Annotated in this window: 58 protein-coding genes, 1 tRNA gene, 1 pseudogene and 1 riboswitch (1 of these 61 only partly in view); of the genes and pseudogenes, 32 read left to right on the top strand and 28 right to left on the bottom strand. The window is 59.4% G+C overall.

The features are described from left to right. Positions 1–167 precede the first annotated feature (167 nt). From phoH to efeU, 4 genes are all read right to left on the bottom strand, one after another. Positions 168–956: a phosphate starvation-inducible protein PhoH gene (gene phoH / locus IM317_RS15895; RefSeq protein WP_024908976.1), complete on the bottom strand. Its 789-nt coding sequence runs from the start codon at positions 954–956 to the stop codon at positions 168–170. 500 nt (positions 957–1,456) lie between these two features. Next, complete coding sequence (gene efeB, locus IM317_RS15900) at positions 1,457–2,740, bottom strand: iron uptake transporter deferrochelatase/peroxidase subunit (RefSeq protein ID WP_033145174.1); 1,284 nt, start codon at positions 2,738–2,740, stop codon at positions 1,457–1,459. A 5-nt stretch (positions 2,741–2,745) separates the two neighbouring features. Further along, positions 2,746–3,873 (bottom strand): iron uptake system protein EfeO, encoded by a 1,128-nt coding sequence (gene efeO, locus IM317_RS15905; protein WP_033145173.1) that lies wholly within the window; start codon positions 3,871–3,873, stop codon positions 2,746–2,748. Between the two features lie 40 nt (positions 3,874–3,913). Further along, entirely contained in the window at positions 3,914–4,747 is an 834-nt protein-coding gene (efeU, locus tag IM317_RS15910; RefSeq protein ID WP_033145172.1) for an iron uptake transporter permease EfeU, read from the bottom strand. 251 nt (positions 4,748–4,998) lie between these two features. On the opposite strand from efeU, the gene IM317_RS15915 reads away from it, so the two are divergent. Next, a complete protein-coding gene (locus tag IM317_RS15915; protein WP_029740188.1) occupies positions 4,999–6,183 on the top strand; it encodes a NupC/NupG family nucleoside CNT transporter in 1,185 nt (394 codons plus the stop codon). 70 nt (positions 6,184–6,253) lie between these two features. Here IM317_RS15915 and IM317_RS15920 read toward each other — a convergent pair whose 3' ends face one another. Both IM317_RS15920 and putP read right to left on the bottom strand, forming a co-directional pair. Then, on the bottom strand, positions 6,254–6,673 hold the full coding sequence (locus tag IM317_RS15920) for a DUF3574 domain-containing protein (RefSeq protein WP_028019107.1): 420 nt from the start codon (positions 6,671–6,673) through the stop codon (positions 6,254–6,256). 116 nt (positions 6,674–6,789) lie between these two features. Next, positions 6,790–8,298, bottom strand: a complete 1,509-nt coding sequence (putP, locus tag IM317_RS15925; RefSeq protein WP_033145171.1) for a sodium/proline symporter PutP — start codon at positions 8,296–8,298, stop codon at positions 6,790–6,792. A 422-nt stretch (positions 8,299–8,720) separates the two neighbouring features. Here putP and putA point away from each other — a divergent pair, with 422 nt between their 5' ends. Together putA and IM317_RS15935 are read left to right on the top strand one after the other, a co-directional pair. Next, a complete protein-coding gene (gene putA, locus IM317_RS15930; RefSeq protein ID WP_033145170.1) occupies positions 8,721–12,683 on the top strand; it encodes a trifunctional transcriptional regulator/proline dehydrogenase/L-glutamate gamma-semialdehyde dehydrogenase in 3,963 nt (1,320 codons plus the stop codon). Between the two features lie 51 nt (positions 12,684–12,734). Further along, positions 12,735–13,127 (top strand): lysozyme inhibitor LprI family protein, encoded by a 393-nt coding sequence (locus IM317_RS15935; RefSeq protein ID WP_033145169.1) that lies wholly within the window; start codon positions 12,735–12,737, stop codon positions 13,125–13,127. Positions 13,128–13,200: 73 nt separating this feature from the next. Here the strand turns inward: IM317_RS15935 and rutR are convergent, their stop codons facing one another. Next, the gene (gene rutR, locus IM317_RS15940; protein ID WP_032658081.1) at positions 13,201–13,839 is read right to left on the bottom strand and encodes an HTH-type transcriptional regulator RutR; all 639 of its coding nucleotides are present in this window, start codon (positions 13,837–13,839) and stop codon (positions 13,201–13,203) included. Between the two features lie 245 nt (positions 13,840–14,084). Here rutR and rutA point away from each other — a divergent pair, with 245 nt between their 5' ends. The 7 genes from rutA to rutG are packed head-to-tail and all read left to right on the top strand — an operon-like array spanning position 14,085 to position 19,519. Then, complete coding sequence (rutA, locus tag IM317_RS15945) at positions 14,085–15,176, top strand: pyrimidine utilization protein A (RefSeq protein WP_033145168.1); 1,092 nt, start codon at positions 14,085–14,087, stop codon at positions 15,174–15,176. Continuing rightward, positions 15,176–15,865, top strand: coding sequence for a pyrimidine utilization protein B (gene rutB / locus IM317_RS15950; protein WP_033145167.1), 690 nt, complete (start codon positions 15,176–15,178; stop codon positions 15,863–15,865). Before rutA ends, rutB begins: the two co-directional genes overlap by 1 nt. Before the next feature lie 11 nt (positions 15,866–15,876). Continuing rightward, positions 15,877–16,263, top strand: coding sequence for a pyrimidine utilization protein C (rutC, locus tag IM317_RS15955; protein WP_033145166.1), 387 nt, complete (start codon positions 15,877–15,879; stop codon positions 16,261–16,263). A 7-nt stretch (positions 16,264–16,270) separates the two neighbouring features. Then, complete coding sequence (gene rutD, locus IM317_RS15960) at positions 16,271–17,071, top strand: pyrimidine utilization protein D (protein ID WP_033145165.1); 801 nt, start codon at positions 16,271–16,273, stop codon at positions 17,069–17,071. A 9-nt stretch (positions 17,072–17,080) separates the two neighbouring features. After that, the gene (locus IM317_RS15965) at positions 17,081–17,671 is read left to right on the top strand and encodes a malonic semialdehyde reductase (RefSeq protein WP_033145164.1); all 591 of its coding nucleotides are present in this window, start codon (positions 17,081–17,083) and stop codon (positions 17,669–17,671) included. Positions 17,672–17,680: 9 nt separating this feature from the next. Beyond that, positions 17,681–18,175: an NADH-dependent FMN reductase RutF gene (gene rutF, locus IM317_RS15970; protein WP_032658088.1), complete on the top strand. Its 495-nt coding sequence runs from the start codon at positions 17,681–17,683 to the stop codon at positions 18,173–18,175. Between the two features lie 21 nt (positions 18,176–18,196). Further along, a complete protein-coding gene (rutG, locus tag IM317_RS15975) occupies positions 18,197–19,519 on the top strand; it encodes a pyrimidine utilization transport protein G (RefSeq protein WP_033145163.1) in 1,323 nt (440 codons plus the stop codon). A 73-nt stretch (positions 19,520–19,592) separates the two neighbouring features. On the opposite strand, the gene IM317_RS15980 is transcribed toward rutG, so the two are convergent. The 4 genes from IM317_RS15980 to IM317_RS15995 form a co-directional block, all read right to left on the bottom strand. After that, the gene (locus IM317_RS15980; RefSeq protein WP_172421424.1) at positions 19,593–20,093 is read right to left on the bottom strand and encodes a GNAT family N-acetyltransferase; all 501 of its coding nucleotides are present in this window, start codon (positions 20,091–20,093) and stop codon (positions 19,593–19,595) included. 27 nt (positions 20,094–20,120) lie between these two features. After that, entirely contained in the window at positions 20,121–20,390 is a 270-nt protein-coding gene (locus IM317_RS15985) for a DUF1778 domain-containing protein (RefSeq protein ID WP_008499829.1), read from the bottom strand. Between the two features lie 61 nt (positions 20,391–20,451). Further along, positions 20,452–21,369 (bottom strand): DMT family transporter, encoded by a 918-nt coding sequence (locus IM317_RS15990; protein ID WP_033145161.1) that lies wholly within the window; start codon positions 21,367–21,369, stop codon positions 20,452–20,454. A gap of 117 nt (positions 21,370–21,486) precedes the next feature. Then, positions 21,487–21,657: a general stress protein gene (locus IM317_RS15995; RefSeq protein WP_023311077.1), complete on the bottom strand. Its 171-nt coding sequence runs from the start codon at positions 21,655–21,657 to the stop codon at positions 21,487–21,489. 390 nt (positions 21,658–22,047) lie between these two features. On the opposite strand from IM317_RS15995, the gene wrbA reads away from it, so the two are divergent. Continuing rightward, positions 22,048–22,644, top strand: a complete 597-nt coding sequence (gene wrbA, locus IM317_RS16000) for an NAD(P)H:quinone oxidoreductase (RefSeq protein WP_023311076.1) — start codon at positions 22,048–22,050, stop codon at positions 22,642–22,644. A gap of 20 nt (positions 22,645–22,664) precedes the next feature. Beyond that, positions 22,665–22,892, top strand: coding sequence for a YccJ family protein (locus tag IM317_RS16005; protein ID WP_033145160.1), 228 nt, complete (start codon positions 22,665–22,667; stop codon positions 22,890–22,892). A 33-nt stretch (positions 22,893–22,925) separates the two neighbouring features. On the opposite strand, the gene agp is transcribed toward IM317_RS16005, so the two are convergent. After that, positions 22,926–24,167, bottom strand: a complete 1,242-nt coding sequence (gene agp, locus IM317_RS16010) for a bifunctional glucose-1-phosphatase/inositol phosphatase (protein ID WP_033145159.1) — start codon at positions 24,165–24,167, stop codon at positions 22,926–22,928. A gap of 152 nt (positions 24,168–24,319) precedes the next feature. Between agp and IM317_RS16015 the strand changes: the two genes are divergently transcribed. Then, positions 24,320–24,763 carry a helix-turn-helix domain-containing protein gene (locus IM317_RS16015; RefSeq protein WP_032658095.1) on the top strand — a complete coding sequence of 148 codons (444 nt, stop codon included), beginning with the start codon at positions 24,320–24,322 and terminating at the stop codon, positions 24,761–24,763. Between the two features lie 125 nt (positions 24,764–24,888). Continuing rightward, complete coding sequence (locus IM317_RS16020) at positions 24,889–25,683, top strand: SDR family oxidoreductase (protein ID WP_033145158.1); 795 nt, start codon at positions 24,889–24,891, stop codon at positions 25,681–25,683. Between the two features lies 1 nt (position 25,684). Here the strand turns inward: IM317_RS16020 and IM317_RS16025 are convergent, their stop codons facing one another. Beyond that, on the bottom strand, positions 25,685–26,044 hold the full coding sequence (locus tag IM317_RS16025; RefSeq protein WP_033145157.1) for a helix-turn-helix domain-containing protein: 360 nt from the start codon (positions 26,042–26,044) through the stop codon (positions 25,685–25,687). A gap of 100 nt (positions 26,045–26,144) precedes the next feature. On the opposite strand from IM317_RS16025, the gene IM317_RS16030 reads away from it, so the two are divergent. Further along, the gene (locus IM317_RS16030) at positions 26,145–26,894 is read left to right on the top strand and encodes an SDR family oxidoreductase (protein WP_033145156.1); all 750 of its coding nucleotides are present in this window, start codon (positions 26,145–26,147) and stop codon (positions 26,892–26,894) included. Between the two features lies 1 nt (position 26,895). On the opposite strand, the gene IM317_RS16035 is transcribed toward IM317_RS16030, so the two are convergent. Further along, entirely contained in the window at positions 26,896–27,399 is a 504-nt protein-coding gene (locus IM317_RS16035; RefSeq protein WP_033145155.1) for a DedA family protein, read from the bottom strand. A 159-nt stretch (positions 27,400–27,558) separates the two neighbouring features. Next, a riboswitch (M-box (ykoK) riboswitch) is annotated at positions 27,559–27,728 on the top strand. Positions 27,729–27,788: 60 nt separating this feature from the next. Between IM317_RS16035 and IM317_RS16040 the strand changes: the two genes are divergently transcribed. Then, on the top strand, positions 27,789–28,790 hold the full coding sequence (locus tag IM317_RS16040; RefSeq protein WP_029741838.1) for a magnesium transporter: 1,002 nt from the start codon (positions 27,789–27,791) through the stop codon (positions 28,788–28,790). Positions 28,791–28,874: 84 nt separating this feature from the next. Here the strand turns inward: IM317_RS16040 and hpxK are convergent, their stop codons facing one another. The 7 genes from hpxK to hpxU form a co-directional block, all read right to left on the bottom strand. Further along, entirely contained in the window at positions 28,875–30,104 is a 1,230-nt protein-coding gene (gene hpxK / locus IM317_RS16045; protein WP_033145154.1) for an allantoate amidohydrolase, read from the bottom strand. Next, positions 30,101–31,342 (bottom strand): alanine--glyoxylate aminotransferase family protein, encoded by a 1,242-nt coding sequence (locus IM317_RS16050; protein WP_033145153.1) that lies wholly within the window; start codon positions 31,340–31,342, stop codon positions 30,101–30,103. Before IM317_RS16050 ends, hpxK begins: the two co-directional genes overlap by 4 nt. 13 nt (positions 31,343–31,355) lie before the next feature. After that, complete coding sequence (locus tag IM317_RS16055) at positions 31,356–32,093, bottom strand: amino acid ABC transporter ATP-binding protein (RefSeq protein ID WP_032638731.1); 738 nt, start codon at positions 32,091–32,093, stop codon at positions 31,356–31,358. After that, complete coding sequence (locus IM317_RS16060) at positions 32,074–32,730, bottom strand: amino acid ABC transporter permease (protein ID WP_071884868.1); 657 nt, start codon at positions 32,728–32,730, stop codon at positions 32,074–32,076. The genes IM317_RS16055 and IM317_RS16060 overlap by 20 nt, the downstream gene beginning before the upstream one ends. Continuing rightward, positions 32,730–33,395 (bottom strand): amino acid ABC transporter permease, encoded by a 666-nt coding sequence (locus IM317_RS16065; protein ID WP_033145151.1) that lies wholly within the window; start codon positions 33,393–33,395, stop codon positions 32,730–32,732. The genes IM317_RS16060 and IM317_RS16065 overlap by 1 nt, the downstream gene beginning before the upstream one ends. Positions 33,396–33,399: 4 nt before the next feature. Then, complete coding sequence (locus IM317_RS16070) at positions 33,400–34,182, bottom strand: transporter substrate-binding domain-containing protein (RefSeq protein WP_023311064.1); 783 nt, start codon at positions 34,180–34,182, stop codon at positions 33,400–33,402. Between the two features lie 191 nt (positions 34,183–34,373). After that, positions 34,374–35,213: a MurR/RpiR family transcriptional regulator HpxU gene (gene hpxU, locus IM317_RS16075; RefSeq protein ID WP_033145150.1), complete on the bottom strand. Its 840-nt coding sequence runs from the start codon at positions 35,211–35,213 to the stop codon at positions 34,374–34,376. 143 nt (positions 35,214–35,356) lie between these two features. On the opposite strand from hpxU, the gene hpxW reads away from it, so the two are divergent. The 4 genes from hpxW to hpxZ are packed head-to-tail and all read left to right on the top strand — an operon-like array spanning position 35,357 to position 38,916. Then, entirely contained in the window at positions 35,357–36,940 is a 1,584-nt protein-coding gene (gene hpxW, locus IM317_RS16080) for an oxamate amidohydrolase (RefSeq protein ID WP_033145149.1), read from the top strand. 10 nt (positions 36,941–36,950) lie between these two features. Continuing rightward, positions 36,951–37,139, top strand: a complete 189-nt coding sequence (gene hpxX, locus IM317_RS16085; RefSeq protein WP_033145148.1) for an oxalurate catabolism protein HpxX — start codon at positions 36,951–36,953, stop codon at positions 37,137–37,139. Then, positions 37,136–38,533: an AtzE family amidohydrolase gene (locus IM317_RS16090; RefSeq protein WP_033145147.1), complete on the top strand. Its 1,398-nt coding sequence runs from the start codon at positions 37,136–37,138 to the stop codon at positions 38,531–38,533. Before hpxX ends, IM317_RS16090 begins: the two co-directional genes overlap by 4 nt. Next, positions 38,530–38,916 (top strand): oxalurate catabolism protein HpxZ, encoded by a 387-nt coding sequence (gene hpxZ / locus IM317_RS16095; RefSeq protein ID WP_033145146.1) that lies wholly within the window; start codon positions 38,530–38,532, stop codon positions 38,914–38,916. The genes IM317_RS16090 and hpxZ overlap by 4 nt, the downstream gene beginning before the upstream one ends. Before the next feature lie 115 nt (positions 38,917–39,031). Here the strand turns inward: hpxZ and puuE are convergent, their stop codons facing one another. From puuE to IM317_RS16110, 3 genes and pseudogenes are all read right to left on the bottom strand, one after another. Further along, a complete protein-coding gene (puuE, locus tag IM317_RS16100; RefSeq protein ID WP_223998190.1) occupies positions 39,032–39,931 on the bottom strand; it encodes an allantoinase PuuE in 900 nt (299 codons plus the stop codon). After that, a pseudogene (hpxA, locus tag IM317_RS16105) lies at positions 39,849–40,723 on the bottom strand (allantoin racemase). Before hpxA ends, puuE begins: the two are co-directional and overlap by 83 nt. Next, on the bottom strand, positions 40,723–41,439 hold the full coding sequence (locus IM317_RS16110; protein WP_010429412.1) for a GntR family transcriptional regulator: 717 nt from the start codon (positions 41,437–41,439) through the stop codon (positions 40,723–40,725). The pseudogene hpxA and the gene IM317_RS16110 overlap by 1 nt, the downstream one beginning before the upstream one ends. Positions 41,440–41,583: 144 nt before the next feature. Between IM317_RS16110 and IM317_RS16115 the strand changes: the two genes are divergently transcribed. Continuing rightward, the gene (locus IM317_RS16115) at positions 41,584–43,080 is read left to right on the top strand and encodes an NCS1 family nucleobase:cation symporter-1 (protein ID WP_029741848.1); all 1,497 of its coding nucleotides are present in this window, start codon (positions 41,584–41,586) and stop codon (positions 43,078–43,080) included. Positions 43,081–43,179: 99 nt separating this feature from the next. Then, positions 43,180–44,499, top strand: a complete 1,320-nt coding sequence (gene guaD, locus IM317_RS16120; protein WP_033145143.1) for a guanine deaminase — start codon at positions 43,180–43,182, stop codon at positions 44,497–44,499. Here the strand turns inward: guaD and uraH are convergent. Next, positions 44,479–44,802, bottom strand: coding sequence for a hydroxyisourate hydrolase (gene uraH / locus IM317_RS16125; protein WP_033145142.1), 324 nt, complete (start codon positions 44,800–44,802; stop codon positions 44,479–44,481). The genes guaD and uraH overlap by 21 nt on opposite strands. After that, the gene (gene uraD / locus IM317_RS16130) at positions 44,799–45,299 is read right to left on the bottom strand and encodes a 2-oxo-4-hydroxy-4-carboxy-5-ureidoimidazoline decarboxylase (protein WP_033145141.1); all 501 of its coding nucleotides are present in this window, start codon (positions 45,297–45,299) and stop codon (positions 44,799–44,801) included. Before uraD ends, uraH begins: the two co-directional genes overlap by 4 nt. Before the next feature lie 239 nt (positions 45,300–45,538). Between uraD and hpxO the strand changes: the two genes are divergently transcribed. The 3 genes from hpxO to IM317_RS16145 are packed head-to-tail and all read left to right on the top strand — an operon-like array spanning position 45,539 to position 48,692. Further along, positions 45,539–46,693, top strand: a complete 1,155-nt coding sequence (gene hpxO / locus IM317_RS16135) for an FAD-dependent urate hydroxylase HpxO (protein ID WP_033145140.1) — start codon at positions 45,539–45,541, stop codon at positions 46,691–46,693. A 17-nt stretch (positions 46,694–46,710) separates the two neighbouring features. Beyond that, positions 46,711–47,745: a molybdenum cofactor-independent xanthine hydroxylase subunit HpxD gene (gene hpxD / locus IM317_RS16140; protein WP_033145139.1), complete on the top strand. Its 1,035-nt coding sequence runs from the start codon at positions 46,711–46,713 to the stop codon at positions 47,743–47,745. Positions 47,746–47,756: 11 nt separating this feature from the next. Further along, the gene (locus IM317_RS16145) at positions 47,757–48,692 is read left to right on the top strand and encodes a PDR/VanB family oxidoreductase (RefSeq protein WP_033146520.1); all 936 of its coding nucleotides are present in this window, start codon (positions 47,757–47,759) and stop codon (positions 48,690–48,692) included. Positions 48,693–48,735: 43 nt separating this feature from the next. Here IM317_RS16145 and IM317_RS16150 read toward each other — a convergent pair. After that, positions 48,736–48,823 (bottom strand) — tRNA-Ser (locus IM317_RS16150). A 276-nt stretch (positions 48,824–49,099) separates the two neighbouring features. On the opposite strand from IM317_RS16150, the gene IM317_RS16155 reads away from it, so the two are divergent. The 6 genes from IM317_RS16155 to IM317_RS16175 all read left to right on the top strand — a co-directional run bounded on the left by IM317_RS16155 (position 49,100) and on the right by IM317_RS16175 (position 54,237). Then, positions 49,100–50,236 carry a D-alanyl-lipoteichoic acid biosynthesis protein DltD gene (locus tag IM317_RS16155; RefSeq protein WP_033146519.1) on the top strand — a complete coding sequence of 379 codons (1,137 nt, stop codon included), beginning with the start codon at positions 49,100–49,102 and terminating at the stop codon, positions 50,234–50,236. Continuing rightward, positions 50,233–50,355 (top strand): hypothetical protein, encoded by a 123-nt coding sequence (locus tag IM317_RS24135; protein ID WP_023335174.1) that lies wholly within the window; start codon positions 50,233–50,235, stop codon positions 50,353–50,355. Before IM317_RS16155 ends, IM317_RS24135 begins: the two co-directional genes overlap by 4 nt. A 9-nt stretch (positions 50,356–50,364) precedes the next feature. Next, the gene (locus IM317_RS16160) at positions 50,365–51,483 is read left to right on the top strand and encodes an MBOAT family O-acyltransferase (RefSeq protein ID WP_033145138.1); all 1,119 of its coding nucleotides are present in this window, start codon (positions 50,365–50,367) and stop codon (positions 51,481–51,483) included. After that, positions 51,480–52,913 carry an AMP-binding protein gene (locus tag IM317_RS16165; RefSeq protein WP_033145137.1) on the top strand — a complete coding sequence of 478 codons (1,434 nt, stop codon included), beginning with the start codon at positions 51,480–51,482 and terminating at the stop codon, positions 52,911–52,913. The genes IM317_RS16160 and IM317_RS16165 overlap by 4 nt, the downstream gene beginning before the upstream one ends. 17 nt (positions 52,914–52,930) lie before the next feature. Further along, entirely contained in the window at positions 52,931–53,149 is a 219-nt protein-coding gene (locus IM317_RS16170) for an acyl carrier protein (protein ID WP_008499867.1), read from the top strand. 251 nt (positions 53,150–53,400) lie between these two features. Next, positions 53,401–54,237, top strand: coding sequence for an alpha/beta fold hydrolase (locus IM317_RS16175; protein WP_032658141.1), 837 nt, complete (start codon positions 53,401–53,403; stop codon positions 54,235–54,237). A 125-nt stretch (positions 54,238–54,362) separates the two neighbouring features. Here the strand turns inward: IM317_RS16175 and IM317_RS16180 are convergent, their stop codons facing one another. Further along, positions 54,363–54,620 carry a YjhX family toxin gene (locus tag IM317_RS16180; protein WP_021240841.1) on the bottom strand — a complete coding sequence of 86 codons (258 nt, stop codon included), beginning with the start codon at positions 54,618–54,620 and terminating at the stop codon, positions 54,363–54,365. 313 nt (positions 54,621–54,933) lie between these two features. Between IM317_RS16180 and IM317_RS16185 the strand changes: the two genes are divergently transcribed. Next, positions 54,934–55,018 carry the 5' end (the start) of a GNAT family N-acetyltransferase gene (locus tag IM317_RS16185; RefSeq protein WP_033146518.1) on the top strand. Its footprint extends 320 nt past the window's final position, so the window shows 85 of its 405 coding nt (coding positions 1–85); it begins with the start codon at positions 54,934–54,936; its stop codon lies beyond the right edge, outside the window.

A 55,018-nucleotide genomic window follows, 5' to 3' on the forward strand; every position in this document is an offset into this window, starting at 1 on the left:
CTTTTTTTTCGCATGTTGCACACCTCTGGTGGGATGAGAATCCCCCGGTGCTATATGCAGCCCGGTGCGGCCTGAGCCCCTCACCCTGCCCCTCTCCCCAGGGGAGAGGGGATAAAAAGCACAAAAAACAAAGCCCGGTTTCCCGGGCCTTGAACACAACAGCAAACTCAATAATACGCTTGCAGCGTGCGCTGACAGAGCGCGGAACGCACGCAGTCCTCTTTGGTGAAGCGTACCACCCCAATCATCTCATCTTCCTCAAAACGTGACATGGCGTCGCTCAGCCCGGATTTCACGCCGGATGGCAGGTCACACTGGGTAATATCGCCGTTAACGATAACCGTCACGTTCTCCCCGAGGCGCGTTAAAAACATCTTCATTTGCGCAGCGGTCACGTTCTGAGCCTCGTCAAGAATGACGACCGCATTTTCAAATGTACGTCCGCGCATATAGGCGAACGGCGCGATTTCCACCTTGCCAATCTCTGGTCGCAGGCAGTACTGCATAAAGGATGCACCCAGTCGCTTCACCAGCACGTCATAGACGGGCCTGAAGTACGGAGCAAACTTCTCCGAAATATCTCCGGGGAGGAAGCCGAGATCTTCATCAGCCTGCAGTACAGGACGAGTAACAATAATGCGCTCCACATCCTTATGAATCAGCGCTTCCGCCGCTTTGGCTGCACTGATCCAGGTTTTCCCGCATCCGGCTTCACCGGTTGCAAAGATGAGCTGTTTACTCTCGATAGCATTCAGGTAGTGCGCCTGAGCCTCATTGCGCGCCACAATTGGAGAATTATCACGGCTGTCTCGGGCCATGCCAATTGCTTCTACGCCACTCATCTGCACAAGCGAGGTGACCGATTCTTCTTCACGCTGTTTATGGCTACGTGAATCCCGTCTCAGCACACGTTTTGCTTCGCGACGAGCTTTGATCACTGCTTTTTGTCTTCCCATGGATAGCACCTTGAGTTGTTGGTATTCATCACACGCGCCAGCTTCGGCACGATTATGCGCACGAACATCAGAGGGTTGGCTTCCTTGTAAGCCATTGCTTGCTTTATCGGATAACGATACGGAACAGCTACGCGCACCGTTCTGCACGTCGGTCGAATCAGATTCTTGAGGAAGGGGGGAGAATTTAGTGGTGAGGAAATCGCTGCCGGAGTCTGAGCCTCCGCGCCGGGTGCTGCGGTTGTTATGTTTACCTTGTCCAGTACAGGACGCAACCATTCGCGATCTCCATAGTGATTCAGCATCACTGCCGGGAACTACCGCTGTCTTATCTTAAGTACATCAGGAGTTATCATAAATGCAACATTTATTTTACCTGAATGCAACTTTTAAGACTGTCCCTACAGGTGAAATCAGTCTCATATAGAAATATTACAGAAATATAACAGGAGGATAGTCATATGAAAAAATAATGTCCCCGCGAACGGTTGCGGGGACAATTATCAGGCTTCAATAAGACCTTGAGCGAGGTATGCGTTCCGATCGCGCACGCCCGGCAGGGCAAAGAAATAGCCGCCGCCGATAGGCTTAATGTACTCTTCCAGCGCTTCGCCGTTGAGCCGCTTCTGCACGGTCAGGAAGCCTTTCTCCAGATCGTGCTGATAGCAGACGAACAGCAGCCCCATATCAAGCTGTCCGGCGTTGGTCACGCCGAGCGAATAGCTGTAGCCACGACGCATCATCAGGCTGGACTGCGTCTCTTTGGTGCGCGGATTGGCCAGACGAATGTGGCTGTCCAGCGCGATGGTATCCCCATTGGGATCGCTGGCGTAGTCGGGCACGTCATGCTCGTTCTTCATGCCGAGCGGCGCGCCGCTTTGCTTATCGCGACCAAAGATCGTCTGCTGTTCTTTCAGCGGCGTGCGATCCCAGAACTCCACGTGGAACTGGATAATCCGCACCGCCTGATAGCTGCCGCCCACCGCCCATGCCGGTTCGCCCTGATCCGCCGTCACCCATACGACGTCTTTCATCAACGCCGCATCGCTGCTGTCCGGGTTGGCCGTACCGTCCTTAAAGCCCAGCAGGTTCACCGGGGTCTCTTTCCCTTTACTGCGGGCGGCGTGGTCCGAGATAAAACCTTCCCGCTTCCAGCGCACGCTCAGCAGATCCGGCGTGTGCTTGATGATATCGCGCAGGGCATGGATCACCGTGTCCTGGGTATTGGCACAAATCTGCAGGAGCAGGTCGCCATGACACAGCGCCGCGTCCAGGGAGTCATTCGGGAAACGCGTCATTTTCTGCAGCGCTTTCGGCTTCTGTTTTGCCAGCCCATAGCGCGCATCAAACAGCGACTCACCGAGCGAAACGGTAATGGTCAGGTTATCCGGGGCGATAAACGGCCCCAGAATGCCGGAGTCCATTGGCGGCAGACGCGGGTTCGGCGTATCGGGCGCCGGTCCGCCTGCGGTGAGAAACGCGATGCGCGTCGTCAGCAGGCGGAACAGGCGCTCCAGATCGGCTTTATCGCTGGCCAGCGAATCAAAGGCCACCAGCATCATGGACGCCTGCTGCGGCGTCAGGATGCCCGACTGATGCTCGCCATAAAATGGCTGCGTCTCCATGCGGGCATTGGGTGACAGCGTGCCGGGCGCGCTCTGCGGTTTCGCCGCATGCGCTACCGGACAGCCACCGGCCAGAGCAAGAGCGCCCCCCAGCGCCCCTACTCCTTTTAACAATCGACGACGTGAAGGCTCAACCACATCGTTCTCGTTATGCTTATTCATCGTGCTTAGTCCAGACCCAGTACGCCGCGCAGCAGAGAGAGATCTTCCGCCAGGGCGGTAATCGGGCCTTTCAGCGCGTTACGGTCGGCATCGGTCAGCTTGTCGTAGGTTTCAAACCCGTCTTTAGTCCGGTACTTCGCCAGAATGGTGTCGACTTTTTTGAAGTTGGCATCCACTTTGGCCAGCAGTTCGCCGTTCTCTTTCTGCAGCTGAGGACGCAGCAGGTTAACAATTTTCTGCGCGCCGTCGACGTTGGCCTGGAAGTCCCACAGATCGGTATGGCTGTAGCGATCTTCTTCGCCGCTGATTTTGCTCGCGGCCACTTCTTCAATCAGACCAGCCGCGCCGCCCACCACTTTTGACGGCGGGAAGGCCAGCTCGCTGATGCGCTTTTGCAGCTCCAGCACGTCGCCGTTCAGCTGCGCGGCGTATTTCTCCATCCCTTTGGTAGAGTTGTCGCCAAACAGGGCTTTCTCCAGACGGTGGAAACCGGTGAATTTCGGATCGGCGGCTTTCTGCTCGTAATCATCTTCGCGGGCATCAATGCTGCCATCAAGGTCAGAGAACAGTTCGGCAATCGGCTCGATGCGCTCGTAGTGCTGACGGGTTGGCGCATACAGGGATTTCGCTTTTTCGATATCACCGGCCTTCACCGCATCGGTAAAGGCTTTGGTTGCCGCCGCCAGGTCCGCCGTCTCTTTCGTGACATAGGCTTTGTACGCCGTAATCGCGTCGCCCAGGCTCAGCACCGCAGCACCTTTCACCGCATCGGCCGTCGCTTCACCTTTGACGATCAGCTTCCCTTTAGGGTTGGTCAGCAGGCCGCAGGTCATCTCATACTCGCCCGGCTGCAGGTTGGCGGTCATCTTCTGGCTGAAGCCAGGGGCGATGTTTTCACGCTCCTCCACCACCAGGACCCCTTTCAGGATCTCCCACTCCAGCGCTTTCTGGCTGTGGTTCTGAATAATAAACTGGGTTTTGCCGCTGTTCACCGTGAGGGTCATCGGCTCACACTGCTTATCATTAACGGTGACTTTAACCTGAGGAACATCCGCGCCCCAGGCGGAGAATGCAGAAGCGAACAGCGCGGCAATGCCTGCGCATAACGCACTACGACGGAACTGAATTGCCATGACTCTTCCCTTTAAAAGTATGTTGTAACTAAAACAAAAATTATGGCGTAACGCGCGACGCCTGCGTGCCGGTACGCGGCGGCATTGCGAACAGCACCAGCGCCGGAACCAGATAGATAAAGTACATCGCCACTTCGCTGACGCTCGGCGTTTCCTGATAGCCGAAGATACCTTCGAGCAGGGTGCCGGTCAGAGAGTGCGTGGAGAGCACGTTGCTGAGATCGAACGCCACGTCCTGGAAATGGTTCCACAGGCCCGCCTCGTGGAAGGCGCGAATCGCCCCTGCCGCCAGCCCAGCCGCCACCAGCAGAATAAACAGGCTGGTCCACTTGAAGAAGGCGCCCAGGTTCAGGCGAATACCGCCCCAGTAGAGCAGAAAGCCCAGCACAACGGCGGTTGCCAGCCCGAGCATCGCGCCAACCGGCGGCCAGATACCGACATCCTGCTGAAACGCCGCCAGCAGGAAGAAAACGGACTCCAGGCCTTCACGCGCTACGGCAAAAAAGACCATCATGATCAGCGCCCAGCCGTGGTTATTGCCCTTTTGCAGCGCGTTATCCACCGCCTGCTCCAGCTGCACCTTCACGTTACGGGAGACTTTACGCATCCAGAACACCATCCACGTGAGGATCACCACCGCAATCACGGCGACGATCCCTTCGAACAGCTCCTGCTCTTTCTGCGGGAACTCCCCGGTGGTTTCGTTGATGAGGATACCGAGGCCCAGACAGAGTGCCGCGGCAAGGAATACCCCGACCCACATGACGCCAATCCAGCGTCCGCGCTGGGTTCGCTTCAGATAGCTGGCGATGAGGCTCACGATAAGGGCAGCTTCAAGCCCTTCACGTAACATAATGAGAAATGGAACAAACATGCCGACACCTTAAATGTTTATCGCGGTCAACTGATGCAAAGAAAGGTAAATTCTTGTGATAGTGATTATCATTACGGCGAAAAGAAACACAAGCGAAATGTGTGGTGTTTTGATGACGAGTTGTAAACGCCGAGCCTGGTAATAGTTACATACGTTACGTTCAGGTTTATAAGTTATAACGAAAATGCCCATTTACGCTGGTACGGGGCTGTGGCTAAATATCCGCCTCAAACATCTGGTGAAAATTAATTATGTTTAAAATTGTCCATTTCCTGCTGGCGCTGGTCATTATTCTCGCGCTTGCCTGGCTGGTAAGTTTCGACCGCCGAAAAATTCGCATTCGTTATGTTTTACAGCTGATTGTTATTGAAATTGCGCTGGCGTTCTTTTTCCTGCACGCCGAAAGCGGGTTATTCCTGATTAAATATGTTTCCGGCTTCTTTGAGTCACTGCTGAAATTTGCTTCGGAAGGGACCAATTTCGTCTTTGGCGGAATGGGGGAAAAAGGGCTGGCGTTCATTTTCCTCGGCGTGCTTTGCCCAATTATTTTTATTTCCGCGCTGATTGGTATTCTTCAGCACTGGCGGATCCTGCCGATTTTTATTCGGGTCATCGGCACGCTGCTGTCAAAACTGAACGGTATGGGCAAGCTGGAATCCTTTAACGCGGTGAGCTCGCTGATCCTCGGCCAGTCGGAAAACTTCATTGCCTACAAAGGCGTGCTGGGCGATCTCTCCTCTCGTCGTCTCTTCACCATGGCGGCCACGGCCATGTCGACGGTCTCCCTGTCGATTGTCGGCGCCTATATGACCATGCTCGACGCCAAATTTGTCGTCGCGGCGCTGATTCTGAACATGTTCAGCACCTTTATTATTCTCTCCGTCATCAACCCGGCGCGCCCGGAAGCGGAGCCGGATATCAAGCTGGAAAAACTGCATGAATCGCAGAGCTTCTTCGAAATGCTCGGCGAGTATATTCTGGCCGGTTTTAAGGTGGCGATGATTATTCTGGCTATGCTGATCGGCTTTATCGCACTTATTAGCGCCGTTAACGCCCTCTTCTCCAGCGTATTTGGCATGAGCTTCCAGCAGATCCTGGGCTATGTATTTTATCCCCTGGCATGGCTGGTGGGTATTCCGCTGAGTGATGCCTTAAATGCGGGCAGTATTATGGCGACCAAGCTGGTGGCGAATGAATTTGTGGCGATGATTGAGCTGCAAAAAATCGCGCATCAGATGTCCCCGCGCGGGCTGGGCATTTTATCCGTCTTCCTGGTGTCCTTCGCGAACTTCGCGTCCATCGGCATTGTGGCCGGGGCGATTAAGGGCCTTAACGAGCAGCAGGGGAATGTGGTGTCGCGGTTTGGTCTGCGTCTGGTGTACGGCGCGACGCTGGTGAGCCTGCTGTCGGCGAGCTTTGCGGGGTTGGTGCTCTGATGCAATACCGGGTGGCGCTTCGCTTACCCGGCCTACAAAACAACAACGGCGGGATTTCCCGCCGTTTTTATTAGAACTGCACGCACACCGGCTGGTCGACGCGCATCACCGACTCCTGCGCGAAGCGTGATTTATAAATCCCGCGTAACGCTTCGATGTTCTTCTCGCTCTGCGCATCCTTACCGTGGATCAGCATCAGCGCTTTGCTGGGTTCACGCGCCACTTTCCCGTCGTTCCCCAGCCACTGCCCGCGCGCGTCAAACACCGTTAAGCCATCGCGGAAACGCGGCGTCACGTCCTGGTCAACAAACTGCTGCCACTCGTTGCTGGTGATTTGCGCCCCGGCAGGACGATTTAAGCCGAAATAGAGCGTGGTTTGCTGCATCTGGTTATCCGCCTTGCAGGTCTCTACAGCCGCGTGTTGCGATGGCGCCGTGCAGCCAGCGAGCATCAATAGTGCCGCTGCCATTACCCCTGTTTTGATTGTCATGCTTCGCTATCCTCATTGTTATAAGCACAGGGATATCACAGGAAATTACGGATTTTGGCAAGAAAAAAGCCGGGTGCGCTTGCGCTCACCCGGCCTGCATTGTGCTGCGAGAAAAATTATTCTGCCTGGAGCTTAGACGGCGGCGCAGTGTGGTAATGCGCGTCGGCTTCAGCAAAGCGTTTCTGCATGGAGGCAGACGGGGCTTTACCCAGCAGGCTGAACACCACGATGCCGATGCTGCCGAAGATGAAGCCCGGAATGATTTCGTACAGGCCCAGCCACGCGAACTGTTTCCAGACGATAACGGTCAGCGCACCGATGATCATCCCCGCCAGCGCGCCGTTACGGGTCATACGTGACCACATGACGGAGAACAGCACGACCGGACCAAACGCGGCGCCAAAGCCCGCCCACGCGTAGCTCACGAGGCCCAGCACGCGGTTTTCCGGATTGGCCGCCAGCGCGATGGCAATCAGCGCCACCAGCAGCACCATAAAGCGCCCTACCCACACCAGCTCTTTCTGGCTCGCATTTTTACGCAGGAAGGCTTTGTAAAGGTCTTCGGTGATCGCACTGGAGCAAACCAGCAGCTGGCAGCTCAGGGTGGACATCACCGCCGCCAGGATTGCGGAGAGCAGAATACCGGCAATCCACGGGTTAAACAGAATTTGCGCCAGCTCGATGAACACGCGCTCGGCGTTCTGGTTGACCGCGCCCGCCTGCGCCGGGTTGTTGTTGAAGTACGCGATGCCGAAGAAGCCGACCGCACACGCCCCTGCCAGACACAGGATCATCCACGTCATGCTGATGCGACGGGCATGCACGATGGTGTGGTGAGAATCCGCCGCCATAAAGCGCGCCAGGATATGCGGCTGACCGAAGTAGCCCAGGCCCCAGCCCATCAGGGAGACGATGGCCACGAAGTTCAGCCCTTTCAGCATGTCGACGTTTTCGATGCTCTTCTGCTTGATCACTTCCAGCGATTCGCCAAAGCCGCCAACGGTGAAAATCACAATCACCGGGGTCAGGATCAGGGCGAAGATCATCAGGCTCGCCTGCACGGTGTCGGTCCAGCTTACCGCCAGGAACCCGCCCACGAAGGTATAGAGGATGGTCGCCGCCGCACCGGCCCACAGGGCGGTTTCGTAGCTCATGCCGAAGGTGCTTTCGAACAGACGCGCGCCGGCCACGATGCCGGAGGCGCAGTAGATGGTGAAGAACAGCAGGATAACCACCGCAGAGATAATGCGCAGGATGCGGCTGTTATCTTCAAAACGTCCGGTGAAATAATCCGGCAGCGTCAGGGCGTTGTTGTTGGCCTCGGTATGCACGCGCAGACGGCCTGCCACCAGCTTCCAGTTGATCCATGCGCCCGCGGTCAGACCGATGGCGATCCAGCTTTCAGAGATACCGGAGATGAAAATCGCGCCGGGCAGCCCCATCAGCAGCCAGCCGCTCATGTCGGAGGCGCCCGCAGAGAGTGCGGTCACCATCGGGCCTAAACTGCGTCCGCCCAGAATGTAGTCGTCAAAGTTCTTTGTAGAACGCCACGCCAAAAACCCTATCAGGATCATGCCAAAAATATAAACGAGAAATGTCACCAGCATCGGTGTGCTAATAGCCATTCAAATTCTCCAAAATGTCGAGCGACAACCATCCGGGCTGCCTTGTTATATGATCACCGGAACGAGGTGAATGTATCTTGTGTTTCGGTTGGGCGCGCTATCCTGCCGTATGCGCCTTCCGCTGACAAACGATTTAACACTGCATTTACATCAATTTCATCCCCGGTTTGATACGAGTTTTCTATAGGTTGCACTCGCTCACGCTTTTACGGGTTGCACCTTTGAAAAGTGTTAACTACCGCATAAAACCAGGCTTCCCGCACAAAAGCCAGCGCGTTTTTCCAGCTAACCATTCGTTAACAATCCATTCATTTTCCGGGTTGCAAACCAGGTCACATTTAACACGGTTGCACAAAGTTGCAACATGGTGGATATTTCACGCTATCAACAGAATGCTATTACAGAACAACAGGAGCTTTGGCATGGGTATGACCACCATGGGGGTTAAGCTGGATGACGCAACCCGCGAACGGATTAAGACCGCAGCAACCCGCATTGACCGCACGCCGCACTGGTTAATTAAGCAGGCGATTTTTAACTATCTCGAAAGACTCGAGAGCGATGAGGGTCTGCCGGAGCTGCCTGCCCTACTGGCCGGCGCGGCGAACGAAAGCGAGGAGGCTCCAGCCGCTGGCGACGAGAACCATCAGCCGTTCCTCGAATTCGCCGAGCAGATCCTGCCGCAGTCCGTCAGCCGTGCCGCCATTACCGGCGCCTACCGCCGTGCCGAAACCGACGCCGTGCCGATGCTGCTGGAGCAGGCCCGCCTGCCGGAAGCCATTGCCGCACAGGCGCACAGCCTGGCGTATCAGTTAGCCGACAAGCTGCGCAACCAGAAAACCGCCACCGGCCGCGCCGGGATGGTTCAGGGTCTGCTGCAGGAGTTTTCCCTCTCCTCTCAGGAAGGCGTGGCGCTGATGTGCCTCGCGGAAGCGCTGCTGCGTATTCCGGATAAAGCCACCCGCGACGCGCTGATCCGCGACAAGATCAGCAACGGCAACTGGCATTCCCACATTGGCCGCAGCCCGTCGCTGTTCGTTAACGCCGCCACCTGGGGCCTGCTGTTTACCGGCAAACTGGTCTCCACCCATAACGAAGCCAACCTCTCCCGCTCCCTGAACCGCATCATCGGCAAGAGCGGCGAGCCGCTGATCCGCAAAGGCGTGGACATGGCGATGCGCCTGATGGGCGAGCAGTTTGTGACCGGGGAAACCATTGCCGAAGCGCTGGCGAACGCCCGCAAGCTGGAAGATAAAGGTTTCCGCTACTCGTACGACATGCTGGGCGAAGCGGCCCTGACCGCCGCCGACGCGCAGGCCTACATGGTCTCTTACCAGCAGGCGATCCACGCCATTGGTAAAGCGTCCAACGGTCGCGGTATTTATGAAGGCCCGGGCATCTCTATCAAGCTCTCTGCCCTGCACCCGCGCTACAGCCGCGCGCAGTACGACCGGGTGATGGAAGAACTCTACCCGCGCCTGAAGTCCCTGACCCTGCTGGCGCGCCAGTATGACATCGGCATTAACATCGACGCCGAAGAGGCCGACCGTCTGGAGATCTCCCTCGATCTGCTGGAAAAACTGTGCTTCGAGCCGGAGCTGGCAGGCTGGAACGGCATTGGCTTCGTTATCCAGGCCTACCAGAAGCGCTGCCCGTTCGTCATTGATTACCTGATTGACCTGGCAAGCCGCAGCCGCCGTCGCCTGATGATCCGTCTGGTGAAAGGCGCCTACTGGGACAGCGAAATCAAACGCGCCCAGATGGAAGGGCTGGAAGGCTATCCGGTCTATACCCGCAAGGTTTACACCGACGTCTCTTACCTCGCCTGTGCGAAAAAGCTGCTCGGCGTGCCGAACCTGATCTATCCACAGTTCGCTACCCACAACGCCCACACCCTGGCGGCGATCTACAGCCTGGCCGGGCAAAACTACTATCCGGGCCAGTACGAGTTCCAGTGCCTGCACGGCATGGGTGAACCGCTGTACGAGCAGGTCACCGGTAAAGTGGCGGACGGCAAGCTGAACCGCCCATGCCGAATCTATGCTCCGGTGGGAACGCACGAAACCCTGCTGGCGTACCTGGTGCGTCGTCTGCTGGAAAACGGTGCGAACACCTCTTTCGTTAACCGCATCGCCGATACCACCCTGCCGCTGGACGAGCTGGTGGCCGATCCGGTGCAGGCCGTTGAGAAGATGGCGGCACAGGAAGGCCAGGTTGGCCTGCCGCATCCGAAGATTGCCCTGCCGCGCGAGCTGTACGGCAAAGGCCGCGTCAACTCGGCGGGTCTGGATCTCGCCAACGAACACCGTCTGGCGTCCCTCTCCTCTGCCCTGCTCAACAGCGCGCTGCAGAAGTGGCAGGCCAAACCGATGCTGGAGCAGCCCGTTGCAGACGGCGAAATGCAGCCGGTGATCAACCCGGCCGAGCCGAAGGATATCGTCGGCTACGCGCGAGAAGCGACCGAAGCGGAAGTGGATCAGGCGCTGGACAGCGCGGTGAACAACGCCCCTATCTGGTTTGCCACGCCGCCGCAGGAGCGCGCCGCGATTCTGGAGCGCGCGGCGGTGCTGATGGAAGATCAGATGCAGTCGCTCATCGGCATTCTGGTGCGCGAAGCGGGCAAAACCTTCAGCAACGCCATTGCCGAAGTGCGCGAGGCCGTCGACTTCCTGCACTACTACGCCGGTCAGGTGCGCGATGATTTCGATAACGAAACCCACCGTCCGCTGGGTCCGGTCGTCTGTATCAGCCCGTGGAACTTCCCGCTGGCGATCTTCACCGGCCAGATTGCCGCCGCGCTGGCCGCAGGCAACAGCGTGCTGGCAAAACCGGCAGAGCAGACCCCGCTGATTGCCGCGCAGGGCATCAGCATTCTTCTGGAAGCCGGCGTGCCGGCGGGCGTGGTTCAGCTGCTGCCGGGCCGTGGTGAAACGGTCGGTGCCAAACTGACCTCCAATAACCGCGTGCGCGGCGTGATGTTCACCGGTTCGACCGAAGTGGCGTCTCTGCTGCAGCGCAACATTGCCACCCGTCTGGATGCGCAGGGCCGTCCTACGCCGCTCATCGCGGAAACCGGCGGGATGAACGCCATGATCGTTGACTCCTCTGCCCTTACCGAGCAGGTGGTGGTCGACGTGCTGGCCTCCGCGTTCGACAGCGCCGGTCAGCGCTGCTCCGCCCTGCGCGTGCTGTGCCTGCAGGACGACGTGGCGGACCACACGCTGAAGATGCTGCGCGGCGCGATGGCCGAATGCCGCATGGGCAACCCGGGCCGTCTCACTACCGATATCGGGCCGGTGATCGACACGGAAGCCAAAGCCAACATCGAAAACCACATTCAGACCATGCGCGCGAAAGGCCGTCCGGTGTTCCAGGCGGTCCGCGAGAACAGCGAAGATGCCCGCGAATGGCGGACCGGCACCTTTGTGCCGCCAACGCTGATTGAGCTGGCAAGCTTCGACGAGCTGAAAAAAGAGGTCTTCGGCCCGGTGCTGCACGTGGTGCGCTACAACCGTAACAACCTGAACGAGCTGGTTGAGCAGATCAACGCCTCCGGCTATGGCCTGACGCTCGGCGTGCATACCCGTATCGACGAGACTATCGCGCAGGTGACCGGCAGCGCCAAAGTGGGCAACCTGTACGTTAACCGCAACATGGTTGGCGCGGTCGTGGGCGTGCAGCCGTTCGGCGGCGAAGGCCTTTCCGGCACCGGTCCGAAAGCGGGCGGTCCGCTCTACCTGTACCGTCTGCTGGCGAACCGTCCGGAGAACGCCCTGGGCGTCACCCTGGCACGCCAGGATGCGGACTATCCGGTGGATGCGCAGCTGAAAACCGTGCTGACCCAGCCGCTGGAGGCGCTCATTACATGGGCAGAAAAACGTCCTGAACTGCGTGCCGTCGCGAAGCAGTACGGCGAGCTGGCGCAGGCGGGCACGCAGCGTCTGCTGCCGGGGCCAACCGGCGAGCGCAACACCTGGACGCTGATGCCGCGCGAGCGCGTGCTGTGCGTGGCCGATAACGAGCAGGACGCGCTGGTGCAGCTGGCCGCCGCCATGGCAACCGGCTGTGAAGTGCTGTGGCCGGAAGATGCCCTGCATCGCGATCTCGCCAAACAGCTGCCGAAGGCGGTCTCGGCCCGCATTCGCTTCGCGAAAGCCGATAGCCTGCTGACCCAGCCGTTTGATGCGGTGATCTACCACGGTGATTCCGATCAGCTGCGCGAACTGTGCGAGCAGGTTGCGGCCCGCAGCGGCGCCATCGTTTCCGTGCAGGGCTTTGCGCGCGGGGAAACTAACCTGCTGCTGGAGCGTCTGTACGTGGAGCGCTCGCTCAGCGTCAACACCGCGGCGGCAGGCGGTAACGCCAGCCTGATGACAATAGGCTAACGCTGTGCTAATAAGGCTCCGGAGACGGAGCCTTATTTTTTTGGGGAGTATATGAAACGATTTCTTATCGCCAGTGCGGCACTGCTGCTGAGCGCCAGCGCGCTGGCCGACGAGTGCGACAACGCGACCACCCAGCTTGAACTGAATACCTGTAGCGCGCAGCAGTACCAGGCTGCCGATAAAAAACTCAACCAGACGTATCAGGCCGCCATCAAACGCGCGGCAGCTCCTCAGCGCGACCTGCTGAAAAAAGCGCAGCTGGCGTGGATTACCCTGCGCGATGCGGACTGCGCGTTTATCGGTTCGGGGACGGAAGGCGGTAGCGTCCAGCCAATGATTGTTAACCAGTGTCTGGCGGAGAAAACCGTGGAGCGAGAAGCGTTTCTGGCCTCGCTGATGCAGTGTGAAGAGGGCGACTTAAGCTGCCCTCTCCCGCCGGGCTGAGGGATCCCCACAAAATAATACCTGCGCGGACGACCCCCTCTCCCTTGAGGGAGAGGGCTGGGGTGAGGGGAAACTAGCGCAGGCGGATCCCTTCGATAATCATCCGCTGCACGTTTTCCAGGGTGCTGTGGAAAAACGCCTCGTCCTGGAGCGTTTTACCGGTCACCGCCTCAACCTGGGCCGCAAAGTCAGCGTAATGCTGGGTGGAGGCCCAGATCATAAAGATCAGATGATGCGGGTCGACCGGGGCCAGTTTTCCGCTGGCGACCCATCCGGCAATAATGGCCGACTTATCGTCCACCAGCTGCTTTAAATCTCCGGTTAATTCCGCCTGCAGCAGCGGCGCGCCCTGCAGCATCTCAAGACAAAACAGTCGCGACGCCTGCGGGTAATCGCGCGACACCTCCAGCTTCAGGCGAATGTACTCTTTGATCGCCACCAGCGGGGCCAGCTCCGCGCGGAACGCTTTGAGGGGCGCCAGCCAGATATCGAGGATCTGCTGCATCACCGCCACATAGAGCGCCTCTTTCGACGGGTAATAGTAAAGCAGATTGGTTTTGGATACGCCGGACTGCTCCGCCACCTGCTCCAGGCGCGTGCCGTGAATACCAAACTGCGAAAAAGTCTCGAGCGCCGCGCTGAGGATCGCCTGCTTCTTGGCGCTCACCGCCTGCGAACGTTTACCTGGTGTTTTCACTGCGCCTTGTGCCATTCCCGCTCTCCTTATTCTGCGTTGCCCTCAGCATAGCAAAACCCCCGACTCGCCACGACATCCTGCACTCCGATCGCGCATGAATGCCTGTTTTCTGTGCAATGTTTTTGACCAGTTAGTCCACATTTAGCCGAATCAATCCACCAACTTCTGATTAACACATTAATAACACAGCCATTTTCAAAACTGGCACCGCCTTTGCAAAAACACCGATACACCTGCGACGTAATGAAGAGAGGTTCGTGATGAAAATTGGCGTATTTGTACCCATCGGCAACAACGGCTGGCTTATCTCGACCACTGCACCGCAATACATGCCGACCTTTGAGCTCAATAAAGCCATCGTGCAGAAAGCAGAGCATTACCATTTCGACTTTGCGCTTTCGATGATCAAGCTGCGCGGCTTTGGCGGCAAAACTGAATTCTGGGATCACAACCTGGAGTCCTTTACCCTGATGGCCGGGCTGGCCGCGGTCACCTCGCGGATCCAAATCTACGCCACCGCCGCCACGCTCACCCTGCCCCCGGCGATCGTCGCGCGCATGGCCTCCACCATCGACTCCATCTCCGGCGGGCGTTTTGGCGTCAACCTGGTCACCGGTTGGCAAAAACCGGAGTACGAGCAGATGGGGCTCTGGCCGGGTGACGAGTACTTCTCGCATCGCTACGACTACCTGACCGAATACGTGCAGGTGCTGCGCGACCTGTGGGGGACCGGCAAAAGCGATTTCAAGGGCGATTTCTTCACCATGAACGACTGCCGCGTCAGCCCCCAGCCGTCGGTGCCGATGAAGGTGATTTGCGCCGGACAAAGCGACGCGGGGATGGAGTTTTCCGCGAAATACGCCGACTTCAACTTCTGCTTCGGTAAAGGCGTGAACACGCCGGCCGCCTTCGCTCCGACCGCCGCGCGGATGAAAGAAGCCGCCGACAAAACCGGGCGCGACGTGGGCTCCTACGTGCTGTTTATGGTGATCGCCGACGAGACCGACGACGCCGCGCGCGCCAAATGGGAGCGCTATAAGGACGGCGCCGACGAGGAGGCACTGAGCTGGCTCACCGAGCAGAGCCAGAAGGATACCCGCTCCGGGGCGGATACCAACGTCCGCCAGATGGCCGACCCGACCTCCGCCGTCAATATCAACATGGGCACCCTGGTTGGCTCTTATGCCAGCGTCGCCAGAATGCTTGACGAAGTGGCGGCCGTCCCCGGTGCGGAAGGCGTCCTGCTGACCTTCGACGATTTCCTGACCGGCGTGGAGACCTTCGGCGAGCGCATCCAGCCGCTGATGCAGTGCCGCGCCCACATCCCTGCCGTTACGAAGGAGGTGGCGTAATGACGACCCTTAACGCACGCCCGGAAGCTATCACCTTCGCGCCGCAGCAGAGCGCGCTGATCGTGGTGGACATGCAAAACGCCTACGCCAGCCAGGGCGGCTATCTGGATCTGGCGGGGTTCGACGTCTCCGCCACCCGGCCGGTGATCGAGAACATTAAAACCGCCGTCGCCGCCGCGCGCGCCGCGGGCATGCTCATCATCTGGTTCCAGAACGGCTGGGATGACCAGTACGTCGAGGCAGGCGGCCCCGGCTCGCCCAACTTCCACAAGTCGAACGCCCTGAAAACCATGCGTAAACGGCCCGAACTGCAGGGCAAGCTGCTGGCGAAAGGCGGCTGGGACTATCAGCTGGTGGATGAGCTGGTACCGCAGGCGGGCGATATTGTTCTGCCCAAACCGCGCTACAGCGGCTTTTTCAACACCCCGCTCGACAGCCTGCTGCGCAGCCGGGGCATTCGTCATCTGGTGTTCACCGGCATCGCCACCAACGTCTGCGTGGAGTCGACCCTGCGCGACGGCTTTTTCCTCGAGTATTTTGGCGTGGTGCTGGAAGACGCGACCCACCAGGCCGGGCCGGAATTCGCCCAGAAGGCGGCCCTGTTCAACATCGAAACCTTTTTTGGCTGGGTCAGTAACGTCAATGATTTCTGCGACGCCCTGACTCCCCCGCTTGCCCGTATCGCCTGAGGAGACGCCTGATGCCAAAATCCGTGATTATTCCGCCGGGCACCAGCACGCCGATTGCCCCGTTTGTTCCCGGCATCCTCGCCGACGGCGTGGTGTATGTCTCCGGCACGCTGCCGTTTGATAAAGACAACAACGTGGTGTTTATCAACGACCCAAAGGCGCAAACCCGCCACGTGCTGGAGACGATCAAAACCGTGATCGAAACGGCGGGTGGCACGATGGAGGACGTGACCTTCAACAGCATCTTTATCACCGACTGGAAAAACTACGCCGCGATTAACGAGATTTACGCCGAGTTCTTCCCCGGCGATAAACCGGCGCGGTTCTGCATTCAGTGCGGGCTGGTGAAGCCAGAGGCGCTGGTTGAGATCGCCACCGTTGCGCACATCGCGAAGTGAGGCAGGTATGAAACTTTCCGTCTCGCCGCCCCCGTACGAGGGCGCGCCCGTGGTGGTCTTTATTTCCGGTCTCGGCGGCAGCGGCAGCTACTGGCTGCCCCAGCTGGCCGCGCTGGAGCCGGAGTATCAGGTGGTGTGCTATGACCAGCGGGGAACGGGCAATAACCCCGCCACCCTGCCGGAAGGGTACAGCCTTGCGCAGATGGCGGACGAGCTGGCCCAGGCGCTGGCTGAAGCCGGGATTGCCCGCTACAGCGTCGTGGGTCACGCGCTGGGGGCGCTGGTCGGCCTGCAGCTGGCCCTCGACAGGCCCGACGCCCTCACCGCGCTGGTGTGCGTCAACGGCTGGTTGACCCTCAACGCCCACACCCGCCGCTGCTTTCAGATCCGCGAGCGCCTGCTGCATTACGGCGGCGCACAGGCGTGGGTCGAGGCGCAGCCGCTGTTTCTCTACCCGGCGGACTGGATGGCCGCCCGCGCGCCCCGTCTGGAGGCCGAAGAAGCGCTGGCGCTGGCCCATTTCCAGGGTAAAACCAACCTGCTGCACAGGCTCAGCGCCCTGAAAAAGGCCGACTTCAGCCGCCATGCGGCGCGCATTCGCTGCCCGGTACAGATCGTCTGTTCTGCCGACGACATGCTGGTGCCCTCAGTCTGCTCATCCGAACTGCAGGCGGCGATCCCGCACAGCCACAGCGTGGTGATGCGCCAGGGCGGGCACGCCTGCAACGTCACCGAGCCGGATACCTTTAACACCCTGCTGCTGAACGGGCTGGCCAGCCTGCTGCACAGCCCGGAACCCGCTTTATAAGGAGCTTTAATGAGCGAAGCCATTACCCCCGCCGCGCTGGAAACGCTGTTCACCGGCGCGCGCACCCATAACGGCTGGCAGGATATGCCCGTCAGCGACGAAACGCTGCGCGAAATCTACAACCTGATGAAATGGGGGCCCACGTCCGCCAATTGCTCCCCGGCACGGATTGTGTTTGTGCGAAGCGCGGAGGGAAAAGAGAAGCTGCGCCCGGCGCTCTCCAGCGGTAACCTCGAGAAAACGCTCACCGCTCCGGTCACGGCGATTATTGCCTGGGACGGTGAATTCTACGAGCGCCTGCCCGAGCTGTTCCCGCACGGCGATGCAAAGAGCTGGTTCACCACCAGCCCCGCGCATGCGGAAGAGACGGCCTTTCGCAACAGCTCAATGCAGGCCGCTTACCTGATTTTCGCCTGTCGCGCCCTGGGGCTGGACACCGGCCCGATGTCGGGATTTGACCGCCAAAAGGTCGACGAAGCCTTTTTCACCGGCACGACGCTTAAAAGCAATCTGCTGATCAACATAGGCTATGGCGATACCCGCAAACTTTACGGGCGCCTGCCGCGCCTGGACTTTGACGACGCCTGCGGGCTGGCGTAAGGAGCGATGATGACATCACCGGATAAACAAACCTTTCGCGACGCCATGGCCTGCGTTGGCGCGGCGGTCAACATCATCACCACCGACGGCCCGGCGGGGATGGCAGGCTTCACCGCCAGCGCGGTGTGCAGCGTCACGGATTCACCGCCCACCCTGCTGGTGTGCCTGAACCGCGGTGCGTCCGTCTGGCCAACGTTTAGCGAAAACCGCACCCTTTGCGTGAATACCCTGAGCGCCGGACAGGAGCCTTTATCTAACCTGTTTGGCGGTAAAACGCCGATGGCGGAACGCTTTGCCGCCGCCCGCTGGCAGACGGGCGACACGGGCTGTCCGCGTCTGGAAGATGCGCTGGCCTCGTTTGACTGCCGCATCAGCCAGGTGGTGAGCGTCGGCACCCACGACATTCTGTTTTGCGACATTATTTCGATTATTCGCCACCCCGCGCCGCAAGGGCTGGTGTGGTTTGACCGCGGCTACCACGCGCTTATGCGACCCGCCTGTTAACCCGCCTTAAGGAGACAGACCATGTTCGGATTTCCCCACTGGCAGTTGAAATCGACCTCCACAGAAGCAGGCGTGGTCGCGCCGGATGAACGTCTCCCGCTCGGGCAGACGATGGTGATGGGCATTCAGCACGCGGTCGCCATGTTTGGCGCCACGGTGCTGATGCCGATGCTGATGGGACTCGATCCCAACCTGTCTATTCTGATGTCGGGTATCGGCACGCTGCTGTTCTTTTTCGTCACCGGCGGGCGCGTGCCCAGCTATCTCGGATCCAGCGCCGCCTTTGTCGGAGTGGTCATCGCCACCACCGGGTTTAACGGCCAGGGGATCAACCCCAACCTGAGCGTGGCCCTCGGCGGCATCATTGCCTGCGGCCTGGTGTACACCCTGATTGGTCTGGTGGTGATGAAAATCGGCACGCGCTGGATAGAGCGAATGATGCCCCCCGTCGTGACGGGCGCCGTGGTGATGGCAATTGGCCTCAACCTCGCGCCGATTGCGGTCAGGAGCGTCTCCGCCTCGCCGTTTGAAAGCTGGATGGCGGTGATCACGGTGCTGTGCATCGGCCTGGTGGCGGTGTTCACGCGGGGCATGATCCAGCGGCTGCTGATTCTGGTTGGGCTGATTGTCGCCTGTCTGGTCTACGCCCTGCTGGCCAACGTTTTCGGTCTGGGCAAGCCGGTTGATTTTACGCTGCTGCATCAGGCCGCCTGGTTCGGCCTGCCGAAGGTGACCTCGCCCACCTTTAACACCCAGGCGATGATGCTTATCGCACCGGTGGCGGTGATCCTGGTGGCGGAGAACTTAGGCCACCTGAAGGCGGTTGCGGGGATGACCGGGCGCAGCATGGATCCGTACATGGGCCGCGCGTTCGTCGGTGACGGTCTGGCGACCATGCTCTCCGGTTCCGTAGGCGGCAGCGGCGTCACCACCTATGCTGAAAACATCGGCGTGATGGCGGTAACCAAGGTCTACTCGACGCTGGTCTTCGTGGCGGCGGCGGTGATGGCGATGCTGCTCGGCTTCTCACCGAAGTTCGGCGCGCTGATCCACACCATTCCGTCCCCGGTTATCGGCGGGGCATCGATTGTGGTGTTTGGGCTGATCGCCGTAGCCGGCGCGCGCATCTGGGTACAGCATCGCGTCGATCTCAGCCAGAACGGTAACCTGATTATGGTGGCGGTCACGCTGGTGCTGGGCGCAGGCGATTTTGCCCTGACGCTGGGCGGGTTTACGATTGGCGGGATTGGCACGGCGACCTTTGGGGCAATTCTGCTTAACGCCCTGCTGAGCCGCCGGATGGCCGCCGCGCCGCAGGGCGCCGTAGTGCATCAGGATTCGTGAAATCACCATGTCGGGTGACGGCCAGGCATCACCCGACGTGTACATTCCTTCAGAACAACAGGTAGTAAAGCAATCACTCTTGCTCAAACAGCCGTTCGATAGATTTTGTAGGGAAGAACAAAGAATGGCTGTTTTCAGCTGTCAGCGGGATAAAGCCCTGCTTCAGATAAAATCGTTTTGCCCGCTCGTTAAGGGCATCAACAAATATTCCGTGTACCCCCACAGCCTGTGAAGCCAGGTAGACAACGCGCATAGCATGCGCAACGAGCGTTGTTCCCCACTCGTTTCCCTGTAGTGTTTTATCTACAGCCAGACGTCCCAGCGTCACGCTGGGTACGTTGATATAAGGGATTCGGCGCTGCTGAGTCTTAGAAGGAAGCATCGCTCTTTCAAAACAGCTTCCCGATAAAGTGTAATAACCCAGGACTCGCGGACGATCGCGCTCTTTAAGCAGGTAGGCTCGTAAAATACGCCCATTGTGCTGACGCACCAGATGTTCAGCAAGGAAGGCATTTAGCGAGGGTTCGCCACAATCAAAATCCTCGAAGTCATAATCGGTTCCCTCTGATAACATTTCGATCGTGAGATTCTCCACGGCGCTTCACTCCATGTTTCGAAGCCGTTTTGCTGCTCGTTTCAGGCGTTCATTTGGCTCAGGCGGATTGTCGATGGCATCCATCACCGCATTCCATGATGCTTCGTTTAATACGAGACGACGGTGCTGCTCAATGACCTCTGCAGCACGCTCTGACGCACTGTTCACCATAAACTGGGTGATCGTTTGGTTCGTCATCGCCGCCGCTTCTTCAATCATTGTTTTGTCTTCGTCCGTTAAGCGAAGATCGATACGCTGTTTTTTAAGTGCTGGCATGGTTTACATCACCGTGTACGGTATTTATCCGTACACATCGTAAATAAGCCTGTCCATTTTTTCAATCTAAACCTTCTTTTGCCGTCAAATCCCTGACCTCACTCCGACGTTTTCTGAGCTTTAACTCGCTCACCAGCACCCCGGCGACAATAAATGCCGCGCCCACCAGCGCCAGAAGCGGCAAACGCTCACCTGCAATGCGTCCGAAAATCCCCGCCCAGACCGGTTCACCGGTATAAATCACCGTCGCGCGGGTTGGCGATACGCTGCGCTGCGCCCAGTTCATGGTGACCTGAATAATGGCGCTGAAAATACCCAGCCCCAGTGCTACCACCACCAGGCCGGTGGACATCGGCGGCACGGACTCGCCTGCCGGCACCATCGTCGCAAACGCCACCAGCGACGCCGTGGCGAGCTGCACCACCGTTACCCGCTTGACGTCGACCTTGCCCGCCCAGGCGCTAATCAGAATAATTTCCGCCGCAATGGCAATCGCCCCTATCAGGGTGATGATTTCGCCCGGCCCCAGCGCAAGCAGGTTGTTTTCCGGCCCGGCCAGTAAGATCAGGCCGATAAACGCCAGCACGATGCCAATACAGGACATCAGCCCCGGCAGCCGCCCCAGGCACAGCCACTGCAGCAGCGGCACCAGCGGCACATACATGGCGGTGATAAACGCGGATTTACTGCTGGAGATGGTCTGCAATCCCCATGTCTGCAGGCTGTAGCCCATCGCTATCGCCACCCCAATCGCCACGCCGGCCTTAAGTTCTTTCAGCGTCAGCCCCCGCAGCGTTTTAAGCGAAATCAGCCCCACGGCAAGCGCCGCCGTCGCAAAGCGCAGGCCAACAAAAAAGAACGGATCGCTGAGGGTCACCGCGTACTGAACGGCCAGAAACGTCCCGCCCCAGAACATGGTGATGAGAATCAGGATGGCTTCCTGCGGTTTAACGGAGAATTTGAAGCGTGAAACAGACATGCGGCACTCGCGGTTAAGATCAATTCCCTAGTGTGCGTTGCCTTTGGTTACAGTTCAATGTTGCAGAAATAAAAAAACCGCCGGGAGATCCCGGCGGCAGGGGTTCAACCCGGCGTGTTACTTACTGCTGCCGTGGCTGTTTTTCCCCCCTTTCTTGCCAGCTTCAGATGCGCGTTGCGGGTCATTCTTGAAATTGCCCCCGCTATGCTGGCCACCTTTACGGCCTGCTTCTGATGCTCTTTCACGATCTTCTGCGAAATTACCTGAACCACCACGATGGTTTGCCATCTCTAACCTCCAGAATGTGAAACATTAGACATCATATTGCATTCAGTAAAAGAGGATTCTTTCACCTCGCAACACAAGGACAGTGCCTTTATCTGTGCCGCGTGAAACTAAGCTTAGTGGAATGCCGCTATCCGGCAAGCCGCAGGTAATATTCTGCAACATGAACTCAGCCTTTCGGGTGAGATGACGCGGCGGCGATTCATAAACCTTTCTTATCATTTCAAAAATATGCTGCCAAAAAGTTGTTTCATTTTGCTACAAAGCCTTTTTGTAACCATATTGTTATAAATCAAAGAAATGCCGTTCATTTTTGCAGTCTGGCTGTGATGGCATATCTTTAAAAGAACGCAGCGATCCGCTGTCAGAAAAACCAACGAGGAGTGATGCAAAATGGCAAAAGTTCTGGTGCTCTATTATTCCATGTATGGACACATTGAAACCATGGCTCACGCGGTAGCAGAAGGTGCGAACAGGGTTGATGGCGTTGAGGTTGTGGTGAAACGCGTACCGGAAACCATGCAGGCGGAAGCCTTCCTGAAAGCCGGGGGGAAAACGCAAAACGCCCCGGTCGCCACCCCGCAGGAGCTGGCGGACTATGATGCCATCATCTTCGGCACCCCGACCCGCTTCGGCAATATGTCGGGCCAGATGCGCACCTTCCTCGATCAAACCGGCGGACTTTGGGCATCCGGGGCGCTTTACGGCAAACTCGCCAGCGTATTCAGCTCTACCGGCACCGGCGGCGGTCAGGAGCAGACGATTACCTCAACCTGGACTACCCTTGCTCATCACGGGATGGTGATTGTGCCGATTGGCTACGGCGCCCAGGAGCTGTTTGACATTTCCCAGGTGCGTGGCGGTACGCCGTACGGCGCAACCACCATTGCCGGTGGGGATGGCTCACGTCAGCCAAGCAATGAAGAACTGTCTATCGCCCGCTATCAGGGTGAATACGTCGCGGGTCTGGCCAAAAAACTGAACGGCTAACACCCAACAGGAGGACAAGCATGCCAACTCAAGAATCCAAAGCTCACCACGTGGGCGAATGGGCAAGTTTACGCAACACCTCTCCGGAGATTGCCGAAGCTATCTTTGAAGTCGCGAAGTACGATGAAAAGCTGGCCGAGCAGATTTGGGAGGAAGGTAACGATGAGGTGCTGGTGCGCGCCTTCGAAAAAACGGATAAAGACTCGCTCTACTGGGGCGAGCAAACCATCGAACGTAAAAACGTCTAAGCGTTTCCCCCCGCCGCAGCGGGGAGTTCTCTTTTACTTCGCCGCGTTATTCATCACCGCATTGAATTTATCGACAGGACAGAAGCCGTTCGCATCCACCGGGCAGCCTTTCAGCTCCAGCGTCACGCGCTGCGCGGGCGACTGCAGCGACAGGACGCTGGCGTTACGCAGCTGCTCTGAGCTCTGGTAGACATACTCAATTTTCATCAGCTCCTGATTGGCGTTTTTGTCATGCCAGCGCTGGAAGACAATCTTGCCGCCAATTGGGGTGCGCTCCTGCTGGTCGTGCAGCTGATACGGTTTGAAATCCAGGGCCGTCAGCAGGGAAGCAATGTTCGAGTCATGCCCCACCAGCAGGGTGATTTTCGGCGCTTTTGCCTGCTCGGTAACCAGCGTTTTATCAATGTACTTCACCAGCGGCTTCGCCACGTTTTGCGCCACTTCGGTGGAGGTAAACAGCGAGTCCTGATAGCCGTTCTTCAGCTTCGACAGCACGCGCCACTGCTGGTCGGTTTTGATTTCGCCCCAGGCCACCTGGTCGGCCGGGAAGCCTTCGTAATACTGCAGCGTGAACGCGTCCACCAGCGAGTTACCCACCTTCAGCGGCCCGGATACGCCAGGCTCTTTTTCATAGTCGGCGCTGAAGGTATCTTTCGCGTCAGCCAGCGAGCAGACCTTTTTCTCTTTGCAGGACGGGGAATCCGCGTAGTTCGTCATCTGCTCAAGCAGCTTATAGCTTTCGCCCAGCTGCATTTTCTGCCGCTCGGACTCCATCGCCTTGAGCGCTTTTTCGCGAAATTCCGGCGAGTTATCGGTAATCACCGGATTAAAGGTCGGATCCATGGTGCCCATTTTTTCCTGATGGTGCACGGGAACGTCGCAGCCCGGGAACGCACCGGTGATGAAGAACTGCGCGGTGGCGACGGTACGCTGCAGGCTGTTGGCGTAAGCATAAACGCTATCCGCCGCTGGGCATTCTCCCGTCTTCACCATCCCCTGCTGCGCCAGCCACTCGCGCATGTAATGGCCCATATAGACTTCCAGCACGCCGCCCTTGGTGGTGAGCTGACCGCCCGGCACCTCCCACTCCGGCCACTGCTTCGGCGTGGACTGCTCCAGCACGCTGCCGTTATTGGCGAGCGGCGCGCGCAGGTTGTGACGGCTCATGATTAAAACTTGCTCCAGCTGATACCCTTCCGGCGTCTCTTGCGCCTGCACGCCAAACGTTGCTGAAATGGAACCGGCGACTGCCAGCGCGAGTAGTGCTTTTTTCATCCCTAATTCCTCACTCGTTTTAAAATGTCGCGTTCAGTGTGACAGATTCGTGACAATTTTCCGGGAAGCATTTCTCAAACTGATGATTAACGTGCTTACGGTGTGCACCAATAAGTTTTATAATAAAACCACACCCCACCGGAGAATTGACCGTGAAACGTACCCGCCTCGAAGAGAGCACCTGCCCCGTCGCCCGTTCGCTGGATATCATCGGCGACTGGTGGTCGCTGCTGATTGTTCGCGACGCGCTGCGCGGGATTAAGCGCTTCGGCGAGTTCCAGAAAAGCCTCGGCATCGCGAAAAACATGCTGACCACGCGGCTGAAACTGCTGGTCGACGAAGGCATCCTCCGGCTTCAGCCCGCGTCCGACGGCAGCGCCTGGCAGGAGTATGTCCTGACCGATAAAGGGCGTGCCCTGCAAACGGTGCTGGTTGCCCTCTCCCAGTGGGGCAATGAATTTTTGTTTGCGGATAACGAATGCGGCACCGTGCTGGTCGATACCGAACAGCGCAAACCCCTGCGCAAACTGGCGCTTATCGCCGACGATGGCCGCGAACTGACGCCTGAAGAGATCGTGGCAAAACTCCCATCCTGATCGTTCCCGACGGCAACAGCACAAAATGCTCGCAAATATAGTTGCATTATAAAACCAAATGACAGAGAGTTTATTCAGTTTCATCTTGAAACCAAATAACCCACTTTGCCCTGAGGTAACACACGATGACTACGCAAATCACCACCGCCCTGATTACGGGCGCCTCTTCCGGAATTGGTGCTGTTTATGCCGATCGCCTTGCCGCGCGCGGCGCTAACCTGGTGCTGGTCGCCCGTCGCGAAGATCGCCTGAACACCCTTGCCGCCGACCTTCGCGCGCGCTACGGCGTGGCCGTCGATATTCTGGTGGCCGATCTTACCGATGAAGCCGGGATCCGCGCCGTGGAAGAGGCGCTGCGCAGCAATACCGCCATTGATACGCTCATTAACAACGCGGGCACCGCGCAGATGGCGCCGTTCCTCGCGGGCGATGTGGCGCAGCATCAGGCCATTAACACCCTGAACACCACGGCGCTGATGCGTCTGACCTACGCCATCCTGCCCCGCCTGGCGCAGAACAATCGCGGCACGCTGATCAACATCGCATCCGTGCTGGCCCTGCACGTCCGGGCGGGCAGCGCGCTCTACAGCGCCACCAAGGCGTGGGTGTTGAGCTTTACCCGTGGGTTACAGGAAGAATTTGCCGACAGCAGCGTGCGCATTCAGGCCGTGCTGCCCGCCGCCACGGCGACGGAAATCTGGAGCCATTCGGGCGTCACGGTAAACGATCTGCCGGAAGGATCGGTGATGACCACCGACGATATGGTGGATGCATCGCTGGCGGGTCTGGATCAGGGTGAACCGATCACCATCCCGCCGATGCATGACGCCGGCCTGTGGGATCGCTACGAAGCGGCGCGTCTTGAGCTGTTCAACAGCGCGCGCACCGGCATTCCGGCACCGCGCTACGCAAAACAGTAGCCTAACGCTCAAGCTGGTCGCCGTACTCGCTCATCCAGGCGGCCAGCGGGGAGAGTGCGTCCTGCAGGGTTAACCCCAGCGCGGTGATCTGATACTCCACGCGCGGCGGGATCTCCGGGTAGACCGTCCGCGTCACCAGCCCGCGCTGCTCAAACAGGCGCAGCTGCTTGGTCAGCTCTTTCTGCGTGATGGGGGCAGCGGCCCGCAGCAGATCGCCAAAGCGTACGGGCGTGTTGAACACAATCAGACGGTACAGAATGGGGATCGCCCATTTACCGGAAATCAGGTTCACAAACTGCGTCATCGGGCAGGTATACGCCTCAGTTTTTTTTTCACAGCACACCTCCAGCATTTCTGCCATAGCACACCTCTTGCCTCTTTAGTATCCATTTGGTACCTGGTTTCCTTTCGATACTAACGTTTCTATAGTGCTTTCTCCAGAGACATTTCAGGAGAAGAACATGGGTCGTTTAACAGATAAATATACGCTGATTACCGGCGGCACCAGCGGCATCGGTCTTGCCACCGCGCAGGCGTTTATCGCCGAAGGCGCGCGCGTCGCCGTGACCGGACGCAACCCGGACACCCTCGCCGAAGCAGAACGTATTCTTGGTGATAAGGCCTGGGTGATCCCGACCGATGCGGGAGATATCGCCTCGCAAAAAGCGCTGGCGGAAACCCTCGCCGCCCGCTGGCCACGCCTGGACGCGGTGTTTCTCAACGCTGGTGACGTGACGCACGCGCCGCTGGAAGCCTGGCAGGAGGAGGCCTGGGACCGCCTGATGGGCATCAACCTGAAGGGGCCGTTCTTTTTAATTCAGGCGCTGCTGCCGCTGCTGAATAACCCGTCGTCGGTGATCCTCTGCGGCTCCGTGAGCGCGCGTATCGGCCTGCCGACCAGCAGCGTGTATGCCGCGAGCAAGGCCGCCCTGCTGTCGCTGGCGCGCACGCTGTCGGCGGAGCTGCTGCCGCGCGGGATCCGCGTCAACGGCCTGAGCCCCGGTCCGGTGGAGACCCCGGCGTTTACCAAAACGGGCTTAAGCGACGAGGCGCTTAACGCGATGATGGCGGAGATCATCAAGCTGGTGCCGCTCGGCAGAATGGGCTCGACGACGGAGCTGGCAAAAGCCGCGCTCTATCTGGCGTCCGACGAGTCGAGCTACACGGTGGGAACGGAGCTGCTGGTCGACGGCGGAATGGGGAGTTTGTAACTCAAAAGGCGCTGATGCCGGTGACGATGCCGACATACAGCGCCGCCCATGCGCAGGCGGAAAGCAGGCTGACGGCGTAGACCTTGACTGCATTCAGCCTGAGCATTCCCGCCGCCAGCGGCACGATGTAGCGCAGCACCGCCAGAAAACGCGCGGTGAACAGGACCAGCACCCCGTTTTTCTGCAGCTGATGCTGCACCCGCAGCATTTTACCGGCGTGCTTCGCCGTGAAGCGGGTCATCCATCGCGTGTGCCCCATCAGCTGACCGATATGGTAGTTCAGCCCCGAACCCGCCGTTGCCCCTAGCACCACGGCCAGCCATGCCAGCGCAGGATGCATGCTCGCCTGGCTGACGGTAATGCCCGCCAGCAGCATCACCGAGGCGGGCGGCAGCACGGAGGAGACTAGCACCGTCGATTTACTCAGCGCCATCACAAATAACAGCGCGAAAAGATGTGCCGGATACAGCGCAAAATGATTCAGCAGATTATCAAACCACGCCATTATCCTCTCCTCCGTTGATTATTTAATCCTCCATTAGAAATGAATTAACTTAAATAAACCCTCAACATTTTATTAATAAAAATCATCTAAACCGTTCTTAAACATTATTTAATTTCCTGAGCGGTAAATTTAAATAAGCGTATTATTCCTCACGTTTTACAACGATCTCGTTATGGCGAGGCTCCTGTACAAATACACGTTATCGCTCTGGTAGGTTCGAGAGAACCGGCACAGGGTAAAACAGGCACTGTCGAATCAAGGCTTTGTCAGTATAACTTCCCTCGTGGGATACGGTGTACAGTGCTGAACCCAGGACGTGGGGATCTCCTCTTCGACATGCCCTGTCTTGCTCGCCCCTGAGAGATGTTATTATTCAAAGGGAATTCACTATGTCTTACGCTATTCACAACCAGAATCTGGCATTCAATGACAGCGCGATCGCGCAATATATGAATACCGATTTTATTGTCCTCGATATTTCATTATGCGTGGCGCTGGCGCGCGAGCAATTCTTCGAAAAATTAAAAGACGACGATATTCCGTCTCATATTTTTATTGAAGACAATGGCCGCCTGGCGGGCATGATTGCCGTACGTAAATTGCTGCAGACCGCCGACACGGTACAGCCGGTGAAATCGCTGATGATTTCGCAGTTTTTGCAGGTCAAACCGGAGGATGAACGTGCCGATGTCGCCGGACTGCTGGCGCACGGCGGCGCGGATGTGGTGCCCGTGGTCACCCACGGCAAGCTCGTCGGCTGCCTGACCGAGCGCGAAATCGCCCATCTGCTGGAAGATGACGTCACCGAAGACGCCCAGCTTCAGGGGGCGACGCTGCCGCTGGAGAAGCCCTATCTGGACACCAGCCCGTATAGCCTGTGGAAGAAACGCTCCGTCTGGCTGCTGCTGCTGTTTGTCGCGGAGGCCTACACCAGCTCGGTGATCCAGCATTTTGAAGAGGCGCTGGAGTCCGCCATCGCGCTGGCGTTCTTTATACCGCTGCTGATCGGCACGGGCGGGAACAGCGGGACGCAGATCACCTCCACGCTGGTGCGCGCCATGGCGCTGGGGGAAGTCCGCCTGCGCGACGTTGGCCGCGTGCTGCGTAAAGAGATGACCACCTCGCTGATGATTGCCGCCACGCTCGGTATCGCCGGGTGCATTCGCGCCTGGATGATGGGGATTGGGCTGGAAATTACGCTTATCGTCAGCCTGACGCTGGTGTGCATTACGCTCTGGAGTGCGATTGTGTCGTCCGTGATCCCGATGGTGCTCAAGCGCTGCGGCATTGACCCGGCGGTCGTCTCCGCGCCGTTTATCGCGACGCTTATCGACGGCACCGGGCTGATTATCTACTTTAAGATTGCGCAATATACGCTGGGGCTGGAGTAACGTAGTTCCCTGCCGGGTGGCGCTGCGCTTACCCGGCCTACCCATCCCGTAGGCCCGTGCAAGCGTAGCGCCGCCGGGCAATACTCAGATCGCACCAAGCGTTCTTACCGCCCGCCCAAACGCCTCAATCGCGAGGGCGACATCCTCAGCCATCACCGATTCCGCCGGATGGTGGCTGACGCCCCCTTTGCAGCGCACAAACAGCATGCCGACCGGCCAGCGTTCCGCGATGGCAATCGCATCGTGGCCCGCACCGCTGGGCAGCGATAGCGAGCGCCTCTGTACCGAAGTGACGGCCTCCCCCAGCACCTTTTGCAGGTGGATATCGCACGGCGTGGCGGCAATGCGGTAAAACTCCTCGGCGCTGAAGTCCAGACCGCGGCGCGATGCGATCGCCTGGGCATGTTCCAGCAGGTCGTTAAGCAACCGATCAAGCGGCGCATCCTGCGGCCCGCGAATATCCAGCGAGAGCTGAACCTCGCCGGGGATCACGTTCACCGCCCCCGGCAGACAGCGCAGCTCGCCAACCGTCGCCACCAGGTTGCCGCCCTGCTGTCGGGTAGCGTTTTCAATGATAACCATCCACTCGGCGGCGGCGGCCAGCGCGTCCCTGCGGTGGAGCATCGGCACGGTTCCCGCATGCCCGGCCTCGCCGGTGAAGCGGCAGTTCAGACGGCGCGCGCCGTTAATGGCCTCCACCACGCCAAGGGCGAGCGCCTCCTGCTCAAGGCACGGCCCCTGCTCAATATGCAGCTCCAGATAGGCGCTGAAATCCTCCTGACGGCGCGCGGCATGCAGCACGCGGGCAGGATCGAGCCCCATCAGGGTCATCGCCTGCGCCACGCTGATTCCGCTGGCGTCGGCTTTTTCCAGCCAGCACTGCGGCCAGGTACCCGTCAGCCCCCGGCTGCCTAACAGCGTAATGCCGAAGCGGGTTCCCTCTTCGTCGCAAAAGCCGACAATCTCGATGGCCTGGGCCAGATGCACCCCCTGCTGGTGCAGGCTGTCCACCACCTCAATGGCGGTGAGCACCCCGAGCATGCCGTCGTAGCGCCCGGCGTTGCGCACGGTATCGAGATGCGAGCCGAGCAGCACCGCCTGCGCCCCTTCCTGCGCGCCCTCATAGCGTCCACAGATGTTGCCCACGCTGTCCTGCCAGACGGTCATTCCCGCCTGGCTCATCCACTGCCCCACCAGCTGGTTGGCCTGCAGATGCTGGGTGGAGAGATAAACCCTCGTCAGCGCATCCGGGGTTTCGCTGATGGCGGCCAGCGCGTCGGCGCGGGCCATCACCCGTTCTGCCGCCGGGCTCATTGCGGCGTCTCGCGGCGATAGTGGTCCCACGCGGCCTGCATGGCGGCACCCTGCGTGGTGTTGAATTTCAGGTAGTTCAGCACCGACTCCAGCGCGCTCAGGGTGGTCATCACGCAGTCCTTGCGCGCGTTGTAGCCCATGGTGCCAATGCGCCACACTTTGCCGTGCAGCGGGCCAAACGAGGTGCCGATTTCAATCCCGAAATCCTCCAGCATCAGCTTACGCACCTGGTCGCCGTTGACGCCCTGCGGGATAACCACGCCCAGCACGTTGTTCATCTTGTGCTTCAGGTCGCCGAAGGTCTCCAGCCCCATCGCCTGAATGCCTTTCAGCAGCGCATCGCCGTGCAGCCTGTGGCGCGCAATGCCGTTATCCAGCCCTTCCTGCAGGATCAGACGCGCGCACTCGCGGGCGCCAAACAGCGCGGTGGTGGCTTCGGTATGGTGGTTAAGGCGCTCCGGCCCCCAGTAGTCCATCACCATGCCGAGATCGAAATAGTTGGAGTAGATCATCTCCTCGTCGCCGTCGCGGTGGGCGTCGGTGCGAATGCCCTCCTCAACGCATTTGCGGCGGCGGATCGCCTCCTCCATGCGCGCGCTCAGGGTGATCGGCGAGGTGCCCGACGGGCCGCCGAGGCACTTCTGCATCCCGGCCGAGACGGCGTCCAGCCCCCAGGCGTCGGTCTCCAGCGCGTTGCCGCCGAGCGACGCGGTGGCGTCGGTATAAAACAGCACGTCGTAGCGGCGGCAGATCGCGCCGAGCTCGGCGAGCGGCTGCAGCATGGTGGTGGAGGTGTCGCCCTGCACCGTCAGCAGCAGGCGCGGACGAACACGCTTAATCGCATCCTCCACCTGGTCGGGGGTAAACACCTCGCCCCACGGCACCTCGATGGTATGTACTTCCGCGCGGCAGCGGCGGGCAATTTCGCACAGCAGATGACCAAAGCGGCCAAAGACCGGCACCAGCACCTTATCTCCCGGGCGGATGGCGGAGACCAGAATGGCTTCAATTCCCGCGCGGGAGGTGCCGTCCACCAGCATCGTCCAGCGGTTCTCGGTGCGGAACACCCCGCGATAGAGCGCCATCACCTCGTTCATGTAGTGGGTCATGGCCGGATCGTACTGGCCGATCAGCTGGCTCGACATGGCGCGCAGCACGCGCGGGTCGGCGTTGATCGGGCCCGGCCCCATCAGCAGGCGCTGGGGCGGGTTGATTTGCGGAAAGCGTGCGATATCCATTGTTAAGTCCTTATCAGTTGAGGCCGCGCACGGAGGAGATGAACTGCTTCAGTTCCGTGGTCTGCGGGTTGGCGAACAGCGTTTTGCTGTCGCCCTGCTCCCAGACTTTCCCCTGGTGCATAAACACCACGCGGTCGCCCACTTCGCGGGCAAAATTCATTTCATGGGTAACCAGTATGAGCGTCATCCCCTCGGCCGCCAGCTGCTCCAGCACCTTGAGCACTTCGCCCACCAGCTCCGGGTCGAGCGCGGAGGTGATCTCGTCGCAGAGTAAAACTTTCGGCGACATCGCCAGCGCGCGGGCAATCGCCACGCGCTGCTGCTGGCCGCCGGAGAGGCTCGACGGGTAGTAATCCAGACGATCGCCTAAGCCCACTTTCTCCAGCATCTGCTGCGCCAGCTCGCGGCATTCGGCGGCGCTTTTCTTCAGCACCCGACGCGGGGCGAGCATCACGTTTTCCAACGCAGTCATGTGCGGGAACAGGTTGAAGCTCTGGAACACCATCCCGACCGAGCGGCTGATTTCGCGCGCCTGAGAATCCCGGTCGGTAATGGTCATGCCGCCCAGCTTGATGCTGCCGTCCTGATAGCCTTCCAGGCCGTTGATGCAGCGCAGCAGCGTGCTTTTGCCCGATCCGCTGCGCCCGATAATGGAGATCACCTGGCCCATGTCGATATCCAGATCGACGCCCTTGAGCACGTGGTTATCGCCGTAGTACTTCTGCACCTGATTAATGGTGATGAGAGGCATTGAATTTCGTCTCCAGATAGCGGCTGTAGCGCGACAGCGGATAACACAGAATAAAGTAGCCGAGCGCCACCAGCGCAAAAACCTTAAACGGCTGATACGTCACGTTGGTCAGCATGGTCCCGGCCTTGGTCAGCTCGATAAAACCGATAATCGACGCCAGAGCGGTGCCCTTGATCACCTGCACGGCAAAGCCGACCGTCGGGGCGATACCGATGCGCAGCGCCTGCGGGGCGACGACGCGAAACAGGGTCTGGCCGAAGGTCAGCCCCAGACAGCGCGACGCTTCCCACTGCCCTTTTGGCAAGGCGCGAATACTGCCAAACCAGATGTCGAGCAGAAACGCGCTGGTGTAGAAGGTGAGCGCCAGCGAGGCGGCGGTCCACGGCGAGACGTCGATGCCGAACAGCGCCACGCCGAAGAAGGCCAGGAACAGCTGCATCAGCAGCGGCGTGCCCTGAAACAGCTCAATATAGCCGCGGATGATGCGCCTGACCGTGCGCCCGCCCGTCAGGCGCAGCAGCAGGAGCGGCAGCGTCACCGCCGCCCCGCCGACAAACGCCACCAGCGACAGCAGCACCGTCCAGCGTCCGGCCAGCAGCAGGTTGCGAATAATGTCCCAGTCGGTAAAGGTGGTCATCATGCCTGCACCCCCAGCCATTTGCGTCCCGCCGCCATCATCAGCTGGCGCAGGGTAATCGACAGCGCTAAGTAAATCCCGGTTGTCACCAGATAAACCTCAAAGCTCAGAAACGTTCTGGACTGGATCAGGTTGGCGGCGAAGGTCAGCTCTTCATACGAGACCTGCGACACCACCGACGAGCCGAGCATCACGATAATGCACTGGCTCACCAGCGCCGGGTAAATGCGCTGCAGCGCGGGCGGCAGCACCACGCGAATAAAGGTCTGCAGGCGGGTCAGCCCCAGCACGCGTCCGGCCTCCCACTGCCCTTTCGGCGTGACCTGAATGCCCGCGCGGATAATCTCGGTGCTGTAGGCGCCCAGGTTCACCACCATGGCCAGCAGCGCCGCTTCCCCCGCCGTCATCTTCAGCCCAAGATTCGGCAGGCCGAAGACGATGAAAAACAGCTGCACCACAAACGGCGTGTTGCGGATGATCTCCACGTACGCGCCCCAGATCCGGCTGTACCACGTTGGGCGCGCGCTGCGGATCGCCGCCCCGAAAATCCCTATCGCCAGGCCGCCGACGGTCGCCATCACCGTCAGCTGAATAGTGACCCACAGCCCCGCCAGCAGCTCCGGCCAGTGCGGCCAGAGCGCGGAGAAATCAAGTTGCTCCGTCATCGGCTCAGGCGCCAAGGTTGGCCGGCAGCGGAGCCTTCAGCCACTGCTCGGACAGGCCGTTCAGCGTGCCGTCCTTGATACCCTGCTCAATCAGCGCGTCCACTTTTGCCTTCAGGGCCGGTTCGTTTTTCTTCAGGCCAATAAAGCACGGCGAATCTTTCAGCATAAAGCTCGGTACCGGAGCTTTATCCGCGTTCTGGCGCGAAATGGCCGCCACCACCAGGTTGCCGGTCGCCACGTACTGCACCTGTCCGGAGAGGTAGGCGGAGAGCGTGGTGTTGTTATCTTCGTAGCGCTTCACGTCCGCGTCTTTCGGCGCCAGGCCGGTCAGCACCATGTCCTCCACCGCCCCGCGCGTCACGCCGATGGTTTTTCCGCTCAGCGCAGCGGCGTCTTTCAGCTCGGCCCCTTTCGGACCAAACACGCCGAGGAAGAACGGAGCGTAGGCGCGGCTAAAGTCGATCACCTTCTCGCGCTCGGGATTTTTACCGAGGCTGGAAATGACCAGATCCACCTTATCGGTTTGCAGGTACGGCACGCGGTTGGCGCTGGTCACCGGCACCAGCTGCAGCTTGAGCTTCATCTGTTTGGCCAGATAGCGCGCCATGTCGATGTCATAGCCCTGCGGCTGCAGATCGGTCCCCACCGAGCCAAACGGCGGGAAGTCCTGCGGAACGGCAATGCGAATAGTGCCGCGCTTCTCAATATCCTGAAGCTGGTCAGCCTTTGCCGGCAGCTGTGTAAAGAGGCATGCGGCCCCGGCCAGTGCAATCAACAATTTTTTCATGGTGCTTCCCCGTAACGTTAACATGAAACAAAAGATTCTTTGAATGTGATTTTGCAACTAATGTGCCAACCAGGGCGAAGCGGAAAATATTCTTGCGAAGCCTGATAAAACGCGGACGGGTCGAAAAAACGTATGTTTTCCCGACCCGTCAGATGCACCATTTCAATGCAAAGCACCAGCCTGATGCCCCATTATCGCTGTTCGAGTTCGTCCAGCTGCTGGTAAAGGGAGGCAATCTCGTGAATGCGCGGACGGCCTTTATCGAGACTGTCATGCAGGAAGGCGTTTGCCAGCAGGTTAATCAGGCTGTTGACCGAGGAGTAGCTGTCATAGGCCGAGACGCTGTCCAGCGGGGCGCAGAGCTGCCAGCTCGCCAGCGGAAACAGGCTGTGCGCCTGCGGCTCGCACATCAGCAGCACCGGAATACCGCTGCTCTGAAGCTGCTGCATCAGCGGGCGGATGATGCGCGGGCGGCGGCGAAAGGCCATCATGACCACCAGATCGTCCGGCGTTAAATCCACCAGCTCCTCGCTCAGGCTCTGCCCCGGCTGCGGCAGGACCAGCACCTGACCGCGCGCCTGCAGCAGCTGCTGGCGCAGGTGCAGCGCCGCCGGATAGGCGTTACGCATGCCGATAATGACGATGCGCCGCGCCTTCACCATGCAGGCCATCGCGTCGGCAAACTGCTGCGCGTCGAGGGCGTTGACCCACTGGGTCAGGTTCGCCATCTCCTGCTTATAGTGGCGCGCCAGCAGCGTATTGCCCTGCACCGCGTCGCGGTTATCGGTGAGCGGCATCCCGCTCTGGCGCAGGGTGCGCAGCTCGTCGCGCATGTCCTTATATTTCTCATAGCCCAGACGCTTAAACAGACGGCTAACCGTGGCTTTCGACACCCCGCTCAGCTGCGCCAGCTCGGCGCTGTTGTAGCTAATGAGATCGTCAAAATGATCGAAAATAAAGTCCGCCACCCGCTGCTCCTGCGGCGACAGCGACGGGTACTGTGCTTTCAGACGTTCATCCAGTTGTTCCATAGCGCCTCTGTAACTTTTGTTTCATCACATTGTACCTTTTATTATGCGTATTCATTATACGTGCCAGTTTACTGAAACTTTTCTTTCAGAACTGGAACAGCTTTTGCAGCGCCTTGTGACTTTCAGGGTTACGAGGACTCTCTATGCAAAGTAATGTCTCCACGCACGGCATGGCCGTTGCGCCCCACCATCTTGCCAGCCAGAGCGCGCTGGCGGTACTGCGCGAAGGCGGCAGCGCGATAGAGGCGATGGTCGCCGCGGCGGCCACCGTTGCCGTGGTTTATCCGCACATGAACGGGCTGGGCGGCGATGGCTTCTGGCTTATCGTGCCGCCGGAAGGCGAACCTGTCGCCATTGATGCCAGCGGCGCGGCGGGATCGCGCGCGACGCTCGACGCCTACGACGGTCTGGCGCATATCCCCCATCGCGGCCCCCGCGCGGCGCTGACCGTCGCCGGCACGGTGAGCGGCTGGGACGAGGCGCTGAAGGTCTCGCGCGAGTTGACCGGCAAGGCGCTGCCGCTGGCCCGCCTGCTGGCCGACGCCATTGACTATGCGCAAAACGGCACGCCGGTTACGGCCTCTCAGGCCCATGCCACGGCCAGCAAATTCGACGAGCTGAAGGACGTGCCAGGCTTTGCGGAAACCTGGCTGGTGGACGGTAAGCCGCCGCAGGTCGGGAGCCGCTTTTACCAGCCCGCCATGGCCACGACGTTGACGCGCCTGGTGGAAGACGGTCTGGACAGCTTTTACCGCGGCCCGCTGGCGGACGTGCTGGCGCACGGCATGGAGACGCTGGGCCTGCCCGTGACGCTGGCCGATCTTAACGCGCACGCTGCCCGGCGCACCGCGCCGCTGAGGCTGCAGCATCAGCAGGGGGTGATCTTTAACCACACCCCGCCGACGCAGGGGCTGGTCTCGCTGGCGATACTCGGCATCACCGACCGCCTGAACATGGCCGAGGCCGACGACGCCGACACCATTCACCGCATCGTTGAAGCCACCAAGCTGGCCTTTGGCCTGCGCGATGCCCACATTACCGACCCGCGCGAGCTGAAAACCGATATTCAGGGTCTGCTGGATCCCGCCGCCCTGCAGGCGCTTGCCGACAGGGTTGACGACGGCCGCGCCGCGCCGTGGGGCACCGGAAAAGGCCCGGGCGATACGGTGTGGATGGGAGTGATGGATAACAGCGGGCTTGCCGTGTCGTTTATCCAGAGTATCTATCACGAGTTCGGCAGCGGCGTGGTGCTGCCCGACACCGGCATCGTCTGGCAGAACCGGGGCGCATCGTTCAGCCTCGATCCCAATCATCTTCTGGCCCTCGCGCCGGGCAAGCAGCCCTTCCATACCCTGAACCCGGCGGCGGCGCGTCTTAAGGACGGGCGCGTGATGGTCTACGGATCGATGGGCGGTGACGGACAGCCGCAAACCCAGGCCGCGCTTTTTACCCGCTACGCGATTCAGGGCGTGCCTTTACAGGAGAGCATTTCCCGCCCGCGCTGGCTGCTGGGGCGCACCTGGGGACAAACCTCGGACACGTTAAAGCTGGAAGGACGCTTTACCGCTGAGACAGTCTCACGGCTTCAGGCACTCGGGCACGAGGTGGAAATGTTCCCTGACTTCAGCGAAGCGATGGGCCACGCGGGCGCGATTGTCCGCCACCCCAACGGGCTGTTCGAAGGGGCATTTGACCCGCGCAGCAACGGCGCGGCCGCCGGATTCTGAGGAGAAAACTATGACGACACAACAACCCGACTGGCAGGCGTATCTGGCGCAAATGGAGTCCGTGCTCGGCGTAACGCTGGACGATGCCCGCCGCGCCGAGCTGCAGGTGCAGTTCAGCCGCATAGCAAACATGGCCGCCCCGCTGATGGCGCTGCCGCTCGACGACCGTCTGGAGATCGCAGGAGTGTACAAAGCATGAGGCTACACGAGATGAGTATCAGCGCGATCCAGCATGCGCTGGGCGCGGGCGAGCTGAGCGCTCGCGAGATTGCCCGCCAGACGCTGGAGGCGATTGCGCGCGTTAACCCGCAGATCGGCGCCTGGACCGCCGTGACGGAAGCGCGCATGCTCGCCGAGGCCGAGAGCATCGATACCCTGCGCCGCGAAAAGCGCCCCCTGCCCCCGCTGGCGGGCGTGCCCTACGCGGTAAAAAACCTGTTCGACGTTGCCGGCCACACCACCCTTGCCGGGGCAGAGCTGTTCAGCCAGCGCCCCGCCGCGGCCGCTGACAGCTTCGCGGTGCGCCAGCTGCGCAGCGCGGGCGGGCTGCTGACCGGGATGGTGAATATGGACGCCTACGCCTACGGCTTCACGACCGAAAACAGCCACTACGGCACGACGCGTAACCCGCACGATCTGGCGCGCATTGCGGGCGGCTCGTCCGGGGGCTCGGCCGCCGCCGTGGCCGCCGGGCTGGTGCACTTTTCGCTCGGCACCGACACCAACGGCTCGATTCGCGTTCCGGCCTCCCTGTGCGGCATCTACGGCCTGAAGCCCACCTTTGGACGCCTGTCGCGATCCGGCAGCCATCCGTTTGTCGCGAGCCTCGATCATATCGGCCCCTTTGCCCGCCGCGTGTGCGACCTGGCGTCCGTCTACGATGCGCTGCAGGGGCGGGACAGCAGCGACGCTTTTCAGGCAGAGAGCTCGCGCGAGCAGACGCGCCCCCTGCTCGATCGCGGGCTTGACGGCCTGCGCTGCGCGGTGCTCGGCGGCTACTTCGCCACCTGGTGCGATGCGGATGCCAGAGACGCCGTGGCGCGGGTGGCGAAGGCGCTCGACGTGCGGGATGAGCTGCAGTTCCCGGACGCCGAGCTGGCGCGCTCCGCGGCGTTTATCATCAGCGCCTCCGAAGGGGGAAACCAGTACCTGCCCGCGCTTCGCCGCGAGCCCGAGCGTTTTGAGCCGCACTCCCGGGAACGCCTGCTGGCAGGCGCGATGATCCCCTCCGCCTGGTACATTCAGGCCCAGCGGTTTCGCGCGCACGCCCGACAGGCGTTTAAAACCCTGTTCGCGCAGGCCGACGTGCTGATCGCTCCGGCAACGCCGCGCAGCGCGACGCTCGCGGGTGAGCAGACCATGGAGATTAACGGTCAGCCGCTCCCCATCCGCGCCAGCATGGGGATGCTGACCCAGCCGATTTCATTTCTGGGCCTGCCCGTGACCACCGTTCCGCTGCGTACCGCGCAGGGTGCGCCGATTGGCCTGCAGCTGATTGCCGCGCCGTTTAACGAGCAGGCCTGCCTGCGCGCCGCGCGCGTGCTGGAAGAGAGCGGCATCGCCGACGCCCGTCCGGCGGAGGTGGCCGCATGATGAATCACGATGACATTAACCTGCCGTGGGTGGTTGCCGAGGTGACCGCCGCGTTTTACCGCTATGAAGACGCGCTGGTCAGCAACAACGTTGCGGTGATGGACGAGCTGTTCTGGCACGACAAAAACACGGTGCGTCTGGGGGCGGGTGAAAACCTGTACGGGATTGATGAAATCCGCGCCTTTCGGGCGGCGCGCCCGTCCGCCGGGCTGCAGCGGACGCTGCGCCACACCGTTATCACCACCTTCGGCGAGGATTACGCGGTGTGCAGCACCGAGTTTACCCGCGAGGGCACGGAACGCATTGGCCGCCAGCAGCAGACGTGGGTGCGGTTTGCCTACGGGTGGCGGATCGTTGCGGCACAGGTGAGTTTGATGGTGTAACGCTGAAAAACCTGCCCGGTGGCGCTGCGCTTAACGGGCCTACGATGTCCCGTATGCCCTGTGGGTCCTGTAGGCCGGGTAAGGCGCAGCCGCCACCCGGCTAAACACGGCACACTTACTTCTTAAACGGATGCACATCCCGCCAGTGGTCGGCAATCTGCTGGCGGGTACAGACCCACACCCGCTCGTGCTGCTGCACGTAATCGAGGAACCGCTGCAGCGCGCGAAAACGCCCCGGCCGCCCCAGCAGGCGACAGTGCATGCCGATGGACATCATCTTCGGCGCGCGTTCCCCCTCTTCGTACAGCACGTCAAAACTGTCCTTCAGATACGTATAAAACTGCTCGGCAGTGTTAAACCCCTGCGCGGTGGCGAAGCGCATGTCGTTCGCATCCAGCGTATACGGCACGATCAGGTGCGGTTTACGGGAGCCGTCGCTGCAGGCCACTTCCGTCCAGAAGGGCAGATCGTCGCCGTAGTAGTCGCTGTCATAGTCGAAGCCGCCGTGCTCCACCACCAGCTGGCGGGTGTTGGGGCTGTCGCGCCCGGTGTACCAGCCCGTCGGCGGCTTGCCGAACAGGTCGGTCAACACGTGCACCGCCTTGTGCAGGTGTTCGCGCTCCTGGCTGATATTCATGCTCTGATAGTGGATCCAGCGCCAGCCGTGGCTCACCACGTCATAATCCGCCGCCTTGATTGCCTCGACGATCTCAGGATGACGCGCCAGCGCCATCGCTACGCCAAAGACCGTCAGCGGCAGGCCGCGCTTTTGAAATTCACTGTGGATCCGCCAGAACCCGGCGCGGCTGCCGTATTCGTAGAGGGAGTCCATCGACATGTGTTTATCCGGGTAGCTGGCCGCGCCGATAATGTCCGACAGGAACTGCTCGGATCCGGCATCGCCGTGCAGAACGTGGTTTTCCGCCCCTTCCTCATAATTGAGCACAAACTGCACGGCGATACGCGCCTGATTCGGCCACCGCGCGTGCGGCGGGTTGCCCGCGTAGCCGCGCAGATCCCGCGGGTAATCCTGTTCAAAAAGCCCCATTGCCACCCCCAAAAATTAAAATGGATTCAGTGCCTGAAAATGTCCGCTTAACGCTTTTTTCTCCGGGAACGCCAGATCCCCGTGCTTGCTGGTCGACAGCCCCAGCGCCACCAGCGATTCCACCATCTTCACCGCCGCGCTGACGCCGTCGATGACCGGCACGCGCAGCTCGCGCGTCAGCTCCTGCGCCAGCGTCGCCATGCCGCCGCAGCCCAGCACGATGGCGCCGCAGCCATCCTCTTTCAGCGCCTGTATACAGCGCGCGCGCACCTTCTCCTGCGCCACACCGCTGCCGTCTTCCAGCGCCAGCACCGGGAGATCGATAGCGTGCAGCGCCGCGCAGCGATCGTGAAAGCCATACTGGTGCAGCAGATGGCGGGCAATAATCAGCGTGCGCGGCAGCGTGGTGACCACCGAAAAGCGCGTCGCCACCAGCGTCGCCATATGCATGGCGGCTTCGGCAATGCCGATAACCGGCCCCTGCGCCAGCTCGCGCGCCGCCAGCAGGCCCGGATCGCCAAAGCAGGCAATCACGTGACCGTCCACGCCCTGCTCTCTGCCGAGCTTAACCTGTTCGAGAACCCCCACGGCGGCGATGGCCTCATCAAAGTGGCCTTCTATAGACGGCACGCCCGCGCTGGGGCAGACCGCGAGGATCTCCGTTCCCGGCGCCGCCACCGCGCGGGCCGCCGCGCCGATGGTTTCCGTCATCGCGAGGCTGGTGTTGGGGTTGATCACTTGTATACAGACAGATGACATTACGACTCCTTGTGGCCGGCAAACAGCCGGGCAAAATCGGGCAGGCACTCGCCCGCCCGCTCGAAGCAAAGGCTGGCAACGATGTGTTCAAAATGGTGCATTAAGGCATCGCTTAGCGGCTGGAGCGCCTTCTGGCGCAGCAGATCCACAAGCTGTTCGTGATCGTTGCAGCGGCACCCCTGACGCCACGGCGCGCCCCAGGTGGCAATCACCAGCGAGGAGCGCTGGCTCAGGCCAGTCACCATCTCCGTCAGCACCTGGTTGCCGGAGATGGCCTGCAGCTGAATGTGGAAATTGGCGGAGTGGCGGATTGCCGCCGGGCCGTCGTACGCCTCGTGCGCCTGCTGCTCCTGACGAATAATGGCCTCCAGCGCGGCAAGGTGCGGCGGCTGGCAGCGGGCCAGCACGTCCGGCAGGTTGGCGACCTCCAGCAGCGCGCGGGTGCGGAAGATATGCTGCGCCTCTTCCACCGTCGGGCTGGCAACGTGTGCACCACGCTTGGGCGTTAAGGTGACCATTTGCACAGCCGCGAGTCGTTGAAGCACCTTGCGGATGCCCGTGCGGCTTACGCCAAAGACCTCGGCCAGCGCCTCCTCCGGCAGTTTGCTCCCCGGCAGCAGCTGATGTTCGACAATCGCGGTCATCAGCGCCTGAAAGATCGATTCGTCTTTGTCATGCAGGTCTGGCGCGGTCTGCAGGGCGTTTATGTTGTTCATTCACCACTCCGTCTTTTACTCTTCGTTATCGAATCGTATACATAAAAATAAAATATTGCATACAAGATTTATTATTTTGGCCTGGATCCTGCAACACCGTCTGCACTCCCGCTTAACGGGTTTTCATTCACAGGAGCAGGTTTCATGCCAAACAGTCAAAACGCGCAGCAGGGTACGGCCGCTGATTCCGGTGCGGTTTACAGCCCACGTCTTTGCAATGAGGATCTGGCACCGACGCGTGACCAGAACTGGAGCTGGTACAACATCTTTTCGTTCTGGATGTCGGACGTTCACAGCATGGGGGGTTATGTTGTCGCCGCGAGCTTCTTTACGCTCGGGCTGGCAAGCTGGCAGGTGCTGCTGTGCCTGCTGGTGGGGATTTGCATCGTGCAGCTGTGCGCCAACCTGGTGGCCAAACCGAGCCAGATGGCGGGCGTGCCCTACGCGGTAATCAGCCGTCAGGCGTTTGGCGTGTTCGGGGCCAATATTCCGGCGGTGATCCGCGGGCTGATCGCCTTCGCGTGGTACGGCATTCAGACCTACCTGGCCGCCAACGCCCTGATGCTGGTGGCGCTCAAGTTCTGGCCGTCGCTCTCTTCGCTCACTACCGGCGCGTTTCTGGGCCTGTCGCATCTCGGCTGGATCTGCTTTGCCATCATGTGGGTGCTGCAGGCGATGGTCTTCTGGCACGGCATGAGCGCTATCAAGCGCTTTATTGATATCGCCGGTCCGGCGGTCTACGTGGTGATGCTGGCCCTCGCAGGCTGGATTGTATACAAGACCGGTTTTGACGGCATTTCCTTCACTCTCGCCAGCAAATCCCTGAGCGCGGGGGAGCAGACCTGGCAGATGATCACCGCGACCGCGCTGGTGGTGTCTTACTTCTCCGGCCCGCTGCTCAACTTTGGCGACTTCTCCCGCTACGGCAAAAGCATGGGCGAGATCCGCCGCGGCAACCGCTGGGGCCTGCCGTTTAACTTCCTGCTGTTCTCCATCGTCACCGTGGTGATTGTCTCCGGCACCCAGTCGCTGTTTGGCCGCATGATCACCGACCCGATCGAAACCGTCAGCCGCGTGGGCAACGATCTGGCCGTAGCGATTGGCCTGCTGACGATGATCACCGCCACCATCGGGATCAACATCGTCGCGAACTTCGTCTCCCCGGCGTTTGATTTCTCTAACTGCTCGCCGCAGAAAATCAGCTTCCGCACCGGGGGCATGATTGCCGCCGTCGGCTCGATCCTGCTCACCCCGTGGAACCTGTTCAACTCGCCGGAGCTTATCCACTACACCCTGGACGTGCTCGGGGCGTTCATCGGCCCGCTGTTCGGCATTCTGATTGCCGACTTCTACCTGATTAAGCGCGGCAAGGTGTCGGTTGACGATCTGTTCGACGACACGCCAAAGGGCAAATACTGGTACCGCAACGGCTTCAACCCGAAAGCCATTGGCGCGCTGATCCCGTCCGTTGCCGTGGGCCTGGTGATTAGCTTCATCCCGGCCCTGCATGAGGTGGCGAACTTCAGCTGGTTTATCGGCGTCTTCCTCGGCGGCGTGACCTACCGCTGGCTGGCGCGGGAAGATCGCGAGACGGCGGGCGCGACGTCGTTCAGCTCACGCGTGGCAACGCAAAAAGAGTAACTTCCTCCTTCCGGCCGCAGCTTAGCTGCGGCCCGTTCATTCTGGCACCGTTCTTGCTGCGCCTTATCACCCCGTTATGTACACAATAAGGCAGGAACCATGATGGATTACCAGACAGCGATCCGCGGCGCATTTTTTGATATTGCCCAGGTCTGCGATAGCGCAGACGCGATTGCCCGGCACGCGCGCTACCTTGAGGACGGGGTGCTGTTTATACAGAACGGAAAAATTCTGGCGCACATGCCGTGGCAGGAGGGCGAGCAGTATCTTGACCCCCACAAGGGCTACACCGACCTGCGCGGTAAGCTACTGCTGCCCGGTTTTGTCGATACCCACGTCCATTATCCGCAAACGGAGATGATCGGTGCCTTTGGCGAGCAGCTGCTGGAGTGGCTGACCACCTACACCTTCCCGGTGGAGAGCCAGTTTGCCGATGAAGCCTACGCGAAAGAGATCGCCGAATTTTTCATTCACCAGCTGGTAAGCAACGGCACCACCACCGCGCTGGTGTTTTGCACGCTGCATCCGGAATCGGTCGAGGCGCTGTTTACCGAAGCCCTGCGCCTCAACATGCGCCTAATCGCCGGAAAGGTGATGATGGACAGACACACGCCGGACTACCTGAGCGAAGACGCGAAGCAGAGCTACCGGCAGACGCGTGCGCTGATCCAGCGCTGGCACCACCGGGGACGGCTGGGCTACGCCATTACCCCGCGCTTTGCCCCGACCTCATCCCCCGAGCTGCTCGCCGCGGTCAGCCTGCTCAGAGAGGAGTTCCCGGATACCTGGATGCAGACCCACCTGAGCGAAAACCCCAACGAAGTGGCCTGGGTGAGCGACCTCTGGCCGGAGCACGAGCGCTATCTGGACGTGTATCACCACTACGGCCTGACCGGCGAGCGCAGCGTGTTCGCCCACGCGATTCACCTTCACCACAGCGAGTGGCAGTGCCTGCATGACACCGGTTCGGCGGTGGCGTTTTGCCCCACCTCTAACCTGTTTCTCGGCAGCGGGCTGTTTCGCCTGCCCGCCTGCTGGCAGCACAGGGTGCGGATGGGCATCGGCACCGACGTCGGCGCGGGCACCACCTTCAGCATGCTGCGCACCCTGGGGGAGGCCTACAAGGTCGGCCAGCTTCAGAGCTACCGCCTGCGCGCCAGCGAGGCGTTTTACCACGCCACGCTGGGCGGCGCGCACGCCCTCAGGCTCGACGATAAGATTGGCAACTTCGCGCCCGGCAAAGAGGCGGATTTCGTGGTGATCGACCCTGACGTGACGCCGCTGCAGCGCCTGCGCAATCGCCGCTGTCAGGATATCTACGAGCAGCTTTTTGTGCTGATGACCCTCGGCGACGAGCGCAACATCAGCGAGACCTGGGTCAACGGCGAGCGGGTATGGTCAACTTCCCCGGTAGGTTGACCATCCGCCGGGCGCAATCACAAACGGCAGATGGAAATGCTCGTCTGCCGCTTCTCCCGTCACAAAATCAATTTGCGCGCAGGGATATAGCGTGTCGCGACCGGTTTCGCTAAACCACGCTCCGATCTCCGCCACCAGCCGATAGCGGCCTGCGGGCAGAGAGGGAACGAACGCGGCGATACGTCCCTGGACGTTGGTCACGCCCGAGGCCATTATTTCGCCCTCCCGTTCGAGATGGACCGTCACGCCCTGTGCGGGTTTGCCCGTCGAGATATCAAGAATATGGGTGCTGAGTGTGCTCATTCGCTAATAACTCCTTCCAGCCGTAGCAGCGTAATTTCCCGCAGCTGTTCCAGCGCGGCACGGATTTCCTGCGCGTCGCTGTTCTCCAGCCGCGCGTGCAGCGCCTGTAAAATCTCCTCGCCGCTGCGGCCCTTCGCGCGGATCAGAAACACGCGTCCGAAGCGGGCCTCGTAGCGGGCATTGCCCTCACGCAGCGCCCGGGCAAGGGCAGCATCGCCTTCATTCACCGCGCCCTGCTCCTGGCGCGACAGCGCCGCCTCCGCCTGTGAACCTGCGGGCTTTTCTCCGATGCGCGGATGGGCGCTCAGGGCCTGCGCCAGCGCCGCTTCGTCCCAGTTTTGCGTCAGCGCGTTTGCCGTACTGAACAATTCGTCCCGGCTGGCGTAGGGCCGCCCTAGAGCCAGCGCATCGGCCCACTCGGGGAGCGCCACGCAGGGGTGAATCAGCGCTAACGCCTTTTCGTGGGGAAGATGATTGAAGTCGTGCAGTGCGATCATAGCGTCTCCTTTATTGTCTTCTTCCTGATTGTTGCACAAACCACGCCACTCTGAGCGCGGGCGTGAAACAGTCGATTCCGTATAGCTCAACTGGAAATTTTTGATTCAAAAAAAGGCACGCTCACCGCGTTTGCGCACCTTAGCAGTGCAAACTCACCTCTAACAACGCCGTTTTCACCACTCTGCAGCCTGGTACGCAAATTGCTGAATGTCTTTACACCCTGCAAAAGGAGAGAAGCATGAGAGCAATCGTCATTGGTGCGGGTATTGGCGGCCTGAGCGCCGCCGTCGCGCTGAAGAAAGCGGGCATCGACTGTACCGTGTTTGAAGCCGTCAAAGAGATCCGGCCCGTCGGGGCGGCCATCTCCATCTGGCCTAACGGCGTGAAATGCATGCAGCACCTCGGCATGGGCGACATCATCGAGACGTACGGCGGGCCGATGCGTTTTATGGCCTACAAGGATTACCGGCGCGGCGACACCCTGACCCGCTTCAGCCTTGCCCCGCTGGTTGAGCGTACCGGCGGGCGCCCCTGCCCCGTCTCGCGCGCTGAGCTTCAGCGCGAAATGCTGGACTTCTGGGGGCGCGACAGGGTGCAGTTCGGCAAGCGCGTCGAACGCGTAAGCGAAGACGGCGCGGGCGTGAGCGTGACCTTCACCGACGGCACCACGGCAGCCGGCGATTTTCTGATTGCCGCCGACGGCAGCCACTCCGCCGTGCGCCCGTACGTGCTGGGCTATACCCCGGAGCGCCGCTACGCCGGGTACGTGAACTGGAACGGGCTGGTGAAGATTGACGAAGAGATCGCCCCGGCGCACCAGTGGACCACCTTCGTTGGCGAAGGCAAACGCGTGTCGCTGATGCCCGTTTCCGGCGGACGTTTCTACTTCTTTTTTGACGTACCGCTGCCCGCGGGCCTGGCGGAGGATCGCACCACCCTGCGCGCCGACCTCACGGGCTACTTCCGCGGCTGGGCGCCGCCGGTGCAGAAGCTTATCGCGGCGCTGGATCCTGAAACGACCAACCGCATTGAAATCCACGATATTGAGCCGTTCGACAGCCTGGTGCGCGGCAACGTCGCGCTGCTCGGCGATGCCGCGCACAGCACCACGCCGGATATCGGCCAGGGCGGCTGTGCGGCGATGGAAGACGCCGTGGTGCTGGGAGAATGCCTGCGTGAAAACCACAGCATCACGCTGGCGCTTCGGCAGTACGAAGCGCTGCGCTGCGACCGGGTACGTGACCTGGTGCTGAAGGCGCGTAAACGCTGCGACGTCACCCACGGGAAAGACATGGCGTTGACGCAGGCCTGGTATCAGGAACTCAAAGAGGAGACCGGCGAGCGCATCATCAACGGTCTGTGCGAGACCATTCAGGGCGGCCCGTTAGGCTGAACGTAAGAGGGACAACGATGAAAAGAGAACCGACTCCACCCGCCCACTGCACGTTTGAGCCCGAGGACTGGCTGCGCCTGGCGAAATGCTGGCATCCGGTCGCGCGCGCCTGCGACGTCGGCCCGGCACCGGTCAAGGCGACCCTGCTGGACGAACAGCTGGTGATTTACCGGATCCACGACCAGGTCGTGGTCGCCCGTGACGTCTGCCCGCACCGCGGCGTGCCGCTGACGCTCGGCTTTCACGACGAGCACGGAATTATCTGCCCCTATCATGGCCTCCGCTTTGGGGAGGACGGGCGCTGCAACCGTATTCCGTCCAGCCCCGACCAGCCCGTTCCGGCGAAGCTGAACCTGATTAACTACGCCGTGGAAGAGCGCTTCGGCCTGATCTGGACCTGCCTGGCGTTTGACCCGGACAATCCTGTACCGCTGCCCACCATGCCGCACTGGGATGACGACGGATTTCAGCAGATCAACTGCCCGGCGTTTGAGGTGAACGGCTTTGCCGGTCGTCAGGTAGAGGGGTTTCTGGACGTGGCGCACTTTGCCTGGATCCACACCGATACCTTTGCCGACCCCAATAATCAGCGGGTCCCCACCTATCAGCCGCAGGAGACGCCGTTCGGTTTTGTTGCCGATTACTGGAGCTCCGTGAGCAACTATCCCGCCAGTTCACCCGTGCAGGCGCCGGAAGGGTTTCAGTGGCTGCGCCATTTTGAAATGCATCTGCCGTTTACCGCCACCCTGACGATTCATTTTCCGGGAGAATCGCGACTGGTCATCATGAACGCCGCGTCGCCCGTGTCATCGCGCGTCACCCGCATGTTCGCCCCTATCGCGCGTAACTTTGACCTGCATATTCCGGTGGAGGATGTGCATGCCTTCAATCTGCGCATTTTTGAAGAGGATCGCCTGATGGTGGAAACCCAGCGCCCGGAAAGTCTGCCGCTGGATCTGACGCTGGAAGCCCATATTCCCGCCGATAAGAGCTCAATTGCCTACCGTCGGGGACTGAAGAAGATGGGCTTTGGCGAATTTTTCCTCGTATGACGGAGGCCGATATGCTGAGCGTAATTGTTGACGGGCTGTGGCGCGAGGGCGACAAAAGCCTCGCCGTCAGGCTGGTGGCTGAAGACGGTAACGCGCTGCCGGCGTGGCAGCCCGGCGCGCACATTGATGTGCACTTGCCCTGCGGCGCGGTGCGCCAGTATTCCCTGACCGGTGCGTGTGGAGACGAGAGCTATCTTATCTGCGTGGGGCGGGAAACCGCCTCGCGCGGCGGATCGCGCTACGTTCACGAGACGCTGCGACCCGGGCAGAAATTAGCAATCTCTGCCCCGCGCAATCTGTTTCCGCTGCATCAGGCTGAGCGGGTCTTGCTGCTGGCGGCAGGCATTGGCATTACGCCGCTGTATGCGATGGCCCTGCAGCTGAAGGCGGCCGGAACGCCGTTTACGCTGCACTATTACGTCAAACGCCGCGAAAGCGCGGCCTTTGCGCGCGAACTCTCCCGGTTCGGTGAGTGCCAGATTCATACCGCCAGCCCGCGCACGGCGCTGGCAGAGCATCTCCCGGCACCTGAGGCGGGGCTTCACGCCTGGATCTGCGGCCCGGCAGGGTTTATGGAAAAAGTGCGAGACGTGGCGACGGCCAGGGAATGGGATGATGGCCATCTTCACAGCGAGGCGTTTCAGCCCGCGGTCCCTGCCGCACGCGGTGACGCGGGCGAGATCTTTACGGTCAAACTCGCCTCCACCGGGGAGCGCTGGCCGGTGCCTGTGGATAAGACCATCGCTCAGGTACTACAGGAGAACGGCGTGGACGTACCGCTGTCATGCGAAATGGGGATCTGCGGGGCGTGCCTGACGCCGGTGATTGACGGCGTGGTGGATCACCGGGATAGCGTGCAGTCGGAGGCGGAAAAAAGCGCGACGGATCAGCAGGTGGCGCTGTGCTGTTCGCGGAGCCATTCCGGGGAGCTGGTGATTGCCCTGTAAAACGAAAAAACCCTGCGATATTGCTATCGCAGGGTTTCGAATTTGGCGGAAGCGTAGAGATTCGAACTCTAGAACCCTTTCGGGTCGCCGGTTTTCAAGACCGGTGCCTTCAACCGCTCGGCCACGCTTCCAAAGTGAGGCGCACTATAAACATCTATTAGCCCCTTGTAAAGCAGGAATTTTTCTATTTTCACCCGCCGGCGTTTGACTGCGCAAAAATCACCCAGGCGCTTGCCGCGCACCGGTCACAGCCACCTTGTACATACCGTTACACAGCAACGCTCATCCTTTTAAATCGCTCTGGTATAGAATGCCACAAAAATAAACGGTCATTTGTTGTGTAATTGTTATAAATCTGAGTACCCGCAGATTTAGAAATTACTGCCATGCAGTGTTACTGGTTGATGATGAAAATCAAAAATACGCTTTGCTTACATATCCTGATGGCGACCCTGGCCATATTGTTCCTTTGTGTTCACCCGCTGGTGACGAGCTTCAATCCGCCCCTCACCTTCCAGCCGCTGATTAAATCAATGGCGGGCACGCCGAAAGAACAAGCGGAAAAAATTGCGACTATTTCCCATGCCTTAGAAGGGAATGCTATTTTCTTCATTGGCGCGTCTGAGGTGGCCACCTCAGAAGATGAACATTACGCTGTATATAATTACTTTAATAAGCAATTACACAAACCCGTCGTGGCGTATGGCGATGCGTTCGTCGATGATGAAACGCAATTTTTACTGTTCTCTCGTTTTAAAAATAGCCTTAACGCAAACAGTAAAGTTGTTTTGCTTCTGGCTCCTGACAGCTTTTATTCAAAAGGGCTGCCACCGGCTATCTATGCCGATAATTTCCCCGGCTCTATTTTTAATCCGTTGATGAAGGATCCGCAGGCGCGCCCGCTGCTGGTTAATTATTTAAAGCATATTGATAGTAAAGAAATAAGCCATTTAACCTTCGGCCAAATGCGCGTCTTTGGCTGGCACCCCGATCTGATGTGGGACGAGCTGAGCTTCCAGTTTGCCAACGTCTGCACCCTGATAAAAAACGACTGGCTGGCGCTGCTCAACATCACGCCCCAGACGGTACAGCCCTGGCCGCAGCAGCCAGCCGCCCACATTGCCCCCGACTGGGATAAAGAGCTGGCGAATGCGCGCGAGTTAAATAAAAAACGCCAGCAGAGCGCGGCCACCCTGTGGATGGACAAAACGATTTACGAGGAGGACAGTACGCGGCAGCAGTGGGATGACACGCCGGTCGTGCCTGCGCAAATCGCCGCCTTCAGTAAAACCGTCCAGCTGCTTAAAGAACACCACGTGCAGGTGATTGCTATCGTCGACCCGGTTAACCCCTGGGCGCTTTACAATACCGATACCTTCCGTCCGGTTGATAAACAAATAAAAACCATTCTGGAAAAAAACCAGATCCCTTATTTAGATATGTACGCCATGCCTTATCAGAATGGCTGGAACTGGGATCGTTTGCACCCTTCCGAACTGGCCTGGGTTCCTATGATTCGCTTTATTGCACAGAGTTTTAAATGATGAAAATCGCGATCCGTCTTTTTTTCCTTTATCTCCTGCTGGCGATCACCATCGTCGCGTGGACCTCTGTCGATGACAGCATGAGCATGCAGCTGCATTTTGAATATCAAAAGTTCTGAGGCCGAATGATGTACAGCTCAGGAATGTTTTTTGTTTATTTGTTTTCATCCGCGCTGGCGTTTGCGCTGGTTAATCGCGTATTGCGCCATCGTCTGACCTGGTTATCTGCGCTCTCGGTGTTAACGGCGCTGGGATGGGGATATATATTTCAGGGCGATTATATTGTCCCCGCCGCCGTTTTTTTCAGCTTTTATGTTTTTGCCACGCTTAAAGAGAAGGGATGGTTAAAAACGTGGCAGGCGGTCGTTCTGACATTATTGCCGCTGCTGCTGGTGAAATTACATTTAAATAACCACTGGGGCATGATCGGCCTCTCTTTTATGACGTTCCGCGCGCTGGACGTGCTGCTCTATCGCAGTAAAAAAGAAGGTCAGAATTTCCTGCACTATTTCTGTTATCTGTTTATGCCCTTTATTATCCTGGCCGGCCCAATGTACCGCTGGCGGACATGGATGAATGACGTCAGCAAGCCCGGATTTGCCCTTAACCGCGAACAGTTTTTAGTCGCGTTAGAGCAAATCATTACCGGCATTGTCCAGAAGTTCCTTTTTGCCATGCTGATTGATTCCCTTGTCGTGCAGCCCTGGAGCCATAAGCCGTTTACGCTGACCGTGGGCGTGGTGATGTCGATTGCCTACAGCACCTACCTGTACTTTGATTTTGCGGGCTACAGCAATATGGCCATCGGCACGGGCCGCCTGTTTGGGCTCAGCATTCCGGCAAATTTTAACATGCCGATTCTGGCAAAGAACCCGCAGGATTTCTGGCGCCGCTTCCACATCAGCCTGTCTGAATGGCTGCGCGATGTGGTCTTTATGCCCGTTTATATGAACCTGATGAAATTCAACTTTTTCCGTCAGAACAAAACGCTGGCGCAAAATATCGGTATTTTTTGCACCTTATTCTGCATGGGGGCATGGAATGGCCTGGAACGCCATTACGTCATCAGCGGCGCGCTGTTTGGCGCGATTTCCGTCGCTCACAATATGCTGCTGTGGTCAGCCAAACGCAGCCCGGCATTGCACCGCGGCCTGCAGTATCCGGCCGTTGCGTTTTTAGGGCGAATTCTGACGCTGGGAAGCGCCGCGGGATCCCTTTACATCTTTAGTGGAATGTCACCTCTATGAAAAATCACTCCGATCTTCAGGAACTGCAGGATTTCTTACGTGCGGCATTGTGCGATCCCGCCTCCCCGCAGCAGCTGGCCATCAGCGGCAGCGACGAAGCCTTAAGCTGGCTACAGCTTTCTGCTGCCGTGACGGACTGGGCGCAGCGCTATCAGCGCTGCCAGCCTGTTGCCGGTACGCCGGTCGTATTGTACGGACACCAGCAGGCCGATTTCGCCGTGGCGATTTATAGCTGCCTGCTGCACAACATTCCGTACATCCCGGTGGACTGCATCTATCCGCAGGAGCGCCTTCGGGAGATCTGCCATCTGGCCAGCGCCCCTTACTATTACGACGTGGCGACCCGGCAGTTCATCGCCACCGGGGAACCGGGCAAGGTACTGGAGGAGCAGGATCTGGCCTACATCATGTTTACTTCAGGCAGCACCGGTAAACCTAAAGGCGTGCAGATTGGGCGTGAAAGCGTATGGCACTTCATGAAATGGGTCAGCCAGGACTTTTCACTGCCGGAAAAACCGGTCCTGATGAACCACGCGGTATTCAGCTTTGACCTCTCCCTGATCCCTTTGCTGGCGAATCTGGCGATGGGCGGACACATCGTGCTGAACGCCAAAGAGGACATTCAGAAAGAGAACTGGCTGGAGCGACTGAAAAGCAACGCGGTCTCCGCCTGGGTTTCCACCCCTTCTTTTGCATACCAGCAGCTGCTTTCCCCGCAGTTCAACAGCGAGTATTTGCCCGCACTCAACGTCTTTATCTTCATTGGTGAAGTGCTCAATAAAGCGCTGGTTAAACAGCTTCGCCGCCGCTTCCCGCAGGCCAAAATCATAAACTCCTATGGCCCTACGGAAGCGACGATTGCGACGACCGTGGTTGAAATCACGGATGCGATCCTGAACAGCGACAGCGCCGTGCTGCCGGTGGGGGTCATGATGCCTGAGAGCAAAATGGAAATTTCCGCCGACGGCGAGCTGATTATCTGGGGTAAAAACGTCATGCGCGGCTATCTCGGCCTGCCGCAGGAGAACGCGGCGAAATTACTCCGTCGGGAAGATGAAGCGTTTCGCGGCTACCGGACCGGCGATCTAGGCTATGAGGCGGGGCTGATCTACTGTCAGGGCCGCAACGACAGCCAGGTCAAACTGAACGGCTACCGTATTGAAATCAACGAGATCGAGAACCGCCTGCTGGCCATGTCCGGCATCAACGAAGCGGTGGTCCTGCCGCTGATGAAATCCTGCGGCAGCGTGCTGCGCATTGCCGCGTTCTGCGTGACGGATATGGCGCCGGACACCATCAAAACATCGCTGTCGAAGGTCGTTCCGCACTATATGGTGCCTTCACAAATTATCGTAAAAGACGCTTTGCCGCTGAATCCTAACGGCAAAATTGACCGCAAGCTGCTGGACGCTTACGCCCGCACAAATTAATGACTCCAGGAAAAATTATGGAACAAGAAATTCTCGCCCTGTTCGAAAAAGTGTTATCCCGCAAGGTGGGCTTTCACGATGAACTGATTGAATCCGACATTCTCGACTCCATCCTGGCGGTCGATATGGTGCTGGAAGTGCAGGACGTTTACGGCTGCATGATCCCGCCAACTGACGTGGCGACGGTGCTAAAAACCCCGGCGGACCTGGCCCGCTATATTGAAGAAAACCGCTAAACGCCCCTGCTGTTAATGCTGCCCTGAAGGCTCAGGAGGATCTCTCCGGAGCCTTCATTCGTTCCCCCTCCTCCTGAACGCTGTTCTGCTCCTTTTCACAGGAATGAAACCGACTGCTTTTACTATTTCTCCTACACTTTAGGAGTACTGTCGGTACGGGAAAGAGAAAAAAGCCAACTTAATTAAGGCATTAATGATTCGCTGTGCGCTCAGCCGGGGAACGTTTTGCCTTTAACAGAGGAGTCTGCGGTATGGCATTCGTAACAACGAAAGACGGCGTCAATATTTATTACAAAGACTGGGGCCCAAAAGAGGCTCAACCCATTGTTTTCCACCACGGCTGGCCGCTAAGTGCCGATGACTGGGATAACCAGATGCTCTTCTTCCTCGCTGAAGGCTATCGCGTTATCGCTATCGATCGTCGCGGTCACGGGCGTTCGGACCAGGTGAGTGAAGGCCACGATATGGATCATTACGCGGCCGACGCGTCGGCCGTGGTTGAAAGCCTGGACCTGCGCAATGCCGTGCACGTCGGTCACTCCACCGGCGGCGGACAGGTCGCCCGCTATGTTGCGCAGTATGGGCAACCGCAGGGGCGCGTCGCCAAAGCGGTGCTCGTCAGCGCCGTCCCGCCGCTGATGGTCAAAACGGACAGTAACCCCGGCGGAACGCCCATCGAGGTTTTCGACGGCTTCCGCAAAGCGCTGGCGGCTAATCGCGCCCAGTTTTACCTCGACGTCGCCAGCGGCCCTTTCTACGGCTTTAATCGGGATGGCGCGGACGTTTCACAGGGCACGATTCAAAACTGGTGGCGTCAGGGGATGATCGGCAGCGCAAAGGCCCACTACGAGGGGATTAAGGCGTTTTCAGAAACCGACCAGACGGAGGATCTAAAAACCATCACGGTTCCCGTTCTGGTGTTGCAGGGCGACGACGATCAGGTCGTGCCGTATAAGAATGCAGCCCTGCTGCAGGACAAGCTGCTGGCGAACAGCGTACTGAAAATTTATCCGGGCTTCCCGCACGGGATGCATACCACGCACGCGGATACCATCAACGCGGACATTCTGGCCTTTATCCGCTCTTAAACGTCGCCTTTATTGCCGGGTGGCGCTGCGCTTACCCGGCCTACATTCCTGCATCCGCAACGATATCCCTGAATTACACCGTTCAATGCATGAACGCCACCCGCGGGTGGCGTTGTTTATTCCGCTTAGCGATTATCCAGCTGGGCGCGAACGTTGTTCAGCCCGGTAGTGTTGATGCGGTAAGGCTGCCCGTTCACGGAACGGATCAGCTTTTTGGTGCGGAGTTTTTTAAAGACGCTAAGCGTGCAGTCGCTCAGCACCAGCCCTTCACGGGTGTAGCACTCAACGGAAGTGACGCGGCCAGAGCTGTCGCGGACGTGCACAATACGTCCACCTTTGGCGAGAACGTGTAAGGTGCGTTGTTCCTGACGGGATAAATTCATACTGGAAAACCTGTGTAATCATCATGCGTAAAAACGAGCCCACACCCGCAGGTGCGCGCGTAAGGTTTAAGCGCAGCGATAACCAGTCCGTCCTGAAAAGGGCGGGAAACTGATTATCTGATGAAAACATTCTCCAGCATCAAAGCCTCGGTAAGAGATAGCAATATATTTACAGGATGAATGATAACGCCTGTTTTTTACAGGGAAATAGCAGAGTCTTAAAAGTGTGAGGCGGATCGATCCTAAAAATCGTGTTTAGTCAGTTTTACTGCCAGACTGGGATCCCCTGATGGACACTGACTGGAGCTTTTTTATGCCTGATAACTATACCGTTGTTGAGACCGTCCCCACTGCAGAAGCGTTTTGTCGGCTGCGCGAAATCTCGGGCCTCAGCCCTC

Source organism: Enterobacter cloacae complex sp. S3 (assembly GCF_014930495.1).
Lineage (GTDB): Bacteria > Pseudomonadota > Gammaproteobacteria > Enterobacterales > Enterobacteriaceae > Enterobacter > Enterobacter asburiae_B.

Coding starts and splice junctions, on each gene's coding strand:
- phoH (WP_024908976.1), bottom strand. CDS start 956: ATGGGAAGACAAAAAGCAGTGATCAAAGCTCGTCGCGAAGCAAAACGT.
- efeB (WP_033145174.1), bottom strand. CDS start 2,740: ATGAATAAGCATAACGAGAACGATGTGGTTGAGCCTTCACGTCGTCGA.
- efeO (WP_033145173.1), bottom strand. CDS start 3,873: ATGGCAATTCAGTTCCGTCGTAGTGCGTTATGCGCAGGCATTGCCGCG.
- efeU (WP_033145172.1), bottom strand. CDS start 4,747: ATGTTTGTTCCATTTCTCATTATGTTACGTGAAGGGCTTGAAGCTGCC.
- IM317_RS15915 (WP_029740188.1), top strand. CDS start 4,999: ATGTTTAAAATTGTCCATTTCCTGCTGGCGCTGGTCATTATTCTCGCG.
- IM317_RS15920 (WP_028019107.1), bottom strand. CDS start 6,673: ATGACAATCAAAACAGGGGTAATGGCAGCGGCACTATTGATGCTCGCT.
- putP (WP_033145171.1), bottom strand. CDS start 8,298: ATGGCTATTAGCACACCGATGCTGGTGACATTTCTCGTTTATATTTTT.
- putA (WP_033145170.1), top strand. CDS start 8,721: ATGGGTATGACCACCATGGGGGTTAAGCTGGATGACGCAACCCGCGAA.
- IM317_RS15935 (WP_033145169.1), top strand. CDS start 12,735: ATGAAACGATTTCTTATCGCCAGTGCGGCACTGCTGCTGAGCGCCAGC.
- rutR (WP_032658081.1), bottom strand. CDS start 13,839: ATGGCACAAGGCGCAGTGAAAACACCAGGTAAACGTTCGCAGGCGGTG.
- rutA (WP_033145168.1), top strand. CDS start 14,085: ATGAAAATTGGCGTATTTGTACCCATCGGCAACAACGGCTGGCTTATC.
- rutB (WP_033145167.1), top strand. CDS start 15,176: ATGACGACCCTTAACGCACGCCCGGAAGCTATCACCTTCGCGCCGCAG.
- rutC (WP_033145166.1), top strand. CDS start 15,877: ATGCCAAAATCCGTGATTATTCCGCCGGGCACCAGCACGCCGATTGCC.
- rutD (WP_033145165.1), top strand. CDS start 16,271: ATGAAACTTTCCGTCTCGCCGCCCCCGTACGAGGGCGCGCCCGTGGTG.
- IM317_RS15965 (WP_033145164.1), top strand. CDS start 17,081: ATGAGCGAAGCCATTACCCCCGCCGCGCTGGAAACGCTGTTCACCGGC.
- rutF (WP_032658088.1), top strand. CDS start 17,681: ATGACATCACCGGATAAACAAACCTTTCGCGACGCCATGGCCTGCGTT.
- rutG (WP_033145163.1), top strand. CDS start 18,197: ATGTTCGGATTTCCCCACTGGCAGTTGAAATCGACCTCCACAGAAGCA.
- IM317_RS15980 (WP_172421424.1), bottom strand. CDS start 20,093: ATGTTATCAGAGGGAACCGATTATGACTTCGAGGATTTTGATTGTGGC.
- IM317_RS15985 (WP_008499829.1), bottom strand. CDS start 20,390: ATGCCAGCACTTAAAAAACAGCGTATCGATCTTCGCTTAACGGACGAA.
- IM317_RS15990 (WP_033145161.1), bottom strand. CDS start 21,369: ATGTCTGTTTCACGCTTCAAATTCTCCGTTAAACCGCAGGAAGCCATC.
- IM317_RS15995 (WP_023311077.1), bottom strand. CDS start 21,657: ATGGCAAACCATCGTGGTGGTTCAGGTAATTTCGCAGAAGATCGTGAA.
- wrbA (WP_023311076.1), top strand. CDS start 22,048: ATGGCAAAAGTTCTGGTGCTCTATTATTCCATGTATGGACACATTGAA.
- IM317_RS16005 (WP_033145160.1), top strand. CDS start 22,665: ATGCCAACTCAAGAATCCAAAGCTCACCACGTGGGCGAATGGGCAAGT.
- agp (WP_033145159.1), bottom strand. CDS start 24,167: ATGAAAAAAGCACTACTCGCGCTGGCAGTCGCCGGTTCCATTTCAGCA.
- IM317_RS16020 (WP_033145158.1), top strand. CDS start 24,889: ATGACTACGCAAATCACCACCGCCCTGATTACGGGCGCCTCTTCCGGA.
- IM317_RS16025 (WP_033145157.1), bottom strand. CDS start 26,044: ATGGCAGAAATGCTGGAGGTGTGCTGTGAAAAAAAAACTGAGGCGTAT.
- IM317_RS16030 (WP_033145156.1), top strand. CDS start 26,145: ATGGGTCGTTTAACAGATAAATATACGCTGATTACCGGCGGCACCAGC.
- IM317_RS16035 (WP_033145155.1), bottom strand. CDS start 27,399: ATGGCGTGGTTTGATAATCTGCTGAATCATTTTGCGCTGTATCCGGCA.
- IM317_RS16040 (WP_029741838.1), top strand. CDS start 27,789: ATGTCTTACGCTATTCACAACCAGAATCTGGCATTCAATGACAGCGCG.
- hpxK (WP_033145154.1), bottom strand. CDS start 30,104: ATGAGCCCGGCGGCAGAACGGGTGATGGCCCGCGCCGACGCGCTGGCC.
- IM317_RS16050 (WP_033145153.1), bottom strand. CDS start 31,342: ATGGATATCGCACGCTTTCCGCAAATCAACCCGCCCCAGCGCCTGCTG.
- IM317_RS16055 (WP_032638731.1), bottom strand. CDS start 32,093: ATGCCTCTCATCACCATTAATCAGGTGCAGAAGTACTACGGCGATAAC.
- IM317_RS16060 (WP_071884868.1), bottom strand. CDS start 32,730: ATGACCACCTTTACCGACTGGGACATTATTCGCAACCTGCTGCTGGCC.
- IM317_RS16065 (WP_033145151.1), bottom strand. CDS start 33,395: ATGACGGAGCAACTTGATTTCTCCGCGCTCTGGCCGCACTGGCCGGAG.
- IM317_RS16070 (WP_023311064.1), bottom strand. CDS start 34,182: ATGAAAAAATTGTTGATTGCACTGGCCGGGGCCGCATGCCTCTTTACA.
- hpxU (WP_033145150.1), bottom strand. CDS start 35,213: ATGGAACAACTGGATGAACGTCTGAAAGCACAGTACCCGTCGCTGTCG.
- hpxW (WP_033145149.1), top strand. CDS start 35,357: ATGCAAAGTAATGTCTCCACGCACGGCATGGCCGTTGCGCCCCACCAT.
- hpxX (WP_033145148.1), top strand. CDS start 36,951: ATGACGACACAACAACCCGACTGGCAGGCGTATCTGGCGCAAATGGAG.
- IM317_RS16090 (WP_033145147.1), top strand. CDS start 37,136: ATGAGGCTACACGAGATGAGTATCAGCGCGATCCAGCATGCGCTGGGC.
- hpxZ (WP_033145146.1), top strand. CDS start 38,530: ATGATGAATCACGATGACATTAACCTGCCGTGGGTGGTTGCCGAGGTG.
- IM317_RS16110 (WP_010429412.1), bottom strand. CDS start 41,439: ATGAACAACATAAACGCCCTGCAGACCGCGCCAGACCTGCATGACAAA.
- IM317_RS16115 (WP_029741848.1), top strand. CDS start 41,584: ATGCCAAACAGTCAAAACGCGCAGCAGGGTACGGCCGCTGATTCCGGT.
- guaD (WP_033145143.1), top strand. CDS start 43,180: ATGATGGATTACCAGACAGCGATCCGCGGCGCATTTTTTGATATTGCC.
- uraH (WP_033145142.1), bottom strand. CDS start 44,802: ATGAGCACACTCAGCACCCATATTCTTGATATCTCGACGGGCAAACCC.
- uraD (WP_033145141.1), bottom strand. CDS start 45,299: ATGATCGCACTGCACGACTTCAATCATCTTCCCCACGAAAAGGCGTTA.
- hpxO (WP_033145140.1), top strand. CDS start 45,539: ATGAGAGCAATCGTCATTGGTGCGGGTATTGGCGGCCTGAGCGCCGCC.
- hpxD (WP_033145139.1), top strand. CDS start 46,711: ATGAAAAGAGAACCGACTCCACCCGCCCACTGCACGTTTGAGCCCGAG.
- IM317_RS16145 (WP_033146520.1), top strand. CDS start 47,757: ATGCTGAGCGTAATTGTTGACGGGCTGTGGCGCGAGGGCGACAAAAGC.
- IM317_RS16155 (WP_033146519.1), top strand. CDS start 49,100: ATGAAAATCAAAAATACGCTTTGCTTACATATCCTGATGGCGACCCTG.
- IM317_RS24135 (WP_023335174.1), top strand. CDS start 50,233: ATGATGAAAATCGCGATCCGTCTTTTTTTCCTTTATCTCCTGCTGGCG.
- IM317_RS16160 (WP_033145138.1), top strand. CDS start 50,365: ATGTACAGCTCAGGAATGTTTTTTGTTTATTTGTTTTCATCCGCGCTG.
- IM317_RS16165 (WP_033145137.1), top strand. CDS start 51,480: ATGAAAAATCACTCCGATCTTCAGGAACTGCAGGATTTCTTACGTGCG.
- IM317_RS16170 (WP_008499867.1), top strand. CDS start 52,931: ATGGAACAAGAAATTCTCGCCCTGTTCGAAAAAGTGTTATCCCGCAAG.
- IM317_RS16175 (WP_032658141.1), top strand. CDS start 53,401: ATGGCATTCGTAACAACGAAAGACGGCGTCAATATTTATTACAAAGAC.
- IM317_RS16180 (WP_021240841.1), bottom strand. CDS start 54,620: ATGAATTTATCCCGTCAGGAACAACGCACCTTACACGTTCTCGCCAAA.